The sequence below is a fragment of the Pseudomonas sp. LP_7_YM genome, from assembly GCF_004364435.1.
Classification (GTDB): Bacteria; Pseudomonadota; Gammaproteobacteria; order Pseudomonadales; family Pseudomonadaceae; genus Aquipseudomonas.
Window position 1 is genome coordinate 1 of record NZ_SOCT01000004.1, and the last position, 57,671, is coordinate 57,671.

At 56.6% G+C, this 57,671-nt stretch carries 47 protein-coding genes, 1 tRNA gene and 4 pseudogenes (1 of these 52 running past the window's edge); 23 read left to right on the plus strand and 29 right to left on the minus strand.

The features are described 5' to 3' along the window. The 13 genes from EC915_RS11750 to EC915_RS11820 form a co-directional block, all read right to left on the minus strand. The coding region (locus tag EC915_RS11750) for an IS66 family transposase (RefSeq protein WP_133750713.1) at positions 1 to 1,478 on the minus strand (1,478 nt) is incomplete at its 3' end. A 61-nt stretch (positions 1,479 to 1,539) separates the two neighbouring features. Next, positions 1,540 to 1,875: an IS66 family insertion sequence element accessory protein TnpB gene (gene tnpB, locus EC915_RS25250; RefSeq protein WP_133750714.1), complete on the minus strand. Its 336-nt coding sequence runs from the start codon at positions 1,873 to 1,875 to the stop codon at positions 1,540 to 1,542. Between the two features lie 210 nt (positions 1,876 to 2,085). After that, complete coding sequence (locus tag EC915_RS11765; RefSeq protein WP_133750715.1) at positions 2,086 to 2,664, minus strand: plasmid pRiA4b ORF-3 family protein; 579 nt, start codon at positions 2,662 to 2,664, stop codon at positions 2,086 to 2,088. Between the two features lie 3 nt (positions 2,665 to 2,667). Continuing rightward, a complete protein-coding gene (locus tag EC915_RS11770; RefSeq protein ID WP_133750716.1) occupies positions 2,668 to 4,173 on the minus strand; it encodes an IS66 family transposase in 1,506 nt (501 codons plus the stop codon). 37 nt (positions 4,174 to 4,210) lie between these two features. Next, entirely contained in the window at positions 4,211 to 4,555 is a 345-nt protein-coding gene (gene tnpB, locus EC915_RS11775) for an IS66 family insertion sequence element accessory protein TnpB (RefSeq protein ID WP_133750717.1), read from the minus strand. Beyond that, positions 4,552 to 4,929 carry a transposase gene (locus EC915_RS11780; protein ID WP_218568083.1) on the minus strand — a complete coding sequence of 126 codons (378 nt, stop codon included), beginning with the start codon at positions 4,927 to 4,929 and terminating at the stop codon, positions 4,552 to 4,554. The genes tnpB (EC915_RS11775) and EC915_RS11780 overlap by 4 nt, the downstream gene beginning before the upstream one ends. Before the next feature lie 53 nt (positions 4,930 to 4,982). After that, the gene (locus EC915_RS11785) at positions 4,983 to 5,168 is read right to left on the minus strand and encodes a transposase (RefSeq protein ID WP_256658714.1); all 186 of its coding nucleotides are present in this window, start codon (positions 5,166 to 5,168) and stop codon (positions 4,983 to 4,985) included. Positions 5,169 to 5,179: 11 nt separating this feature from the next. Continuing rightward, positions 5,180 to 5,392: a transposase gene (locus EC915_RS25620; protein ID WP_133750720.1), complete on the minus strand. Its 213-nt coding sequence runs from the start codon at positions 5,390 to 5,392 to the stop codon at positions 5,180 to 5,182. 264 nt (positions 5,393 to 5,656) lie between these two features. After that, the gene (locus EC915_RS11800) at positions 5,657 to 7,603 is read right to left on the minus strand and encodes a DUF2357 domain-containing protein (protein WP_133750721.1); all 1,947 of its coding nucleotides are present in this window, start codon (positions 7,601 to 7,603) and stop codon (positions 5,657 to 5,659) included. A 7-nt stretch (positions 7,604 to 7,610) separates the two neighbouring features. After that, positions 7,611 to 9,614, minus strand: coding sequence for an McrB family protein (locus EC915_RS11805; RefSeq protein WP_133750722.1), 2,004 nt, complete (start codon positions 9,612 to 9,614; stop codon positions 7,611 to 7,613). Between the two features lie 20 nt (positions 9,615 to 9,634). Then, positions 9,635 to 10,693 carry a site-specific DNA-methyltransferase gene (locus EC915_RS11810; protein WP_133750723.1) on the minus strand — a complete coding sequence of 353 codons (1,059 nt, stop codon included), beginning with the start codon at positions 10,691 to 10,693 and terminating at the stop codon, positions 9,635 to 9,637. Positions 10,694 to 11,195: 502 nt separating this feature from the next. After that, positions 11,196 to 12,194 carry an endonuclease gene (locus EC915_RS11815; RefSeq protein WP_133750724.1) on the minus strand — a complete coding sequence of 333 codons (999 nt, stop codon included), beginning with the start codon at positions 12,192 to 12,194 and terminating at the stop codon, positions 11,196 to 11,198. Between the two features lies 1 nt (position 12,195). Then, positions 12,196 to 14,484: an AAA family ATPase gene (locus EC915_RS11820; RefSeq protein ID WP_166650973.1), complete on the minus strand. Its 2,289-nt coding sequence runs from the start codon at positions 14,482 to 14,484 to the stop codon at positions 12,196 to 12,198. 102 nt (positions 14,485 to 14,586) lie between these two features. On the opposite strand from EC915_RS11820, the gene EC915_RS11825 reads away from it, so the two are divergent. Next, the gene (locus tag EC915_RS11825; protein ID WP_133750726.1) at positions 14,587 to 16,158 is read left to right on the plus strand and encodes an ATP-binding protein; all 1,572 of its coding nucleotides are present in this window, start codon (positions 14,587 to 14,589) and stop codon (positions 16,156 to 16,158) included. Between the two features lie 741 nt (positions 16,159 to 16,899). Here the strand turns inward: EC915_RS11825 and EC915_RS11830 are convergent. Then, positions 16,900 to 17,370 (minus strand): annotated as a pseudogene (locus tag EC915_RS11830) (SGNH/GDSL hydrolase family protein); the annotation flags it as partial. Between the two features lie 696 nt (positions 17,371 to 18,066). On the opposite strand from EC915_RS11830, the gene EC915_RS11835 reads away from it, so the two are divergent. Further along, a complete protein-coding gene (locus EC915_RS11835; protein ID WP_133750727.1) occupies positions 18,067 to 18,291 on the plus strand; it encodes a hypothetical protein in 225 nt (74 codons plus the stop codon). A 494-nt stretch (positions 18,292 to 18,785) separates the two neighbouring features. Here the strand turns inward: EC915_RS11835 and EC915_RS25625 are convergent. Both EC915_RS25625 and EC915_RS25455 read right to left on the minus strand, forming a co-directional pair. After that, positions 18,786 to 19,070: pseudogene (locus tag EC915_RS25625) on the minus strand (methyl-accepting chemotaxis protein); the annotation flags it as partial. Beyond that, a pseudogene (locus tag EC915_RS25455) lies at positions 19,059 to 20,444 on the minus strand (PAS domain-containing protein); the annotation flags it as partial. The pseudogenes EC915_RS25455 and EC915_RS25625, both read right to left, overlap by 12 nt. A gap of 1,167 nt (positions 20,445 to 21,611) precedes the next feature. On the opposite strand from EC915_RS25455, the pseudogene EC915_RS25630 reads away from it, so the two are divergent. The 3 genes and pseudogenes from EC915_RS25630 to adhP form a co-directional block, all read left to right on the plus strand. Beyond that, positions 21,612 to 22,382: pseudogene (locus tag EC915_RS25630) on the plus strand (MCP four helix bundle domain-containing protein); the annotation flags it as partial. 66 nt (positions 22,383 to 22,448) lie between these two features. Then, positions 22,449 to 23,237 (plus strand): methyl-accepting chemotaxis protein, encoded by a 789-nt coding sequence (locus EC915_RS25635; protein WP_372237895.1) that lies wholly within the window; start codon positions 22,449 to 22,451, stop codon positions 23,235 to 23,237. Positions 23,238 to 23,634: 397 nt separating this feature from the next. Next, positions 23,635 to 24,645: an alcohol dehydrogenase AdhP gene (gene adhP, locus EC915_RS11855; protein WP_133750730.1), complete on the plus strand. Its 1,011-nt coding sequence runs from the start codon at positions 23,635 to 23,637 to the stop codon at positions 24,643 to 24,645. Between the two features lie 142 nt (positions 24,646 to 24,787). Here the strand turns inward: adhP and EC915_RS11860 are convergent, their stop codons facing one another. Beyond that, the gene (locus EC915_RS11860; protein WP_133750731.1) at positions 24,788 to 27,451 is read right to left on the minus strand and encodes an autotransporter outer membrane beta-barrel domain-containing protein; all 2,664 of its coding nucleotides are present in this window, start codon (positions 27,449 to 27,451) and stop codon (positions 24,788 to 24,790) included. A gap of 357 nt (positions 27,452 to 27,808) precedes the next feature. On the opposite strand from EC915_RS11860, the gene EC915_RS11865 reads away from it, so the two are divergent. Then, positions 27,809 to 28,987, plus strand: coding sequence for a sugar transporter (locus EC915_RS11865; RefSeq protein ID WP_133750732.1), 1,179 nt, complete (start codon positions 27,809 to 27,811; stop codon positions 28,985 to 28,987). A gap of 19 nt (positions 28,988 to 29,006) precedes the next feature. On the opposite strand, the gene EC915_RS11870 is transcribed toward EC915_RS11865, so the two are convergent. After that, a complete protein-coding gene (locus tag EC915_RS11870; protein ID WP_133750733.1) occupies positions 29,007 to 29,942 on the minus strand; it encodes an aromatic alcohol reductase in 936 nt (311 codons plus the stop codon). Between the two features lie 78 nt (positions 29,943 to 30,020). Here EC915_RS11870 and EC915_RS11875 point away from each other — a divergent pair, with 78 nt between their 5' ends. Together EC915_RS11875 and EC915_RS11880 are read left to right on the plus strand one after the other, a co-directional pair. Continuing rightward, positions 30,021 to 30,476 (plus strand): helix-turn-helix domain-containing protein, encoded by a 456-nt coding sequence (locus EC915_RS11875; RefSeq protein WP_218568084.1) that lies wholly within the window; start codon positions 30,021 to 30,023, stop codon positions 30,474 to 30,476. Positions 30,477 to 30,741: 265 nt separating this feature from the next. Then, positions 30,742 to 31,593 (plus strand): HPP family protein, encoded by an 852-nt coding sequence (locus tag EC915_RS11880; protein WP_133750734.1) that lies wholly within the window; start codon positions 30,742 to 30,744, stop codon positions 31,591 to 31,593. A gap of 54 nt (positions 31,594 to 31,647) precedes the next feature. Here EC915_RS11880 and EC915_RS11885 read toward each other — a convergent pair whose 3' ends face one another. Continuing rightward, positions 31,648 to 32,505 carry a LysR family transcriptional regulator gene (locus tag EC915_RS11885; RefSeq protein ID WP_133750735.1) on the minus strand — a complete coding sequence of 286 codons (858 nt, stop codon included), beginning with the start codon at positions 32,503 to 32,505 and terminating at the stop codon, positions 31,648 to 31,650. A gap of 2 nt (positions 32,506 to 32,507) precedes the next feature. Here EC915_RS11885 and EC915_RS11890 point away from each other — a divergent pair, with 2 nt between their 5' ends. Then, positions 32,508 to 32,969, plus strand: a complete 462-nt coding sequence (locus EC915_RS11890; protein WP_133750736.1) for a hypothetical protein — start codon at positions 32,508 to 32,510, stop codon at positions 32,967 to 32,969. 243 nt (positions 32,970 to 33,212) lie between these two features. Here the strand turns inward: EC915_RS11890 and ampE are convergent, their stop codons facing one another. From ampE to EC915_RS11905, 3 genes are all read right to left on the minus strand, one after another. After that, the gene (gene ampE / locus EC915_RS11895) at positions 33,213 to 34,049 is read right to left on the minus strand and encodes a regulatory signaling modulator protein AmpE (RefSeq protein WP_133750737.1); all 837 of its coding nucleotides are present in this window, start codon (positions 34,047 to 34,049) and stop codon (positions 33,213 to 33,215) included. A 15-nt stretch (positions 34,050 to 34,064) separates the two neighbouring features. Beyond that, positions 34,065 to 34,613 (minus strand): 1,6-anhydro-N-acetylmuramyl-L-alanine amidase AmpD, encoded by a 549-nt coding sequence (ampD, locus tag EC915_RS11900; protein WP_133750738.1) that lies wholly within the window; start codon positions 34,611 to 34,613, stop codon positions 34,065 to 34,067. A 112-nt stretch (positions 34,614 to 34,725) separates the two neighbouring features. Then, a complete protein-coding gene (locus tag EC915_RS11905; RefSeq protein WP_133750739.1) occupies positions 34,726 to 36,984 on the minus strand; it encodes a DUF1631 domain-containing protein in 2,259 nt (752 codons plus the stop codon). A gap of 381 nt (positions 36,985 to 37,365) precedes the next feature. On the opposite strand from EC915_RS11905, the gene nadC reads away from it, so the two are divergent. Beyond that, positions 37,366 to 38,214, plus strand: a complete 849-nt coding sequence (nadC, locus tag EC915_RS11910) for a carboxylating nicotinate-nucleotide diphosphorylase (RefSeq protein ID WP_133750740.1) — start codon at positions 37,366 to 37,368, stop codon at positions 38,212 to 38,214. Positions 38,215 to 38,446: 232 nt separating this feature from the next. Next, positions 38,447 to 39,178 (plus strand): alpha/beta fold hydrolase, encoded by a 732-nt coding sequence (locus EC915_RS11915; RefSeq protein WP_133750741.1) that lies wholly within the window; start codon positions 38,447 to 38,449, stop codon positions 39,176 to 39,178. Between the two features lie 157 nt (positions 39,179 to 39,335). Here the strand turns inward: EC915_RS11915 and EC915_RS11920 are convergent. Further along, positions 39,336 to 39,411 (minus strand) — tRNA-Thr (locus tag EC915_RS11920). Positions 39,412 to 39,431: 20 nt separating this feature from the next. Further along, complete coding sequence (locus EC915_RS11925; RefSeq protein WP_133750742.1) at positions 39,432 to 39,839, minus strand: pilin; 408 nt, start codon at positions 39,837 to 39,839, stop codon at positions 39,432 to 39,434. A gap of 220 nt (positions 39,840 to 40,059) precedes the next feature. On the opposite strand from EC915_RS11925, the gene pilB reads away from it, so the two are divergent. Genes pilB through yacG form a run of 5 tightly spaced genes read left to right on the plus strand, consistent with a single transcriptional unit; the run spans position 40,060 to position 44,684 of the window. Continuing rightward, positions 40,060 to 41,754: a type IV-A pilus assembly ATPase PilB gene (pilB, locus tag EC915_RS11930; RefSeq protein ID WP_133750743.1), complete on the plus strand. Its 1,695-nt coding sequence runs from the start codon at positions 40,060 to 40,062 to the stop codon at positions 41,752 to 41,754. A gap of 2 nt (positions 41,755 to 41,756) precedes the next feature. Continuing rightward, on the plus strand, positions 41,757 to 42,989 hold the full coding sequence (locus EC915_RS11935; protein WP_133750744.1) for a type II secretion system F family protein: 1,233 nt from the start codon (positions 41,757 to 41,759) through the stop codon (positions 42,987 to 42,989). 2 nt (positions 42,990 to 42,991) lie between these two features. Continuing rightward, positions 42,992 to 43,864, plus strand: coding sequence for an A24 family peptidase (locus EC915_RS11940; RefSeq protein ID WP_133750745.1), 873 nt, complete (start codon positions 42,992 to 42,994; stop codon positions 43,862 to 43,864). Then, positions 43,861 to 44,481: a dephospho-CoA kinase gene (coaE, locus tag EC915_RS11945; RefSeq protein WP_133750746.1), complete on the plus strand. Its 621-nt coding sequence runs from the start codon at positions 43,861 to 43,863 to the stop codon at positions 44,479 to 44,481. The genes EC915_RS11940 and coaE overlap by 4 nt, the downstream gene beginning before the upstream one ends. Next, positions 44,481 to 44,684: a DNA gyrase inhibitor YacG gene (gene yacG / locus EC915_RS11950; protein ID WP_133750747.1), complete on the plus strand. Its 204-nt coding sequence runs from the start codon at positions 44,481 to 44,483 to the stop codon at positions 44,682 to 44,684. Before coaE ends, yacG begins: the two co-directional genes overlap by 1 nt. 86 nt (positions 44,685 to 44,770) lie before the next feature. Here yacG and EC915_RS11955 read toward each other — a convergent pair whose 3' ends face one another. The 4 genes from EC915_RS11955 to EC915_RS11970 all read right to left on the minus strand — a co-directional run bounded on the left by EC915_RS11955 (position 44,771) and on the right by EC915_RS11970 (position 48,783). Continuing rightward, positions 44,771 to 45,724, minus strand: coding sequence for a 2-hydroxyacid dehydrogenase (locus tag EC915_RS11955; RefSeq protein ID WP_133750748.1), 954 nt, complete (start codon positions 45,722 to 45,724; stop codon positions 44,771 to 44,773). 30 nt (positions 45,725 to 45,754) lie between these two features. After that, positions 45,755 to 46,519: an SDR family oxidoreductase gene (locus EC915_RS11960; protein WP_133750749.1), complete on the minus strand. Its 765-nt coding sequence runs from the start codon at positions 46,517 to 46,519 to the stop codon at positions 45,755 to 45,757. 30 nt (positions 46,520 to 46,549) lie between these two features. Further along, positions 46,550 to 47,266 (minus strand): fumarylacetoacetate hydrolase family protein, encoded by a 717-nt coding sequence (locus tag EC915_RS11965; RefSeq protein WP_133750750.1) that lies wholly within the window; start codon positions 47,264 to 47,266, stop codon positions 46,550 to 46,552. A gap of 173 nt (positions 47,267 to 47,439) precedes the next feature. Next, positions 47,440 to 48,783, minus strand: a complete 1,344-nt coding sequence (locus EC915_RS11970) for an MFS transporter (protein WP_133750751.1) — start codon at positions 48,781 to 48,783, stop codon at positions 47,440 to 47,442. A gap of 355 nt (positions 48,784 to 49,138) precedes the next feature. Between EC915_RS11970 and EC915_RS11975 the strand changes: the two genes are divergently transcribed. The 3 genes from EC915_RS11975 to EC915_RS11985 all read left to right on the plus strand — a co-directional run bounded on the left by EC915_RS11975 (position 49,139) and on the right by EC915_RS11985 (position 52,409). After that, complete coding sequence (locus tag EC915_RS11975; RefSeq protein ID WP_133751101.1) at positions 49,139 to 50,008, plus strand: AraC family transcriptional regulator; 870 nt, start codon at positions 49,139 to 49,141, stop codon at positions 50,006 to 50,008. A 93-nt stretch (positions 50,009 to 50,101) separates the two neighbouring features. Next, on the plus strand, positions 50,102 to 50,731 hold the full coding sequence (locus EC915_RS11980) for a DUF1780 domain-containing protein (protein ID WP_133750752.1): 630 nt from the start codon (positions 50,102 to 50,104) through the stop codon (positions 50,729 to 50,731). A gap of 379 nt (positions 50,732 to 51,110) precedes the next feature. Then, positions 51,111 to 52,409: an NAD(P)/FAD-dependent oxidoreductase gene (locus EC915_RS11985; RefSeq protein WP_133750753.1), complete on the plus strand. Its 1,299-nt coding sequence runs from the start codon at positions 51,111 to 51,113 to the stop codon at positions 52,407 to 52,409. Between the two features lie 90 nt (positions 52,410 to 52,499). Here the strand turns inward: EC915_RS11985 and EC915_RS11990 are convergent, their stop codons facing one another. After that, complete coding sequence (locus EC915_RS11990) at positions 52,500 to 52,781, minus strand: hypothetical protein (protein WP_133750754.1); 282 nt, start codon at positions 52,779 to 52,781, stop codon at positions 52,500 to 52,502. 516 nt (positions 52,782 to 53,297) lie between these two features. On the opposite strand from EC915_RS11990, the gene EC915_RS11995 reads away from it, so the two are divergent. From EC915_RS11995 to EC915_RS12010, 4 genes are all read left to right on the plus strand, one after another. Further along, a complete protein-coding gene (locus tag EC915_RS11995) occupies positions 53,298 to 54,713 on the plus strand; it encodes a serralysin family metalloprotease (RefSeq protein WP_133750755.1) in 1,416 nt (471 codons plus the stop codon). A 115-nt stretch (positions 54,714 to 54,828) separates the two neighbouring features. After that, entirely contained in the window at positions 54,829 to 55,158 is a 330-nt protein-coding gene (locus tag EC915_RS12000) for an AprI/Inh family metalloprotease inhibitor (protein ID WP_133750756.1), read from the plus strand. 23 nt (positions 55,159 to 55,181) lie between these two features. Further along, positions 55,182 to 56,951: a type I secretion system permease/ATPase gene (locus tag EC915_RS12005; protein WP_177413371.1), complete on the plus strand. Its 1,770-nt coding sequence runs from the start codon at positions 55,182 to 55,184 to the stop codon at positions 56,949 to 56,951. Continuing rightward, positions 56,944 to 57,671, plus strand: the 5' portion of a protein-coding gene (locus tag EC915_RS12010; protein WP_133750757.1) for an HlyD family type I secretion periplasmic adaptor subunit. Its footprint extends 577 nt past the window's final position; only the first 728 of its 1,305 coding nucleotides appear in the window; it begins with the start codon at positions 56,944 to 56,946; the stop codon falls past the right edge of the window. The genes EC915_RS12005 and EC915_RS12010 overlap by 8 nt, the downstream gene beginning before the upstream one ends.

Genomic DNA, 57,671 nt, shown 5'->3' on the forward strand with positions numbered 1-57,671 from the left:
ATGATCGCTGCCGCCCGTTTGCCGCTGCGCAACGACCCTGCAAAGAGCCAGTTCTTACGTCCAAGAGCCCATGGTCGGATCTGGTTCTCTGCCCAATTATTATCAATGGGTACGGCGCCGTCATCGAGGTAGCGCGACAGCGCTGCCCAGCGTTTCAGGCTGTAATCGAGTGCTCTGCTGATGGCTGATCCTTCGGGTACCAGATCGCGCTGGGCGATCATCCAGGCATGTAGCATGTCCATTACCGGGACGGCCTTTTCTTGCCGTATTCGGCGCCGTAAATCCGGTTCCAGATCGCGGACTTCGCTTTCGATTTCGTACAGCAGCTGGATATAACGCAGGGCTTGCTCCGCAAGCGTGCTTTTATTCGTGGAGTGCAACTCAAAGAACTTACGCCGCGCATGGGCCATGCAGCCGATCTCGGTCACGCCGAGTTCGAAACTGGCTTTGTAACCGCCAAAATCATCACAGACCAACTTGCCCTTCCAGTTTTGAAGGAAGTTGCGAGCATGCTCTCCGGCGCGGCTAGGGCTGAAGTCGTAAACCACCGCTGCCACGTCCGAGAACTGGCTGGTGGCATAGGCCCAAACATAAGAACGGTGGGTTTTCTTCGTTCCCGGCATGAGCATTTGCACAGGTGTCTCATCGGCATGAATAACCTGCTGCCCGAGCACCACGTCGCGCAGAGCATCAACCAGCGGCTGCAACTGAACCCCAGTCACACCCACCCATTGAGCCAGGGTTGAGCGTGGGATCGCCAAGCCCGCTCGACCGAAGATCGATTCCTGACGGTAAAGCGGCAGGTGGTCGGCAAACTTGGCGATCATGACGTGGGCGAGCAGCCCAGCGGTCGGGATGCCCTTGTCGATGACCTGTGCCGGAACCGGAGCTTGGATCAATGTTTCGCAGTCATCGCAGACCCATTTGCCACGGACATGGCGCTCAACAGTAAACACGCCAGGCGCGTAATCAAGCTTCTCGCTGACATCCTCGCCGATGCGCTTGAGTACGCAGCCGCATTGGCAGTGAGTATTGTCCGGTTCGTGATGGATCAATGTGCGTGGAAACTCAGCCGGCAATGCCGTGCGCTTGGGCTTTTGCTTTTTATCGGTCGCCGTTGGTGCTGTTTGCAAGGCTTGAAGCTCTGCTTCAATTGCCGCGATATCGGTGTCGATCAGATCATCGAGCAGGCTGGCCTGCTCGGGATTCATCTGCTCGCTACGCTTGGCAAATTTCAAACGCTTGAGCTGGGCGATTTCGTGGGTCAGTTTCTCGATCAGCGTTTGGTCGCGGCTGATCTTCTTGCCCATGGTCTCAACGGTCTTACCCATCGTCTCAACTTGTTGGTCGAGCGTTTCTACCGTCTTGCCCAGCGTGTCGACCTGGTGGTCGAGCGTCTCGACACGCTGTATCAACTGCGCCGCCAAGGCGCGCAGTTGTTCAGGGGTCAGGTGAGCGAGATCGGGAAGCGAAGTCATGACGCCGATTTTGCCAGAGCAGGCAATTTGCGGCGATAGATCGATAGGCTAATGGCAGTCGTTAAAGCAGTGTGATCGAGCCTCCAGAACCTGCGCGTTGCCATGGCAGACCCAGCACTAATGCCTGAAGTTGCTCAGTATCCAGCTCCATCTCAGAACCGTAGCGAGTACCAGGCCAGTGGAACTTGCCTTGGTTTAACCGGCGCGCCGCCAGCCATATTCCGAAGCCGTCATGCACCAGCACTTTCATGCGATTGGCGCGGCGGTTGGCGAACAGATAAGCACAGTGCGGCTGCGCCGCACCGAACACCGCAATTACCTTGGCCAAGGCTGTTTCAGTGCCTGCGCGCATGTCCATCGGTTCGGTGGCGAGCCAGATGGCGTCGATGCGAATCATCGCAAAAGGTCTCGAAGAAAGGTCGCGCAGGCAGCAGCATTTTCAGTGGGCCAGTTCACTTTGACGGTGCCTCGCGGGTGCTGTATTTCAACGCAAATGTTCGATGATGACGGGTGGGATTTTGCCCCAGCCAGCGAGACGGGTAATGAAATAAATGCAGGTTGCAGCGCTGTGCTTTTCGTAAGCGTCCGAGCTACACCGCCTTGCAACTCAAACCTTGATCCGTTTAAACCACTGATTCACGCGCTCGCGCTCAAATGCTGCTGGATCAAAAACATCGCCATGCCATTCAACCATTGCGTCATGCTCCGGATGATCGGGGTTGGCCATCGCCTCCAGGAAGTCCTCGTAACCAGGCCCGCCACCTACGTCTTCCGGGGGGCACGCATTGGCGCCGTCGATGCAATACGGAACCTGAGGACAGGCAATTGGGGGGAGCGTTTTTTCGACTTTGATACGGTGATGCCAACTGTCACCAAAGTCGTAGAGATAATTGAATGTCCGCTTTCCGCTAAGCGCCTTGATCAGCGTTTTACGAGCTTCCGGGTTTACCGTAGGCCCCCAACCATCAGGGTCGGGCATGCCGTAATTCTCACCGGCAATTTCAAACTCATGCAGATGGCTATCACTCCAGCCCATCACGACCTGGATGACATGATGCAGCTTGCCCAAGGTAATATTTTCAGGCACCGCGAACCGACGCCAGATCGTCGGAGTGATCCACTTCAGCTCAATGTGCAGCAGCAACAGGTCGGGGGTGGGTTTGGGTAAACGGACAGTTTTAACCATGAATCAGGCGGCCTCGCAGTGTTCGGTGTGGTTCAAGGAAATGTTCCAAGGCAGCAACTCGCTCACCCGATTGATCGGGTGCTCGGCAATGTGCTCAAGCACATAGGTTAGATACGCCTGTGGGTTCAACCCGTTTAGCTTGGCCGAACCGACCAGGCTGTAAATCGCAGCCGCTCGTTCTCCGCCAGCATCGGAACCGGCAAACAGGTAGTTTTTGCGGCCCAGCGCGACGGCGCGTAGCGCCCGTTCGGCGGCGTTGTTGTCGATTTCGATTCGGCCGTCATCGCAGTAACGCGTCAACGCCTGCCACCGGTTGAGGGCATAGAGGATTGCACCGGCCAATGTCGATTTTTTCGACAGTTGAGTCAGCGTCTGGTTAAGCCATGCGTGTAGTTGTTCCAGCAGCGGACTTGCTCGGCTTTGCCGAACCGCTTTTCTTTGATCTGGCGGCTGTCCTCGGATCTCGCTCTCGATGGCATACAGGGCCGCAATCCTTTGCAGCGCCTCGCTGGCAAGTGGTGAAGCCTGGTCTTTGTAGACATCGTAAAACTTGCGGCGGGCGTGAGCCCAACAGGCGGCTTCCTGAATGGTGCCTATCGCATACAGCTGAGCAAAGCCGGCGTAGCCGTCAGCTTGCAAAATCCCGCTGAAGCCCTTGAGATGAGCGCGGGGATGTTGCCCCTTGCGATCCGGCGAGTAGGCAAACCATACAGCCGCCGGCGTCGCGTAACCGGCAGGTCGGTCGTCCCGAACGTACGTCCATAGTCGAGCCGTTTTGGTTTTGCCGTTGCCTGGCGCGAGCACGCCAATCGGCGTGTCGTCGGCATGGATTTTATGACCGCTCATCACATGATGCTCAAGGGCGTTGATCAGCGGCCTGAGCAATTGGCTGCTCTGGCCGACCCAGTCGGCCAGAGTTGAGCGCTCCAGCTCCACCCCCTCACGGGCGTAAATCTCGGATTGCCGATACAGCGGCAAATGGTCAACAAATTTGGAGACCAGCACGTGGGCCAATAGCCCAGGGCCTGCAAAGCCTCGGGCTATCGGCCGACTCGGTGCCGGTACCTGAGCGATGTGTTCGCAGCAGCGGCAAACCCACTTGAGGCGAACATGGCGGATCACTTTGAAACGTGCCGGAACGTACTCCAGCACTTCGGACACATCCTCACCCAAATGGCGAAGCTTCCCACCGCAGCCAGTGCATTGAGACTCGGGCTGATGGACGTGAGTTTCGCGAGGTAGGTGTTCAGGTAACGGCTTGCGCCGAGAGACAGGGCGAGGTGGCGGTTCGGGTGGCGGCGTCAGTTCAGTCTGACTGACTTGCAACTCTTCAAGACTCAGTTGGAGCTGATCGATCATCGCGTCCAGTTGCTCGGAGCTGCGACCGAACTGCATACGACGCAGCTTGGCGATCATCATTTTCAAACGCTCAATCTCTGCCCGCTGGGCAGAGACCAGTGCCTTCAATGCTTGAAGATCGTTAGGCAGGGAGTCGGTCGCGAGAGTCATGACCGAATGTTACTTGGGATTTTTTCAGCGTGGCAAGTCAGACCGCGAGGACGGGTGCTGTACGAATTGGCCTGCGCCAATCAATGCCTTCCAAAAGCATCGACAACTGCGCAGCCGTCAGCGACACGCTGCCGCTGGTTGCTTGCGGCCAGATGAAGCGCCCTTGTTCCAGCCGTTTGCAAAACAGGCACAACCCGTCGCCGTCCCACCATAGCAATTTGATCCGGTCACCGCGCCGTCCGCGAAAGGCGAAAATCTGACCGGAGAACGGATCGGCTTCAAGCTGAGTCTGCACCAGTGCGGCTAAACCGTCGAAGCCACGGCGCATGTCCGTGACGCCGGCAGCGATCCAGATGCGGGTTCCAGCGGGAGGAGCAATCATCGCAGTAACTGCTGCAAGATGATTTGCAGGGTATGTGGGTCAGGCGTGCCAGTGATGCGCAGCTTGGCTTTTCCCGCCTCAACAACGATCACGGAATGACACTCTGGCGGTGGCTGAATGACTTGCGGTAAATCCATTGGCGCCTCGATCACCTGGACGGGCAAAAGCGTTGTGCTCTGGCTGACGGCGCCAAATGTTCCTTCCTGATATTGATGCCGCCAGCGAAAGACCAAGTTGGCATTGACGTCATGCTCACGAGCGATCAACGACACGGAGGCGCCAGGCTGGAGGGTGGCCTCGACGACTTGGCGTTTGAACGCCAGCGAGAAGTTGGGGCGGCGGCCGGTTCGACGAACGGGGGCAACTGTATCCAAGATAGTGTCCACTAAAAAATGGTGTCCACTATCTTGGCCAATTTTGGAGGCCCTCAGCAGAGGGTGCTGGCCGGACGGTTACTGCTTTTCTGCGATTGCAGCCGAATCCATTTGTGGACGAGGTTTGCGTTGAGGCTATGGTTGAGTGCGATGCTGGCAATCGAAGCACCGGGCTGGGCACACTCTTGAATGACTTGGGCTTTGAAGGACTTGGAGTAGGAACGGCGCGTTGGCTGCATGAAATACCCGCTTAAAAGGCTAGAGCTGGTGCCCACTTAAATTTAAGTGCACACCATGTCTTGGCTTTGCGGGGCTGGGTAGATGACTTGGCCGGACGCATACGGACGGTTACGTTGAGGCTATGGTTGAGTGCGATGCTGGCAATCGAAGCACCGGGCTGGGCACACTCTTGAATGACTTGGGCTTTGAAGGACTTGGAATAAGAACGGCGTGTTGGCTGCATGAAATACCCGCTTAAAAGGCTAGAACTGGCGTCCACTTAAATTTAGGTGGACACCATGTCTTGGCTTTGCGGGGCTGGGTAGATGACTTGGCCGGACGCATACCGTTGAATAGCACATCCGCATATTGATGTAAGCTCTGCGACGGCTGACTCATCCAGCAGCCGCCGTGGGCACCCTCTGTTCGCTCCCCCTTCCCGATAGCCTCTATAAAAGAGGAGCTCGTGTGAGCCTCCAGGAACGGCTTTACCAGTATTCCTCGCCCCTTAAAACATCCCTGATTCCTCGTCGTAAATTGCATCCGAGCAAGCAGCTTCGAGCACAATCTTCAGCAGCTCCTCTATCGCAGCGGCTTGCGCTGGCGCTCCGCCTGGTGCGAGATCGAACGCACCAACGCTTGGGATCCGATGAGTGCCGGCTCCTCCGAGGGCAGTTGGGTGTCGCACAAAGAAGTTTGGTTTAGGCAGCATACGCTTTCCTCCTACTCCATCGCCCGGAAAGAGCACATAAGCACCGCGAGAGCCAAGAATAGCGTCGCGGTAGGTATGCATCTTGTAGAGGTCTTCCTGCTTATGCACACGGCTGATCTCCGTCCGATAATCGATGGCATCTCCATCGCCCGCGTCCTCATCGCAGTCGAACAGAGTATCCGCCTGCTGACGCTCAAGGCGATATTTTGCATCGAAATGTAGCCAATGAACTGAAGCGCCCTCATTCGAACTAGACGCTCGCACACTGAAATCAGGGTCGAAAGATGCCGTATAGCTGCCGCTCCAATCAGTGCTTGGAGATTTCGATCGCGTGAAGCGTTTGTTATAGAAGAGAGAAACCCGCGCCTTCTTTCCAAGAGCATTCGAGAATTCAAACCGACACTCGCTCCGGCGCCCCTTACGAAGCTCTACGCGCAGCCCATCGTCGGAAACCTTGATGAAATTGCCGCCTTGCCCTTCGGCGCAGAATCCCAGCAGAATTTCGCGCAACATGAAGAAGCACCAGTATTCATAAATCTGATTGACCGGCCGTATGTCACCTGAAAGTCCATCTGCAAGTTCAGTACCTTCATCCCAGGCGAGCGTCATTGCCATGCGAAGTGAGAGGTCGTATTGGAGCAGATCTTTGTAGCCCCGTTTTCGCAGCAGTGTCTGCGAGTTAGCCGGAATTTGCGTCAACGGCCCGACCTCCCGCCACATATCGTGCTGTAAGGCTTCGTCGATTGTTACCGACCAACCTCGGGCTTCGCGCTCAGATGCCTTCCTTCGGCGGGCGGCCATTCCCATTTCCAGCCGTCTAGCGAGAAGACTGCAATGCTCCAAGAATGCCTTGGCATAGCGATTTTCCGGTGTATCGAGGGATTCGAAGCTCTCACGCTGCGGCAGCGACGATGGCGTATAGCCTCGAAAGAGCCGTGCAAGTGGTCCGCCCTGTTTCAGCTCGGAATAATCTATTCCGTCAGCTACAAACTCGGTATCGACCTCCACGATATCTTCGATAGGCGCTATCTCCACTCGTTCGACAAGCCTGCCATGGGGTCGCGCGATAATTTCCTCAATGGAGGCTGGCAGCTTGTCCCTGGACATGACATGACGCAAAAGGAAGTGAAGCGCTGCCTCACTCTTGGCCGGGTCGTCTGTAGCCTGGAATGACAGTGAAACCGGACTGTCGTAAGAAAGAAGAAGCTCTGCGGCCTTGCTGGCCAGGCTGTTGAGCAGTTCCTTGAACTCCTCGAAGTAGTGAAGCTTCCGGCACGCGACCTCCGCCCGAAGCTCACCTCCAAACTCCGGCTCCAAGTCGAGGACTCCGGCATGCGAACGCAAGCGCAATTGCCCAGTCACCACCGTCTTGCCATTCTCCTGGCGCCACCGTCGTGAGGGCTCGGGAACAAAGGCAGACACAAGCCGTGGAGCAAATGGCCAAGTCGGGTTGGCTTTCAACTTTTCAACTGCGTCCTCCAAGGAGTAAGGAGTCGCAACGTCGATAAAATAGTCGGTGTCCTCTCGAAGCTGAAACTTCTCGAAGAGGTGGCCGGCGTCTCTCCAGCACATCGGCGGAACGCCACCTGAAGACAACTCTATTGACCTCATTTCTTCCTCAACTACGAGTAGCCCTGGAACAAAGAGCCCTAGCGGATTTTCGCCGGCTTCTCCTAGAGCAGTCTCAATGTCGATCCAACAGTCTCTTCCCAACTCAAACCGGACACGATGAAGCGGGATCATGCTTATCTCACTTCACAAAGGACACGTAGTTACGAGACAACAGACGGCCATGCATCTCGGTTAACTTCGCGCGACAGAGCTTAAACTCGCTACCCAAAGGAATCACGATGGCTTCCGCCTGCTCGATCCGCGTTGCAGCCTCCGCGCCCAAGGTGTACTTCGCGGGAGGGACGGAGTCGCCATGCGATCCACCTAAAAACTCATGCAATGCCCTTAGGCTATCGCCTAGAGCCGAGCGATTCCCATGGATTTTGGGCAGCACCTTCTGGAACAGAGCCCTATCGAGACCATCCGTCCAGCGCTTCATTGCGTCAGAAGGGATCGCTCCTTTCGCAATCTGAGCCTTGATCCAGACGTAAAGATAGGCATACACCTCCTTGTTGATTCGAAAGGCAAACTCGAACCCAACTGGGGACAACAGTTTGAAACAACCCTCTAGCGTCTGGAGGGTGAGCTGTTTAGCAGCATCTAGATCTACCTGCTCTACACCATGTTTGGCCACAAGCGAGTCGATAATTTTCGAAGGATCAGAGCTACGTCCTTCGCCGGCATCTCGATCATCGATGGCTTCGCGTAAAAGCTGATTCGCTAGCGCTAGATCAATCTCCTCCTCTTGTGGTATGCCCACCATGTACTCGGAAGGCCTCAGTGCCTTTACTTCCAGCACGTGCGCACGATCCAGAACCTTTGGGGAGAACATGTAGGTTGTTTCGTCAATGTTCACCGTACCTAAATAGAACAGATTAGGTGGTAGCCGAAGCGGTTGCTCATTGGCAACCAGCAGCTTTGCCGACTTCGCCTCGGTGCTATCAGGATCTTCCAAATTGAGCAGCTCGCTGATGACTTGCAGTGAGCGGGAATCAATGATCGCTGCATTGTCGCTGTCCTCAACAATCGAGGACGCCTCCATCAACGATAGAAAAGGAGCAAAGTAACGCTCTACGTGCGAAAGGTTCATCTCGTCAAAAAGCAGAAAATGCGGAATGGCAGTCGACGAAGGATTACACGCCCGCAAAATAATGCGGAGAGTGTCTGTGATTTCGTAGCTCTCATTGGTTTCCTTCCCGTCGGCGGTTTGACGAGACTGTCCAAAGGGAGTGCGAAAACCGATTAGGCGCTTTGGTGACGTCCAGTCCGGACCAACAGGAACGAGCTGAAATATGTTTCCATCCACCTGGCCTTCATACATTTCTTGGAGTTGCTCAGCCAATCGCAAAGTTGATCGTGACTTACCGGTGCCTGATGCTCCGGTGAGAATCACAAAGGGCTTCGCAGCCAAAGCAGCAACTAAGTCCAGTGAACACGGCATTCCCACCGGATCAGTAGCAGAGGGCTCTGCTACACCCTCAAGATTGAGATACTCCTCGGGTGCTGCGGGCCGGTCCTGAAGGTCTGAGTCGGAAATGCCCAGAGTCCCAGCCGCATCAAACAGGGTAGTAACCTCTTGTGCCGATAAGTTGTATTCAACCTCGAAATGAGCACGCAGCAGCCCGGCACGTTTGGCAGGGTCCGTTTCCGCCCCCAAAATCGGCTCGATGTCCGTCCTGCGATAGTTCCAAACGGCGACCTCTGGGAGCTTTGGCTTATCCTCGTTCGCCGCTTTCAAAAGCGGCTTCTCAAGGTTGTCTAAGTAGGAGGCTTTAAACCCAACTTTGCGAGGCTTTGTTCCAGAAAACTCTACAATTGTCTGCCAGGGATTGCTGTTGACAGTAGTACCAGGACCATTGGATACGTATTTCCCGGCTCTGAATCCACCCTTGGAGTCGTCGCTCGCAAAGACGTTGAAGACTTGCCTTTGCCCCTTCATGTCAATTTGATCATGAACTGCGGCCAGCTCTGTTAACGCTTTGGAGAACCCTTGCTCTCCCAAAATAAGAGGTGCGCTCATCGCTCCCTTGATTGCGAGCGTACGCTTCAGCAGCAGGAATTCGAGTAACGACCCTTTAGCTCTGGTGTCCTCAAGCGCAGCGATACTCGCCTTAATGCGCTCCGCCGTAAGGTATTTCGACATGCCCCCTCCTGGTTGTTGTGTTACTCAATACCCAACACATGCTCTACCATCGACTGGCAGAACTCTTCCTTAATATCGATGCCTATGGCGCGAAAACCATTTTTGCGAGCGAAAGCAAGGCTTGTTCCACTGCCCCCAAAAGGATCGAGCACGACACCATTAGGGGGAGTAGTCGAGAGAACAGGGATTCTCACAAGCTCCTCTGAAAATCGCGCTTTGTGCTGGTGACTTCTGCGTGCAGGGGGAATTTCCCACGTATCAGCTGGAGGCAGCATACTGCCAGAGCTCGATTTGCGGCCGACCGCATCCTTGTTAAAGAAATACCAACGCGACTTGACCAAATGGAACATGTATTCGTGCGAAATAGAGCACCTATCGCGCACTTGATCAGGAATGGGATTAGGCTTCACCCAAACGTTATCGTTTCGCACAATCCAGTCACGATCTTGCATTGCGATAGCAAAACGATGAGGGATCAAAAGCAATTGCTTGGGTTTGCAAAGACGACCATCACCTGTTCGATCCTGAGGGCGCAGCCCAAAACGACGAGCGCTTTGCTTACTCTCGCCGCTCTTATGCTCTCCCTTGCCACTCCAGTAGGTATCGCCAAGGTTTACCCATAGGCTGCCATTGTCCGCCAGTACGGGCTTGGCTGACTCAAAACAATCCACAAGTTGTTCGATAAACTGTTGTGGATGTTCCTCAAGCCCAATTTGCCCTTTAGCACCATAGTCGCGCTGACCGTAGAAGGGAGGTGAAGTAACCATGCAGTTCACGATCACTCCAGCGGCAGCTAGGTGCTTCATGGCGTCGCGAACGTCCATATTGAAAATCAGGACGTTGTCATCGGCATAGTAGGCCGCCTTACGCAACTCGGTATTCGTAAAAGCATCATGGCTTGTGACCTGAGGTCGTAAAGCTAGATTCGCCTTCGTTATGGGCTTGGCAGCAGACGTAGTTTTGCTGTCGTTTTGCACGGATCTTGAGGGGGGTGTCGCCAAGGTACTCGATTCCCCAGCGTCCTGACTGACTTCCGAAAAAGCATGCCTTTCGTTTTCCACTTCAGATACACCACTCATGCGGAAGCAACAACGTCAGGCCTGATAATCGCGTTGGCGTGACTCTGTGGCATTCTCTGTACATTGATTAGGTGGCAAACGAGCCCCATACGCGCGCTACGCAGCGGATTATCCGCAGCTATCCTAAACGCCCGCTTAGGGGACGGCACCGCCCTCATGCCCCACGTGATGCTCATGGCTTTGTCAAATTCCATACCGCTCCGCAAAATTTCAGCCGCTTGCTGTACGACTTAAAAACGGGCGAGTCTACCATTACGGAGCGAGAGACGGTGACCGGAAATCATCTCTATACAACTGAGCCGACACATGGAAAATCGAGGCCGGCCCCTTACAGCCAACCTGATCGCGCTGACCAAGAATGACGAGGATCATTCCGCTATTTTCGGTGCCGTAAATCAATGCTACACACACCGACTTTAGCGTATCTCATGTTTTAGCTATCCTCGCTTCAATACAGGTGAATACGGTGTAATCAGATCACTAAAAATGGCTCCGAAGAAACCTAGGCTATTGAGAGTCTAGACTTAAAGTCTTCTAGGAAAGCAGTAGCTATTGCTGAATGAGGCGCCTGGGGCAACGAAAAATGTCGCATCTGCTCAAGGATTTTGGTTTGGAGCGCATCAAGACTTTTGACCGCATCGGCAAGCTCGGCACGGTTCAAATCTTCATTCAAGCCCTCGAGCTCCTGGCTAACTGTGCCGATCTTTATTAAAACACTTTCTAAAAACCGAAGTTGCTGCAAAATTTTTGCACGTTCCTGAACCAAATGAACTCGATTTAACCCGTAAACTTGTATGGACACAGCCCCTTTAATACTGACCCCCTCCGTCTCGGCATGTTGAGCAACGAGCGTAGGATCTGTATGAACTAGTGGAGCTACTGGAGAAATGGTGCTGCCTGTAGCTAACGCTGCAGGAAAAACCAAACCTGCCGCACAATCATCTTTCAACCAGTAAACAAGGTGGTCATTAGGATTATCTCGAGTAGGATCAAGTAGTAGCGCACCTTCATTTAAAACCTCAGACCCCTCCGTTAATGCACGATCACCTTCGATAGGAAAACAGTCTTTTTTGCCAGTTTGAGTATGCTTATAAAGCACCTCGAGATTACCGGATATTACCGGACTCATTTGTTTCCGTCGACGATTACAATCAAGACAACTTGGAAGAAGATTGGTCCATTCCGATGCCAGCCACCAATAGCCCTGATGGTCAGGATCTCCTTCGACCCGCCCCTTCGGTCGATAGTGCTCTACATCAACAGGGGCTTGCGCGCCATAGAAAGATTCGCAATATGCGCATTTCTTATAAAAAATCTGCTCTAGCCGTAGCTTTACATCGCTTGCCTTATATGCTAAAAATTTAAACGTTGTACGTTCTGTATCGGGGGGAAGTACAGCATTAAGGTGTGCCCGGACTCGATCGATCTCGGTTTTTTTATTTTTATCAAGCTTATTTAAACCAGCCGGTGCCGGCTTGCTGCCTCGTGAAACAGCTCGCACATTAATATCCTCCAAGAGCGCCAATTATTGCATTGCGGGTCTTCGCTTTAAGCTTGCTAAGCCGATCAGCATCGGCTCCACGCCGATTTTTCAAATAAATAAATACTGCGTCTTGTACCAGCCTCTGCACTTCCGAAGACCCAAGTGGCAGCGCGTCGGCGATTTCATTTTTCAAATTATCAAGGGCAAGATTTTCTGCAATCGTCAGTGACGTACTCTCCGCCTGCCTAGCAAGAAGATCGCCTAGCTTAGCCAGATGGAGCTCAACTGTAGGGGAGTCAGTACTGAACATTGAGAAAAAATCAGACGTCAATAGCTGCTCGACAGTAAGATTTTCTACATTTGGTAAATCCATGAAAGCTTCTACAGTTATGGGTAGCGCTCCAGGAAAGTCAGCGGCATGCCTAACTGTTTTATTGAATACCACGACTTCTTGATCATGCATTCCGCGCAGACAAAGTGGATCATGAGTAGTCGCAATTATCATTGCCTTTGGCAGCACTCGCCGAAGTGCCATCATGATCTGCATTTTCCATCGAGGGTGCAGATGCGCTTCAACTTCATCAATTAAAATCACCGCTTCTATTTCAGAAAAGCTTTTACGCTCAGTATTTTTCTGAAGCTTCAACAAACCAGCTAGTACATCACAAACCATCGCTAACACAGAACGAAAACCAGATGACACAGCTTTTAATGGGGTGCTGACTTCATGATAGCCATCCCCATCTCCTATACGGGTAACAATAAGACACCTATTATTAGGGATGTCTTTTTTTACTACGTCGAAATCCCCTTCCACTAAAAATATTTTTTGTAACGCTCTAATAACCATTGCAAACTGATCATCTTCCAACTCAAGCATCCAAGCTTCAGGATTCGCAAGTAATGCTTCGGATCGAAATAAAGTTGTGACGTGGCCTTTGGGTGTTTTTAAAGGCGAATTTGGTGCATATTGCCTGAAAGCACCGTACGCAAATACTGGAGGCAAGTTCTCCATCACACCGCGCTCAACAAAACGATCGCCAATTACAAGCTCTAGTTCCTCGCCATCCATAAACCGGAGTTTTACGGATGCGTTATCCGACTTTTCTCGACCTTCCCCCCCCATTAACTCAGGATCCAAAATAAAGCTTTCGGGGGAGCGATTAATACTCTGTCGGGTTTTTTCTTCTGAAAGAGCTAAGGCGACCGCCTCTAATATTGAGCTTTTGCCTGCAGCATTCTCACCGAGCACGAGGAGAGCTGCAGCCTCCGCCTCTCTTCCTACGCTTTCATCAGCAGAAATTGCAGGTGGTATATTAACTTCAAGCTTTTCAAGAGTCTTAAAGTCAGTTACCTCTATCGAAATTAGGCGCCGAACTTCACCTTTCGCGGCAGGCCTTCCAACTGTGGCCCGCTCAACCGGGCCACGCACTTCATCAAATGCTAATTCTAGAGCATGTCGACCAAGAGGCATCGCCCAGACTTTATGAATCACGCCCCCTATCTGATCAGGCTTGACCTTATATCTTTGTTCTAGTCGATGACCAACAATACCGAGCACGCGCCTAAGCAGAAGATACCAGCCCCCCCCAAATTCAAGCTTTGGAAAATCTAAACCGTTAGGCTGGATCCCGCGCTTGAGTTCATTTTTTAAAAGCTCCAAATATTCCTCAAAACATCTTGCCCTGGCCTCTAGCAGACTTGAACGGTCCAAATTGAACACCGAGATAGTTTGTGCGCCAGCCACAGTAAACGCCTGAATGCCCCCATCCAGATTGAAGCTTAAATGTCGATAGAAACTAGAGTCCTGGCAGGGATCCAGCAATATTCGTTTATCTTGATGCGGCCAACGCCAAAGCCCATAATTCTCATTCAAAAAGTGCTCTAACTGCTCAATAGTCGGCAGCGCGCCGCGCTGTAAGTCGACTACTGGAAACTGCCGCTTGGCAGATCCTGCACATGCACTACATGCTCCGTATACGTTGCCCCAGTCTGTCCGCAACCATACGTAGTAGAGATGGGAGAACGTGGAGCGCGCCAGAGGTTCTGCTTCAGCAGACGGGCGAAATAGGTGCGCATGCAGCGGAGCTCTGCTCTCGCAAAACGCGCATTTCCCGCGAAAAAGGTTATTTAAAACCGATACCACCTCTTCGCTTGCGGCGCTAAACCTCCGCGAGGGCGGAGTCTTTTGTGATTGGCGCTGGGCGTCCTCTCGCATATACGCAAGGAGCTCTTCTCGTTCCGCTTGAGCTGCGCTTTCACGAAAATGATGGGGTGGCGGAAAAGCTGTACGATCAAAGAACTGCAAAATTACCCCCGAGGTGCGCATTAATTGATAGGCGAGAAAGCTAAGGTTGCTTAAGATACCCGCGTTGCGAGACGATGTGGAAGACCTTTGAGGGAGGGGATTATGAAGCGCCAAGTAGGGAAGCTGGACGCCGTTCCGTCAAAGCGGCTTTTTCTTTCAATTATTGCTGATTACGATCTTAACAAATCCATTTGCGAGCTAGTCGATAACGGGTTTGATGTTTGGACGAGGTCTGGCCGGCAAAATCCGATTAAAATTATGGTTTCGCTAGCAGAGGAGCAAGGCATCATCCGAGTAGAGGATGACGCTGGAGGCTTGCCTTACGATGAGTTGCGCTACATGGTCGGGCCAGGGCAATCAGGCTCATCCCCCACCGATGAGACAATTGGCATATTTGGTGTGGGTACCAAACGAGCAGTGGTCGCTCTGGCGGAAGATATAACCATTCGAACTCGCCATGGCACTGGCAAAGCGTACCAAATCGAATTCGGCGAAGATTGGCTTGAAGACGAAGAATGGGAATTACCATTATTTCAGGTTGACGGAATAGCGCCGAATACAACCCAAGTAGAGCTTCAGAAGCTCCGTATCAAGCTCACGGAAGAAGTGGTTGATAAACTTAGAAGCCACCTACAAGCAACGTACGCCAAACTTCTTTCACGCGAAGACGTAACCCTACTTCTGAACAGTCAAGTCATAGAACCCCGTTTCTTTAACGACTGGTCATATCCGCCAGATTACGAGCCCAGACACTATACAGGTCAGCTAAACACACCAAACAACCGAGTAATTACTGTAGACGTAACCGCTGGATTAAGCAGTGAATCAAGTCCGACTGCTGGTGAATACGGCGTTTACTTTTACTGCAATGAGCGTCTTGTCGCGCCCGCTATGAAAAGCTTTGACGTCGGTTTTACTCAAGGCCAGGCAGGGCTGCCGCACCCTAAAATTGCGTTGACAAAGGTTATCGTCTCACTTAGTGGCGATGCAAGCGAAATGCCATGGAATAGTAGCAAATCAGATATAAGCACGAAACATCACACGTTTATTGCGCTGCACGACTGGTTGGTTACTGTGGTCGCAGACTATGCGAGAATTTCACGTATATGGATGGGGGATTGGCCCGAAAAGGTATTTGCCCATAAAGAAATCAAAATTATTGATGTAGTTATAGACGATTTTCTGACAGCGCGAAGATCCTTTCTACCTAACCCACCTAAGTCTCGCCCACGTCTTGCAGAGCGCGTCGCCATAAAAAATGGGCGGCTTGTAGCACGCAAGCCCTGGATTAAAGGTCTATATGAAGGTGTTGTAGCAGCAACTACTGTAGCTAAGCAACCACTTGAGCAGGCAAATTGGTTCGCCTTCAATATTCTTGAGTTAACTCTAATCTCTGCTCTAAAAACTTATTTGGTGAATGAGTCGAATACGGAAAATTCGGAGTCGGATTTAAAGGCGCTCCTCCACCTAACACCAAAAATATCCGACCTATTAAAACAGCAAATAGCATTACCCAAAGAACTTTGGTTGCAAATTGAGAACATATCCCGTCGCCGAGAAGACTTGATGTACGGTCGTGCCACTCCAACAATAACCGAAAGCGAACTGGAAGATGCAAACGTTCTCGTCCAAACAGTTCTGAAACGATTATTTCGCATCGACTTGGAAGCCTAACATCATAAATCTGATGAAGTCGCCGAGGGCCGATAAGCACCAGGGAAAAAAGCTGTGTCTCTTGGCGTTCTGCCATTTTATCCGTTCATGCACGCTCCTGATGGGGGACAAATGGGGGGACACGGAAAGACAAAATCAAGAAGCCCAATAAAACAGGGCAAATTCCAGAAAATAACGCCGGCCACAAGCCGGGCAGCCTAAAGTCGAATGGATAGAAAAGGAGGGATGGATCGACGCCAACGTTGAAGGGACAGGATCAAGTCCTCCAGATCAGGAGGAACCATATCTGCTCGGCCTATTACGCCTCTAAGCATTGCAACGCGGCTCAGTATTCCAAAGAGTATTCCAACTAAAAAATAAAACCATAAGATTTTATATAAATCAACAGGTTACGCAACGAGTTCAGATTACCCCGGCCCACCAATCAAGCGTTACAAATCAAGCACTTAGCGTTTACCGCAAGTGCTTTTTTTGTGCCTTTTGGGGCTGTTTTGGCTCTGGAATGCCTGCTTAATGACAGCTTTGCCCCCAAAGCGGCACCGATCCCAGGAATCGGATGATCGTTTTAGAACTCAACATATGGATGGGAAATCTCATGGCTGAATGATCCTCACTGGTGGATCAGCAACACAGTTGCGGCTCTCATAGTTTTGATACTTCCCCGGCTATTGCGTGGGTTCAGGAATACCCTCGAAGGTGCGGCATTGAGAACCCATGGCTTTCTTAATCGGTGTTTCCGCGCCCAACCCTACCAGCCATCAGCGGATTTGCATTCAGGCAGCCAAATGGCCGGATTGCCGAGTAAAGATCAGCGGCATCCGTCGGCAGCGGCACGCCGAAGAACTCAAAATTGGCATTGATGATCGGCACGCAGCGGGACTGGATGAAGTCGGCGCCGATCAAATTCGGATGCAGATCATCGACGGTCATCGCCTGGGTGAATCCGTCCCAGATGTTCACGACCGGGACGAACTGTTTGACGTAGCTCAGCACCCAGTCCTTGCACTCGATCGCTTCGGCCAGCGCAGTGCCCGCCAGGGCTTTGGTACCGAACCGTGGCGTGCCAGTACCAACGATCAGGTACTTGTCCGGGGTGTTCTGACATGCGGTGATCGCTTTCATCACGTTCGTTTTGCTGTCGGGCAGTGTCATGCCTGGGGTCGTGCTGTCGTTCGTGCGTGAGAGCAGCAGACACAGATCGGCCCGTGACATTTTAAGGGCGGGACGCGGGTTCAAATCTCCTTGCCCCACCAACAGAGCATTACAAAAAGCACTTGGCGTCCATCGTAAGCTTTTTGTGCTTGGTCTTCTGCCTCAATCCCAGCCGAACCGAAGCTACAGCCCTCCACTCCCCGCATAGCCCCGATCTAGACAGCTTGCTGACGAATTAAGTGAAGATTTTGTTAATGAATGTTTATGTCCCCCGAGCTCCCAGGCCGTTAAAGTGGATCCAATCCAGACGAACCACAGGAGTAATTCAATTTGTTTTCTCATGAAGAGCTAGGGTTTCTGGCGCTGTACGGGATTGTGGCGGTAGGCGTTATTGCGTTGATTGTCCATGCAGCGCATGCCCATTTCGAACGCCGTCAGCGCAGAAAGGAAAATCGCAAATCGGCCAACCCACGGTCGTGATGGAAAACTCGCGTTTTCCACAGGCACCGATCTCCATTCGCGTCGACGGGTGCGCCGTAAGATGACTCATAACAGCGGTGAAGATGCCCTTTCCTACACGGCCTGTTGAGGCTGCCACCGGGCCAGGATAGATACAGTCGAATCTCCTACAACCTCAAATAAAAACACAGGGAAAGCGCTGACGTTTTCCCTGTTCGAGCCGCGTAGGTAATGTGGGCCGCACAGCCCCGAACTGGCCAGGACGCCTACTTAAATGAAGCGTCACTGGAGTGCTCTATGCCTACCCTCAGTTTGTTCGATATGCAGCTCGACCTTGAAGAATCCGCCGCGCACCTGGAGTCTCTTTCAAGGGTGTTCACCGGCCATGCCCTTTACCTAAAAGCCAGTCAGAGCAGTACTCACCGAGAGGATTCGTCGCTGGTCGAAGGTCGTGTGGGTGGCTTGGCGTTGTCCATCAAAGACCTCAAATCCGCCGCATTGAAGATTGCAAAGATCATCTGAGCAAGTTCCGAATCCAGATCCCGACGGCAACGCTTAGCCTGCGGCTGGCCAGATACAGCGCCTTGATTTTAGGCGCCACCATTACCCCGATTCGTTTGAGCATCCTGATCAGATCCCGGATTACCCACAGGCGGGTTCCAGTCCTCTAACTTCTCGCCAGTGCCCTGCTTGGGTTCGGAGGGTGACCGCTCGAGCCCCGAGTCATGTCCCTCGCCAGTGTCAGGCTTGATGCCATCGGGTCTTGCCTGCGGTTCATTGATATCGTTCGTCATGATGACTCTCCCGTTGTGAGCGCAGGACACCTGCGCTTAACAATGGGAAAGCCGGGAGGCAGAACGAGTGCCTGGATCTCGACGGGCGGGCAGAAAAACAAGCCGGCTTCAGAACTTTACCGCTGAGGATATTCACCTGAGCCACAGGAAAGGCCGAAAGCACCGGTAGAAGAACACTCTCAGCACAATCAGCCATTTATAGATGGGCCGCTATCAGCGAGAAATCATGCTCGCCGCTTGTTCGGTGGCTTGCGTTGTACGCGTTGCCAGCTTACGCACTTCATCAGCCACCACGGCGAACCCGCGTCCCGCTTCGCCCGCGCGCGCGGCTTCAATAGCCGCGTTCAGTGCCAACAGGTTTGTCTGGCTGGCGATGCTCTGAATCGTCCCGACAATTTGCGACAGTTGAGCGATGTTGGCTTCCAGCGTGCGCTGATGTTCGCCCTGAACCTCGCGCAACGCCCGCTGCTCGTGTTGCAAATGGATGTCCACCAGTGCGCCGACCACGCGAAGCGGTGCGCCATGAGGATCTCGCCGGGTCTGGCCGCGGGCCCGGAACCAGCGGTACTCGCCGCTTTTCATTCTCAGGCGGTATTCGAGGTCGAAGGGCGTTTTACCCGTACGGTCATTCAGGTGATTGCCAAACGCCGTAAGACTGCGGCCCTTGTCATCCGGATGCAGTCTGGATGCCCAGCTGTCCAGGACATCGGGAAACTCTTCCACCGTTTCAAACCCGAGCAGCCTGCGAAATTGCGGTGACCACCAGAACGGATTTTTCGGGTTCACCGTATCGCCTGCGATCACTTCCATGTCCCACAGGCCGTCCGAAAGCATCTCGCGAGAGAGCTCGAACCGGGTAATGATGATGTCATGCTCGCGGTCGCGTTCCAGCTCATCGTGAATATCCCGCAAGGAGCCGGCCACCCGTACAGGCCTGCCTTGTTCATCACGCAACGTTTCGCCTTGCGCATGGAACCACCGGTAGGAACCGTCTTTCATGGCTATGCGGTTCTTGACCTTGTAGGGGGTTTGGCCCGACTTGTCATTGAGGTGCCGGGCAAAAGCATCCAGCGTGGCTTGTTTGTCCTGCGGATGGAGGCGGTCGGCCCAGCTCGCCAAAACATTGGGGAAATCACGCTCGTCGTTGAAACCTAAAAGACGCCTGAACTGCTGCGACCACCAGAAACGATTCTTCGGGTTTACAGGGTCGCCGGCGACCACCTCCATGTCCCAAAGCCCTTCACTGGAGGCCCTGTTCACAAGGTCGAAGCGCACCTCATAAGCGGAGGCTGAAGTGGCGGACTCTCGCAGCAGCTCACGGGCCGATTCAAGCTCCCGCTCCAGTTCGCTGAAGCGAGACTGAGCGTCCTGATTTGAAGTTTCCAGGCTCTGCCACGCAGCCGTAATGGCTTTGGCCTCTGCACAACCCGCAACATCAGGCTGATGGCCGTGGGTGATCGCGGCTATCAGTTGCTGCAGGGCCTGCCGATCGCGGCGGGGTGATAAAAAAGTCAACACGATGAAATACTCTATAGAAATAATGGGCCTCATCCGTGGCGCCTTGCTATCTGTATCGTCAAGCCGGAGAAAAACTGTACAGATTTTCTCCGTTGTACAACCACGAAATAACGTTTGATGCCGGAGCAGGAGGCGCTGCGTTGATTCTGATTGGGAGTAGCGCAAAGGTCGGAGCGCTGCGAAAAGCGCACCCGTGGCAAGACGTAAACCAGATCGGAGTCGAGAAGCGCAGAAGCCATCGCTGCAGTCCGGATGGATGAAACTGGCACCCCATGGTCCGCACTCACACCAGCTCCTACGGCCCCCGTAAAACCAATGGAAAACGCTTGCCCGTAGCCGCAAGATGGCAAGATGGCAACACATCCTCCTGTTTCAGGCTTGAGGGAGCCGCTATGCCTGCGTGGAATCCTTGTGGAAACCGTATAGGCCGCACGGTATAAATGTGAAAAATCTATTTCCGTGCCATTGAGATTAGTACAGTTCGAAGGTCTGCTGGCCTGGATCGCAAGCTGGTATTTGAATCCCTTCAGTGAAAAAAATTTAACTGTGTTTATCGGGTGCTATCGCAGGCGTCCCTGGTCCTATGTTCATTATGTTGGGAGCCGAGAACTTGCGGGTCTGGCGCGCTTGGGCGTCATTTATGTTGTATCGCTTACAACCTTGTTCAACATTGAACACGCCGGGTTGAAGGGTGGGTGCTCCAAATGGGCGCCAGTCTGCAGGCTGTTCATTTGGTCGAGGCAAACCAGCGGCTTTTATTAACACTATTGTCGAAACAGGACACGCCTGAAACCTCTGGTCTGGCGTAACTGGTCGGCTCGAATCAAACAATTTGTGAAACCAGCGAGGAGCTGGTCATATCTGCCCTGAATGCCCAAAATCTTCAGGACGTTGCGGAGGAAGGTCTGGTCCGGGGCTTCCTCTTAAATCGATGTCAGCGTTGATCGGTCTCGGGAGCCGAGGGGCTGACGATCAACGAGAGGGTCCTCCACGGAAACAGATAATCCGCACCGAATAACTCGCAGCGCTTGGCGTGTGGGAAAGGCAGGAGTGCTTTCTCTGGGGCCTGCCCGGACATGCAACGCGTACACACCATGTGGCTGCCGACTATCGACCAGTTGGAACTCCAGCGGGCTAACCTGATTGACGGAGTTAAGATGTCCATCCGAATGTGCCTGATTTTTATGCGCTCGACGTTAGCGCTCACAAATATGGAGCCTTCGTCGAAATTATTCGTTCAGTCATACCGATGAGGTCACCCATCACGAATTTCCTGTTCATCCAAAGCCTATCAAACCCTGCACATCGCTCATCGCTTGCCTGAACAAACGGCAGTTAAACCCGCGCAAATTTCAAACCGTCGACCTGGAATAACTTGACACGCGCGCGCCCGTCGCAAGCATGACAATTTCCCTTCGTAAGCATTTAGCGCAAAGCGTAAAAAGTGCCTATCTTTGTTTAAGTTCCAGCTCATCTGGCAGATGACATTGGTAATCGGATCGTGCGATACGGTCCTCCTCTGGAGTTTTTATGAACCTGCGATCTCTGCGTATAGCTCCGAGGGCGGCCATCGCTTTCGCTGTCATTACCCTTTTTCTGCTTCTGCTGAGTGCTTTTGCGTTCGAGCAGATCCGCGACCTCAGATTGACCGAGCAGGAACTTGAGAGCGACTGGTTGCCCAGCATCCAAAAGACAGACGACATTCAGATCGCCCTGCTGCATACCCGTCTGGAAGGCATACGTCTGCTCGCGTCCACTGACCCGGATTCAGTTGCAAATGCGGCGAAGGCCATCGAGCAAAATCGCGATCAGCTCAATAGCCTCACCGACTACTATCGAGAGCACCTGATTACCGGGGAACAGGAAAGAAACAGCTTCGATGAAGCTTCCGCCCTGATGAAAAAATATCTGGAAGGGCTGGATCATCTGGTGCTGCTGGCCAAGACGGACAGAGATGCGGCTGTTGCATACGCAAATGGCGAGCAGTCTGAACGCGCACGGGATTACCAGGTCAAGTTGACCGCGCTGCGTAATCTCAATGCCGACGGTGTGACGGCCTCAGGCAAGCACTCTGCAGAGGTCTATAACCACAGCCTGACTGCGATGCTTATCATTGTCGTCCTGTCACTGGCAGTGACCGTGCTGCTCGCCTGGCGACTGACCAGAAGCCTGTCTGCTCCAATCGGCGATTGCCTTGGGCTGGCCGAGGCTATCGCCAGAGGCGAGCTGGACCGCTCTATCGATATACAGGGCAAGGACGAAGCAGCCGGTCTGATGCAGGCGCTCAAGCAAATGCAGGAAAACCTGCGGCAGACGATTCAGGGCATCGTCAATTCGTCCTCGCAACTCACCTCTTCAGCGACACAGATGCACTCGGTCACCGAGAAGGCAGGCGTCACCCAGGACCGGCAGAACGGCCAGATCGACCAGGCCGCCACCGCCGTCACGCAAATGAGCGCAGCTGTCGAAGAGGTTGCGCGCAACGCCACCTCGACCTCCGAATCGGCGCGCCAGTCGAGTGAGGCGGCGAAGGCCGGGAACGGCAAGGTCACCTTGACCCTCACTGCCATGAAGCAGCTCACCGCACAGGTGCAAAGTACCTCCGAGCAGGTGCAAAACGTGGCCAATCAGGCGCAGGACATCGCCGAGGTGGTCAGCGTGATCAGGGCCATTGCCGAGCAAACCAACCTTCTCGCGCTCAACGCCGCCATCGAGGCTGCACGGGCTGGCGAGCAAGGCAGGGGGTTTGCGGTGGTGGCGGATGAAGTCCGCGCCCTGGCCCACCGCACGCAAGAATCGACGAAAAAAATAGAACAGATGATCGCCGCCATTCAATCCGGTACTCAAGGCGCAGTCGACTCGATGCAACTGAGTAGCGTGCAGGCCCATGACACTTACGAGATCGCTCAAGAGGCGGGGCAGGCACTTGAAGAGATCATGAATGCGGTACGCCTGATCGAAGAGCGCAACCTGCAGATTGCCACGGCATCTGAGGAGCAGGCTTATGTCGCAAGGGAAGTCGACCGCAATCTGGTGAGCATCCGCGACCTGTCGGGCGAGACCGAACAAGGCACACGCCAGATATTGCATGCCAGCCAGCAAATGTCCGGCCTGGCAGTCAACCTTGAAGGCATGGTGAAAAAATTCAGACTGTGACATTGGTCGGCGGCTGACGGATGTTGAGTTGGCGATGGTCCTGATCGGCATCGTTCGCAGACCATACTGGCGCTGGGTAGTCAGTTTAGTTGCCGCGGCCCCAGGTTCAGCCCACCACTATTTAAAGACGTCCACGGACGTCTTTTTTTATGTTCTGTTTTTTGCTCAGAAGCGGCAGAGTGAAGTGTTTATGTTCAGCACGTGCCCGCCGAAAGTCAGCTGCTACCTGCGGTGGATCAAGCCGGGGATCACAAAGGCGTGCCAAAGTGGCAAGCTGTCACTGAATGCGAAGTCGTCCACGCCGGGCAGACTTCCTCTCTCCCTGCCCCGCTCGATCCGGGCTGCGCTGCCTTGAGTCAGTGGCGGTGTTCATCACACAAAGAAGGAGATGATGACGATGAAAGCGGCTGTTGTCGGTAAAGATCACAGAGTAGAGGTCGTTGAGAAAACCTTGCGACCGTTGAAGCACGGTGAAGCCTTGCTCCAGATGCAATGCTGCGGCGTTTGCCACACCGACCTGCATGTGAAGAACGGCGATTTCGGTGACAAGACCGGGGTGGTCCTGGGTCATGAAGGCATTGGCGTCGTCAAGGAGGTCGGACCGGGCGTCACCTCCCTCAAGCCAGGTGATCGCGCCAGCGTGGCCTGGTTCTATGAAGGCTGTGGGCACTGTGAGTACTGCAACAGCGGCAATGAAACGCTCTGCCGCACGGTGAAGAACGCCGGTTATACCGTGGACGGCGGCATGGCCGAAGAATGCATCGTCGTTGCCGATTACTCGGTGAAGGTGCCGGACGGGCTGGATTCGGCGGCTGCCAGCAGCGTGACGTGCGCTGGCGTGACGACGTACAAGGCCGTAAAAATTTCCAACATCCGTGCCGGTCAGTGGATCGCCATCTATGGCTTGGGTGGCCTGGGCAATCTTGCGCTGCAATATGCGAAGAACGTGTTCAACGCCAAGGTGATCGCTGTTGACGTCAACGATCAGCAACTGGCCTTCGCTGCCGAGATGGGCGCTGATCTGACCATCAACTCCTTGCATGAAGACGCTGCCAGGTTGATTCAGGAGAAAACCGGCGGTGCGCACGCCGTGGTCGTCACCGCAGTGGCCAAAGCCGCTTTCGACTCTGCCGTGGACGCCCTGCGCGCGGGCGGCAGACTGGTTGCGGTGGGCCTGCCTTCGGAGTCCATGAACCTCAATATTCCGCGACTGGTTCTCGATGGCATCGAAGTGGTTGGCTCGCTGGTCGGCACTCGTCAGGATCTTGTCGAGGCATTTCAGTTTGCCGCCGAGGGGAAGGTGGTGCCCAAGGTGACGCCGCGCAAGATTCACGAGATCAACGACATTTTCGAAGAAATGCAGCACGGCAAAATCAAAGGCCGGATGGTAGTCGAGTTTGCCAGCTGACTGAAAATAGCCTCTGAACGAAGCTCGGCCAGGCAGGGATTCCCCCGCGCCTGGTCGAGTCGTCGGCAGGGTCAGGCGCTGGAATGTCCGGCGCTTGCGTCAATAAACGCCGGATATTCGCGCGGCGACGCCTCATGACACCTCACCAGCTCACCCTGATACCGACTGTCCCGCTCAGAGTTTCCAGCGCTTCGCTGTCCAGGTTCGTGTCGTAATCCACTGCCAGGTACAGGCTCACGCCGCCTGACAATCTGGCCGCCACGCCAACACCCAGGTCGGCGCTGGAGGACTTATGCCCGGTTTTGATTCGGTCAAGCCCGTTGTAGGTAACGGTGTCCCTGCCGGCAAACGTATGCCAGGTATTGGCCCGCAGGTAGGGCTCGATCGGGACGCCATTGGCTGTATATCTGCCTTTGAGCCGGGCGCCGATACGGCTGGTCCAGTAATCCTGAGAGTCGAAGGAGACATCCGAGATGCCGTCGTTTTGCTTATCCAGGTCAACGCTCTGGTGGATGACCTGTGCTTGCGGCTCGACGACCCAGTGCTCCGAGAGGGGTAACGGGTAACCACTTTCCAGCGAGAGCGTAACGGCGCGGCCTTCAGTGTCCAGCTTGACGCCACGGTCAGATCGATTGGTGCCATCGAGGCGGGTGCCCATTGCCACGGCGTCGAGGTACCAGCCCTGGGGCTCTGACAGCGTCCAGTAAGCGCCGTAATGATCCCCTTCAAGCTTCAGATGACCCGCATTGCGATGCTGGAAACCATCGGCAAAACCATCGACATCACCCCGCAAACGGCTCTGGCCGACGAACAAGCCCATACGCTGCAACAGACCAGAATCCATGGTTGAGGCGTAGAGGTCGTGGCCGACCTGATACCCCTGGCTTGAGCCATCGAAGCGCGGGGATACGGTACCCGACCAGCTTTTGCGCATATCACTGCCGTAAATCCGCGCCCAGCCAGCGGGTGTCACGCCGGTTTCGCTCAGTAGACTTTGTTCGCCCTGGCGATCATGGAAAGTGCCCAGTGCCGACAACGCCATCATTTGCGCAGCAGGCACAATGACCGAATAAACCGGCACCTCCAAGCGATAAAGCGGGATGGGATCGGCGCCAGCAGTGGCCTGCGGAACTGCGGGCGTGGTGGCTGCCGGCTGCGGCGAAACGGCAGCTTGCGCCGTCGAGGGGGCGGCCGGAGGATCTGCAGGCGCGACCGGTGTGGACGTCGGCGCCTCGACGGGCGGTTCGTCGGCACTGACCACGGGCGCTATCGCAGCCACCGGGGTGGTGACAGGCGGCGTCACGGTGGCTGGAGAGGCCGGCGCAGCGCCGAGAATGCCCACCGCAGCGACCGACGAGCGCAGATACCAGTTGTTCTCGGTGCCCGCCGTCACACCTCCCTTGAACAGGTAATACTGATAAGCGCCAGCCGACACAGAGCTTTTCAACGCGAAGGCATCACGGGTACTGGTGGCGCCGTTAAGCGCCTGAACGACTTCGATACCGTTGGTCTGGGTCAGTCCACCCAACCCTCCCAGATTGGTCACCGCTAATTGCGTGTTGCCACTGATCGAGCCTTGGGAAACGATCAGTTTGTCACTGGGCGACGCGTCATCCCCCAGCACCGTTTGCACCAGCAACTGACCGCCCTTGCCCACATAGTTGCCGTACACGCTGAGCGTATCGCCAGCGACCGCACTGCCGCTCGCCATATCAATGACCCCGGCGTTGTTGAGCGTGACCAGCCGGTCCGCCTCATAAGGGCGAATTGCACCGTGGCTTGCGGTCAGTGTGCTCGTGTTATCGATGTTGAATTGGCCAGTCGTGCTGGCGCTGTCACCGAGGAAAAAGTTGCCGTTGCCCAGATTGAAACGAGATTGATTGACAAGATTGACGCTCTCCCATCCTACGTAACGCGCCGGATTGGCAGAAGCGGTGTTGCTGAAGGTCAGTGTGTCCACGCCCAGGCCACCATCGACCGACGGGGTCGCGCCGAGCGTACGCTCAGTGAGGTTGGCGAGCAGCGCAGTATCGTCGCCGTCGCCCATCAGCACTGCCGACTTGATCAGCCCGCCGCCGTCCCACGTGAACAGGTCATTGCCTGCGCTGGCACGGATCTCACCGGAAATCACACCGCCGGTTACCGTAATGCTGTCATTGCCACCGCTGACGCTGATATTTCCGCCAATCGTGCCGCCGGATACGATGATGGTGTCACGCCCAAAGCCGGTCACCAGGTTGCCGATGATCTGGCCGTTCGACATGTCGAAAATATTGTTGTCGAGTTTCATGTCCACACGACCGATGGTGCCTCCGCTCATCGTAGCCACGTCGCCGTCTTCGAAAGCCCCGACAATGGTGCCACCGCTCATCAGGAACGTATCACGACCATCCCCTTGCGACAGGGACTTGATCGAACCGCCGGTCATCTCGAAGAAATCGGGCGCCGCCCCCTGATTGACGGCCCCCGTGACGGTTCCCGCAGTAATGCGAACGATATTGGCACCGTCTCCCAGGTTGATCGAACCTGCGATAGTGCCGGAATCCATCAGTAACTGGTCAACGCCCGGACCGAACAGAACATTCCCGTTAATCGTCCCGGTACCCGCTGCGGGGAAGCGCAAACTGTTGTTGCCCGATAAATCGGTAAGAGAGGAACTGCTACCACTGTCGCAGACGTAGCTGTCATTACCTGCACCGGGTGTCAGTGTGCAAGCGGCCTTAATCTCCGTGACTGGCAATAACAACATAGATACGCAAGACATATAGAGAATATTGCTGACGCTCGCCCTTATGGGCTGCTTCATCAAATACTCCGCTGGGCATTGCCCAAAGCTGGATTACTTCCTTTTAATCACCGCTGCCTAATGCGTCAGATGACACCGAGTTGGTACTTCTGTTTGTTGAGCAAAGGATATTGCTTGCGACCTGTCAAGTTTGAGAGCGGAGTACCTCAGTCATTTTGACGCAGGGCCACCTCGTTGTGACAACGTTAACAAGCGCGTAGACTGCGCCAAATCTGGTCATTACCTTCTCATACTCATAATAGTTTGCTGACTGCATTCACCGCCTCGGCTTGAGCCCTGCGCGGCGTTTTTGCTTGTCGGCGTTTGGTGGATGAGCCTGGCGACCCTGACATATTCCTTGAGGCGGACGCGTCCTTCATGAACACCACCGATGCTCGCACTGGTAGTTGGCTCAGCGTGATCGCGCTGGCCCTGGCGGCTTTTATCTTCAACACCACCGAGTTCGCGCCGGTGGGTTTGCTGAGCGCTATCGGCCATAGTTTCGATATGACCACCGCACAGGTCGGCCTGATGTTGACGGTGTATGCGTGGATCGTTTCCCTGACGTCGCTGCCGATGATGCTGATAACGCGCAACATCGAGCGGCGCAAGCTGCTGATGTTCGTGTTCGTGCTGTTCATCATCAGCCATGTGATGTCGAGCCTTGCATCGAGTTTCGGGCTGTTGCTGGTCAGCCGTGTCGGCATCGCGCTGTCACATGCCGTATTTTGGTCGATCACCGCCTCTCTGGCGGTGCGCGTGGCGCCTGCGGGCAAGCAGGTTCAGGCCTTGGGCTTGCTGGCAACAGGCACTTCACTGGCGATGGTGCTGGGGATTCCACTGGGCCGTGTGCTGGGTGAAGCACTGGGCTGGCGTGTGACGTTCCTGGCCATTGCTGGCGCAGCGGGCCTGACCGTGCTGGTATTGATCAAATCGCTGCCACTGCTGCCAAGCCAGAACTCGGGCTCTCTGCGCAGCCTGCCGATCCTGTTCAAGCGCCCCGCGCTGGTTTCGCTGTTCGCCCTGACGGCGCTGGTGGTCACTGCGCAGTTCACCGCCTACAGCTATATCGAACCGTTCGCGCAGCTTGTCGGGAAGATGGACGGCAGCATGGTGACCCTCATCCTGCTGCTGTTCGGCGGCGCGGGAATCCTCGGTTCCGTGATGTTCAGCCGTTACAACAACCGTTATCCGCTGGGCTTTCTGATTACGGCCATCGGGGCGTTGAGTGTGTGTCTGGTGCTGTTGCTGCCGCTCTCCGGCAACGCGCCGTTGATGGCGACACTGAGTATCGTCTGGGGCATGGCGATCATGTGCTTCGGTCTGGTCATGCAGGCCAAGGTTCTGGCCATGGCACCTGACGCCACGGACGTTGCGATGGCGTTGCACTCCGGGATCTACAACATCGGCATCGGCGGCGGTGCGCTGCTGGGCAGTATGGTAATCAGCCAGCTGGGCATTGCCAATATCGGGTTGGTGGGTGGTCTGGTGGCGCTGAGCGGCTTGCTGCTGGCGTGTTTGGCAAGCTACCGCTACGCCGACACCATTCGTGCCTGAATGACTTCGTCACAGGCCGTTAACTCAGGTTGCTGCGAGCCCAGCGCTCGACATCCATCACGTCAATGGCCTGCTGCTTGTTGAACGTCACGTCCCGGTCCCACGCGACGCCCTTCCCCTGTGCAAACACGGCTCGATATTTCTTGATCGAGTCTTCAGGGTCGCCCGCCAGTTGCGCTTCCAGAAACGGCACGCTCCACTCCACACGCTGGAAAGCGCGGCCTGAAACCGCTTCCAGCATGCTCGCCAGTTGTCCGTAGGTCACCGTGTCGCCAGCGATATAAACGACCTGATTGCGAATGCGTGGCTCGGCAAAAACAATGCTGGCGGTCAGCGCCCCGATGTCTTCGGGTGTGGTCACGGTCACCGCCGTTTCCAGGCTGCCGAGCGCATGGACCGTGTCATTCGCTAGATCGACAACACCCAGCACCGGCGCGAACAAAAAGCTGGTGAACATGCCGGTGGAGACGATGACCCACTCCGTTTTGTCCTGTGCTCGCAATAAATCGCGGACATCGAGTTGCTCATCGAACAGATCCTGCGGGCTGCCACGGCCAATCAAGTCGTAATCCACACCGAACTGCCACGGAAAATAGCGCTGTATGCCAGCCTCAAGCGCGGCCTGCGTCAGCTTGAGTTGCGTACCGCGACCAGCGACAAAACCTGCACAACTGATGACAGTGTCGAACGGTGCGAACATCTCGGCCAGTTCGCTGACAGAACATGCAACCAAGTCGCCCGCCAGCATCGCCACACCCAGATTGCGCAGTTGCGCGATGACCCGTCGCTTGTCCGGCGATTGCGATTCGGTGGCCGATGCACGCAGCAGCACTGTGACGTTGGAGTCGGCGCGTGCCGCCAGAGGCGCCAGATGGCGTAATACCGACAGGCCGAGTTCACCGACCCCGAGGACCAGAATCGATTGGGAAACAGTTGAGTGGTTATCAGTGCGCATGGTCAATCCTGTGTTGTATTGCCTGGAACGTGAAGCCATGCTGGCACAGTTGCAAACAGCCCATAAGAAGGCACATCCGTGATACCACGTACTGAAAAACTCGATTACGAAGAGATTCTACGCCGCTCGCAAGCGGCGTGTGATGCCCTGAGCGCAGATGAAGACGGCCTCAAAAGAGAAGTGCTGACCCACGCCGGCAACCGCTGGTCGCTGGGAATCGTGCATGCGCTGGGCGTATCGGGAAGATTGCGCCACGCAGAAATCGGCAGACGGATGGACGGCGTTACCCAACGCATGTTGACCCGCACACTGCGCCTGCTGGAACGCGACGGACTGATCCTGCGACACGACTTCAAGGAAGTCCCGCCGCGAGTCGAATACGAACTCTCAGAACTGGGAATGGGCCTACTGGCGCGGATGATTCCGCTGTGGACCTGGGTGATGGAAAACGCTGACGGCTTTCGCCATTCACGGGCTAAATTCGATGCCCAGCCTAAAGTAGGCATGCCGAAAGCGCGGGTCGAAATGCCTTGATTCACTTCATGCTTATTTCTGGACCGCTTCGTCAGCCAGAACCCAACGTACGTTTGATTCAAAAAAAATGTATTAAAACTGCATTATTTCGAATTTGTATGACCTGCGCTTTCTGACCACACTCAGGGCGTTTCGAGGTCGCCGCACAGCTGACGCAACGGCTTTGCGATGCAGTTCGGCCTTTGATCGACCTTGCACGTGCCCCTTTTGTGCGGGAGTTTGACCTTCACCGGCAAGCTCCCATTTCTCCCTGGATTTTTCTCGTTTGAAAACGCTTGTGCGCAGTTTCATCCCTCATCCCCTGAATACCCGTCCCGCTGAATGGTGCCGTGCCGCGCTGGGCGCATGTTTTGGAATCTTTCTTACTGGATTGCTGAGCCGTGAGCTGTTCGGCATCGACGTCACACTGCATCTGCTCGGCCCCATCGGGGCTTCGGCAGTGTTGCTGTTCGCGGTGTCCGCAGGCCCACTGGCGCAGCCGTGGTCGATCATCGGCAGTTACCTGATCTCGGCGCTGGTTGCGCTGCTGTGCATCCACCTGCTGGGCAATACCATCAGTGCTGCGAGTGTCGCGGTGTGTTCGGCGATCGTGATCATGTGTGTCTGTCGCTGCCTGCATCCACCGGGCGCGGCGGTGGCGATCAGTATCATCACATCTCAAAACACGATTTCCGGGGCAGGACTGCACGTGCTGCTTCCGGTCATGCTCAACGCTTCAGCCCTGTTGATCACGGCGTTGATCTACAACAACCTGACCCAAGTGCGTTACCCCAAACCCCACGCCAGATCCGAAACCGGGTTCCCATCGATTTCAAAGCCTGAACCCGGTGGTTTTCAGGCGCAAGACCTGGCAAAAGCACTGGAGGATGTCGGCACATTCGTCGATATGTCCCACGAAGACCTGGAAACGATCCTGCACAAAACCGAAGAAAACGCCCGGCATCGCAACCGCAGCGATATTGACACCACCAGGATTATCGCCCGCAACATGCAGAGCCTGACGCTTGAGCATTCGGTGGCCGATGCGATGAAGATATTGGCCCGGCAAGGCGGTCAATACCTGCCCGTGCTCGACGCCGATCACAAGGTGATTGGCGTTATCAGCCTGGTGGATTGACCTGTACCCCTTGGGATGCAGGCGAGCCTATAGGAGATGGCGACACGCGTTAAATCAACGGTCCCAGCGCTGCGACCAGTCACCCTTCTCTTTGGCGATTTCACGCAGCAGCGCCAACGCCCGCTGCAGGCCCGAGGATGCGTTCTCCCGCGAATAGATCAGATAGGTCGGGTAGCTGAACTCAGGGGCCAGCGGCACTCGCTCGAAGAGGCCGCGATCCAGGTAGGACTGAACCACTCGTGTTCGAAAGTAACCGGCGCCGCCGTTATCGAGCATGTACTGCAGCGCGAAGGGACCAAGGTTAAAGGCCACAGCCGCCTTGGATTTTTCCGGCATTGCCGCGTCATGTTGCTGACGAAACGCAGGGCCCCAATCGATGTAGATGTAAGGCTCGGGCTTACCGACGACACGCACCAGAATCAGCTTCTCTTCAAGCAGTTCCTCAACCTGAAGCCCCGGCCAATACGTCGGTTGATACACCAGCGCGGCATCCAGCACGCCGCGCTCGATGTCCTTCATCAACGCATCGCCCTCCTTGACCTGTGAATGCAGCGCGTAGTCGGGAATCGAGTGTGTGATCGCGCGTACCCAATGCAACATCAGCGGATTGCACAGGCTCATCTCCGCGCCCACGCGCAGCACGTGGCGATAGCCATCCGGCAGCGGAAGGTCGCGGCGCGCGGCATCCCAGGTTTGCACCAGTTGATTGGCGAACACCACGAACGCCTCACCGTCGCAGGTCAGCCTGGCGCCTGTGCGGTTGCGAATGAACAACTTGCAGTTCAGATGGCCTTCGAGCTTCTGCACGCGGGCGGTGATGGCGGTCTGGGTGACGTGCAGCTTCTGGGCAGCGGCCATCAGGCTGCCCAGACGGACGATTTCGAGAAAGGTACGGGCAAGGTCAATGTCCATCGATGCGGCTCGGCTTCTGGCTTCAGGATCGCGGCGCCATGGTAGCGCAGTGGTATGCCGTCCAGCGGGAAAGCCGGGAAGATTTGCGATTGAGCGGGCGGAGCATCTGGCAGAAATCGGAAATTCACTGTCTCATGCAGCAGGTTCGTGCAGATCATGAACCCCTTCCCTACCCTTCTGCGGAAACGACCATGAAACATGCCCTGTTCACCGGCCTGCTCCTGACTGCACTCGCCCTGCCCTCCGCGGCGTCCGCCAACGACGACAGCAGCCAGTGTCAGATGAATCTGAGCAAAGTCCGCGATGCAAAAGTGGCCAGACCAGACCTCAGTGATGCCGTGAAAAGCGATGTCGACACCACCGTCCACCGCGCCGAATCGGCACTGGCGCGGCATAACGCTGATGGTGCACGGGAGTGCGTTTCATTGACCCAGCAGGCGTTACAGAAAATTCAGGGTAACTGAGTCGCTCGCCAAGAATTGTCAACGAGCAAGAAAAGGATGGTCCATGGATACCTGCAACATGTAGAAGGCACGCTCACCAAACGCGGCGCAAGGATATGGCCGCCGATTCACGCTGTTGATTTACATCAATACGTGCAGGAATGACCTTCGACATACGTGCAATTACTTGCGCATGTACAGAGGCGTGCCGAGCTTTGGCACGCCTCGCCGAAGTTTCGCATTCCATAGGCTTTGTGCCGGGCTTCAGACAAATAACGTCCACAAGGCAAAACCGGCGTACCAGACGATCGCCGCGCGGATAAGCAACTCCCAGAGCACGTCGAGGCTGTTCACGCCCTCGACACCAACAGACGGGGCGGGCACTTCACCCGCCACGCAACCGGCTCTGGCGATCAACGTCGAAGCACTGATGTTCCAGTTCAGCAACTCGCTGAGCATCACCCGACTGACCGCAACGAAGTTACCCACCAGCGCGAAACTCGCCGCCAGCAGGCGCACGGGCACCCAGTCAAAGGCATGGCGCAGTTGGGTCGCGCGCTCGACCAGCTCTGGCGTCTTGCCATGCTCGGAAGCCAGAGCCAGCAGTCGATACGCCAAAGCGGCCACCGGCCCGAGCAAGAAATACCAGAAGATCACGGCGAAGAAGCTCTGATAGACCTGCCACAACAGATACGTCTGGACGCCGCCGAGCAATTGCTCCTCGTTTTCGGCCTGGACCCCCAGATCACGCTCGGCCACCAGCACCGCTGCTTCCCGATCGCCACGTCTGCAAGCATCACGGAACGCGCCAAGATTGGCCTTTACGTTGCCGCGCCCAAGGCTGTAGATCAGCACCAGAAGATGAATCGGCAGCGCCAGCCAGCCATATGCGACGGAGTCAAGAATCACCAGAATCAGCGCCAGCACCAACAGTGGCAGCAACACGGTCAACGTCAGCATCCACCACGGGCGCGTGGCCGTGCGCGGGTTGGACTCAAGCCGCGCGAGCTGATTCAGCCAGGGCGCATCATGCTGCACGCGCTGACGCAGGGCGGAAAACTTCTCGATCCATACGGCCAACAGCAACACCAGAAAACTCATTACCTACTCCTTGATTCAATCCTGCAAAGCCGAACGAAAGCGTGCCCAGTCAAAGCACGGGCCGGGATCGGTCTTGCGCCCCGGCGCAATGTCACTGTGCCCGCAGATTCGCTGTGAGGTGATCGCAGGCCATGTGGACTGCAACTGCCGGGTCAGGGCGATCAACGCTTGGTATTGTGCGTCGGTAAACGGCTGATCATCAGTGCCCTCCAGTTCGATGCCGATGGAGAAGTCATTGCAGGTCTCCCGGCCTTCGAACAGCGAAACGCCGGCATGCCAGGCGCGATCCAGGCAGGAGACGAACTGGGTCAGGACGCCATCACGCTCGATCAGAAAATGCGCGGAAACCCGCAGGTCTGCGATGCCTCCAAAGTAAGGATGCTCCGTGACGTCCAGGCGGTTCTGGAAGAACGCTTGCACTTTGCCCGTCTTGAACTGCGCGGGCGGCAGGCTGATGTTATGGATCACCAGCAGCGAGATTTCCGCATCCGGACGGGCATTGAAATTGGGGGATGGACTAGGGTGCGCGCCGTGGCACCAGCCAGTGGCAGGGTCCAGTTGCATGGAAGATCCTTAAAGCCGAATCGATAGCGGCCAGTATGCCCGCGATGGGAAAGGATGTGGGGCAAATCACTGCACTGCATGACGCGCTGTGGGAGTGAGCAACCGCAACGCCTTATCCTTTGAGCTTGCGCAGATTACCCAAAACCGATTCCAGCGCTCGGTCGAACAGCAACGAATCCTCCAGCACTCGAATCGCTCCGCGACGGAACTCGACGGCAAGTCCCATGCGGGTCTTCTCCAGCACCTTCATCCCGGTACGGTTGACGAATACGTAGCGCCCGCTCGGCTCGACGATTGCCGCGAGTTTGCACCGCAGCTTGTGCTCTTCGTCTTCCTGAATCTCGACCCAACTGCCCAGCCGCAACTTCCCGACCTGCAGCAGACCTTCGTCGTCCTCCGGCAAATGCATCAACGGCTCGCTCTGCACCTGCTCGCCCGGCGCGACCAGCACGATCTCCTCCACCACCGCCATCATCGACGGCCCTTCGCCAGCCACGCTCACTGGCAATTCGACGCTGGCTGGCTCTGCACCAGCTTCCTGCGTGCGCGCAACATGGTTGAACGCTTGCACATGCAAGGCTTCGAGCTGGCTGAAAAATTCGCTGGTGGCAAAGGGGTCGAACGCGGCACTGCTCAGCCCGTCGCGCAGAGACTTGAGCAGCCCTGGCACCAGTTCCAGCAGACGCTGGCGGGCATCCGGTTCTTCGTGCGGCTCGACACTCCAGATCAGTTCGTCCATTGCCTGCAATCCGGCCGTCCACTCGATGGACTGTTCGCCATGCTTGAGGCATGTCAGCAGCAGCACCTTGCTCCAGGCTTCCTGCAACAAGCGCACCACCACCTCGGGCAGGGTCTTGCCGAGCAGACGATCGTTGAGCGCCTGCTGTACGCGTTGCCGCGCAAGTTCCGCCAGCGCCCGGCCTTCTTCGGCATCGCGAGTACGCTGTTCGAGCAATTCGCTGCGACGTCGCTCGTCGCTGGTAAAGGCCAGAAAATCCACCAGCAACTCGGTGAAGATCGCCGGATCATCGACGAAATCATGCAACAGCCGCTGCACGATCTGCTCGATGCGCGTGTACAGCGAGTCCCGCTGGCTATCGTCGCGCCCGCCCCAGCCCAACGCCGCCGAAGCGATCTCGTTGAGCAGACGCCGTGCCGGGTGGCTGCCCCGGCTGAAAAAACTTTTGTCGATGACCGCAACTTTCAGCATCGGAATCTGCAGACGCCCGATCAACGCCCGCAGCGAACCGGGCAAGTTACGGTCGTCGAGAATGAATTCGAAGAGCATCGAGATCAGGTTGATGACGTCTTCATCGATGGTGCCGACGGTGCGGAATTTTCCGCTGCGAGCACTCACACGGGCGATCAGCTGTTCCAGTTGCGCGCGCAGATCGAAGTCATCAGGCGTCTCGGCGCGCGGCACGTATTGCTGCAGGTGAGACAGAAGACGCAGCAGATCCTGACTGGAAATCGGTCGGACTTCGCCTGCGCTGTCCGGTCGCGGCGTCAAGTTGCCCCGCACGTGGGCCAACAACTCCTGCAACGCGGAAAAAACTTCCTGCACGCTTTCATCGAGTTTCTCGGCCACCTGAACCATCGCCGCACTTTCGGCGCGCCGCGTCTCGGAATCGGCGTTCGATCTGGCGGAACGATCGGTAGAACGACGCGACGGCAGAACCTTCAGATCAGGCAGCACACCAGCGGCGATCAGCAACTGGTTGGCGGCCTCATACAGTTGATCGGCATCGGACAGAGCGTAGCGTTCGAAGAGCTTGAGGATGATCAGCTTGACCTTGATTTCGACGCCCAGATTGCGCCCGGCCTGCAAGAAGAAATCGCACAGCAGCGTCGGCCCCAACGGGTTCGTTTCGTCGGTCAGCGGCTGGGGGATCAACTCGTTCAGCCGCGTGGTCAATTGACTCAGCGCCACGCCATCACGACTGACCACCTTGGTCACCATCGAATCGATGGCAACAGTACGCTCCAGATCATCGTTATGGACCAGCGCCAGTTTGTCGAACGACACGGGTTCGGTAAGGATCGGCTCGGCGATTTCATACTGACCGAGGCGCAGAAACGCATCGAAGAATTTGTCCAGAAAATTGCGTTCGATACTCTTACGCTTTAGCCGCAGGTCACGCATGGCTTCAAAAAAGATGTTTTGCTCGGCGTTGTTATGCGCACGATCCGCCATCTCGAACAACGTGTCGTCAGCATTATCGAACAGGGTCTGCAGGCTTTCCTTGAGCTGCTGTGCGGCTTTATCACGCACTTGCAATAAAACGACGGGCAGCCGGGCAGCGACAGGCGAAGACCCCAGCTGATCAGCAGGCATCTTGCTCAAAGGCACCACTTTACCGTCGTTCTGCATCAAGGACCTCTCGTTAAACATCATTTAAACAGCCACTGCGATAGCCACAACACGATCCCAAGCGAACGATAGCTCCACTTGGACAATCTCGAGTTATGTAGTCCTTGAATCACGCAGGCAGAACGTCAGCCTATGACGTCAAATACAAGGCAAAGTATCTTTTAAAACGCTTGCGCTCGCCAGCGGGCACGCCCCTTTAGATAGAATAATAGGTAGCAGAGAGAAACGCGCTGGGATAGACCGCGAAAAACCGGTTCCATCGCAGAAACGGCAAAAAAACCGACAGAGTGCATGGCATCCATTCAGTTGAAGGCTTCCAGGCCCGTGAGTCGGTACAGCTGGCTGCCTTATACTTGCCGCACATAGTTAGTGGAATCCGATATGCCGAATTTAGTCCTAGCTTCGCTCACCGCAGAGATTGAGGCCAACGTACGCCGCGCGTTGCTGGAGGACGTCGGCACAGGCGACCTCACCGCCCAACTTATTCCCGCCACGCGCCTGGCCAGGGCCACCGTCATCTGCCGCGATGATGCGGTGATCGCCGGTACCGCCTGGGTCGACAGGGTTTTTCGCCAGCTGGACCCGCGCGTCGCGGTGCACTGGCAAGTGGTCGATGGCAATCGGGTCAAACCCAACCAAGCCCTGTTCCACCTCGAAGGCCCGGCCCGTTCGCTGCTGACCGGCGAACGCAGCGCCCTGAACTTCCTGCAAATGCTCTCGGGCGTGGCAACCCGCGCTCAGCACTACGCGGATATGGTCGCCGACACTCAGGTCAAACTGCTCGACACCCGCAAAACCCTGCCCGGCCTGCGCATGGCGCAGAAATACGCCGTAACCTGCGGCGGCTGCCACAACCACCGCATCGGCCTGTTCGACGCATTCCTCATCAAGGAAAACCACATTGCAGCCTGTGGCGGCATCGCCGACGCCATCACCGCCGCGCACAAGATCGCCCCGGGCAAGCCGGTGGAAGTCGAAGTGGAAAACCTCAACGAGCTGCAACAAGCCCTCGACGGCGGCGCCGACATCATCATGCTCGACGAACTCAGCCTGGACGACATGCGCCAGGCCGTGCGTCTCACCGCTGGCCGCGCCCGGCTGGAAGCCAGCGGCGGAGTGACCGATGCGACCTTGCGCAGCATTGCCGAGACCGGGGTGGACTACATCTCGATTGGCACGCTGACCAAGGATGTGAAAGCGGTGGATTTGTCGATGCGGTTGAGTATTTGACGTAAATCTCTGTGCGCGTGTGCTTGCCCGACTTGCCTTCCAGTTCGCCACGCGCGGTACAGCCGGTGCAGCGCTCTGGCAGCCGCCACTGACACAATGGCCATCCGCAGCAAGCACCCAAATCGAACAATCCTGGCCGCGTTGTCTGTTTTGGTCGCTCTGCTCAGCAGCAACTGTCGTCTAAGCTGCTCGTTCACCGCGATGGTGTGGGGGCGCACGGGAGAAAAGAGAGATGGCAGATCTGATTTTGCTTCACGGCGGCAACCACGGCTCCTGGTGCTGGGCGCCGCTGCTGGAAGAATTGGCAAAAGAACCCGCGCGGTTTCAGCGCATCATCACCCTCGACATGCCAGGCTGCGGCAGTAAACGTGGTCGCGACAACTCGCAACTAAACCTGGCGACGGTTGTAAAAGAACTCAACGACGGCCTGCGCACGGCAGACGTCAAGCAGAGCATTCTGCTGGGCCACTCAATTGCTGGCGCCCTCGTGCCCATGATGGCGGTCGAGGATCCGTCGCTCTATTCGCAGCTGATCTATCTGGCGACCTCGCTACCTGCCGAAGGGCAGAGCATCATGCAGCTGCTGGGCACCGGTCTGCACGGCGAAGATCCCGAGCATGTTGGTTATCCAATCGATCCACTTGCAAGCACGCCGCAAGCACTCAGCGCCGCCATGTTTGGCCAGGATTTGAGCGAGGTCCAGCTGAGCTGGTTATTGAGCGAAGTGGCACAAGACAGCACGCCGCCGGCAGTCGCTCTGGAACCGGTCACGCGCGCCGGTTACCAAGGCCTGATGCCCGCCACCTACATCCTCACCCAGCGCGACAACATCCTGCCGCCGCTCTGGCAACGTCGCTTTGCCGAACGGGCCGGGGCAGCGCGCATTATTGAAATCGATACGCCACACGAGCCCTTCGTTTCGCATCCCGCGCTACTTGCCGAGGTGCTGCGGAGGTTGAGCTAGGGGTGTTGTTCTCTGTTTTGCGGGCGCGGTGCGAGGCGGTGTTGGGCGTGACCAGATGCCGGGGTGCTCAAACGAGTATGAGTGCTACTCCTACGTTCAACACGCTACCTTCGAAACGAAAAAGCCCGGTCTCGAGGACCGGGCTTTTGGGTGTTGCTGGTGCCGAAAATAGGAATCGAACCTACGACCTTCGCGTTACGAGTGCGCTGCTCTACCGACTGAGCTACTTCGGCGGTCTAGCCAACTTAGACGATTAATTAGCGCTAGCGGTGATACAGCCCTTTGGCTGATAGTCGGCATCTACACTAGTAGTACACGTCCATGTGCCATCAGTAGCACGAGCGAGAGTGATCGTTTTTGTATTGACGACAGGAGGGGCATTTATCAGTGTGCACACCAGCGCAGCGGTAGTAGCACCAACAGAGACAGTGCAGTTGGAAGAGCTTGCTGGAACATTGATATTGGTGCTATCTGGCGTTGCACCTTGGTTAATCTGATCTTCATAACCAGTTTTCAAGGCAGTCAATTCCGCATAACCAGCAGTAACCTTAGCTTTGGCTTGGTACTTGGAATATGCAGGAATGGCGATCGCCGCCAAGATGCCGATAATCGCAACAACGATCATCAGTTCGATCAGTGTGAAACCTTTTTGTGCTTTCATTGTTCGCTCCAAAATCACGAATATAGTGTGAGGCTGTGCCGCTTGATGCATCCTCTATGCCAACTTCTTTATCACATTTGTCTACTCGCCATAGCTTTCTTGACGCTGCCCCTTCCATAGCCAAGCAGAAAGTGACATTTAATGTCACCTCCGGCTCATCCAATTGGCAGCGCAGCCTGACTACGCTATAAACCACACACTGTGTACGTCTGGTGGTTTTATGACTGATGTTGTCCTCACCGGTTTGGCCAAACAACTTGTTGTGGCCAACCTGCTTGATCAAAAAGTAGCCAAGCAAGCCTACCAGCAGGCTCGACGTGACAAAGTTTCGTTGGTCAGCTACCTCGTACAAAACAAGCTGGTTAATAGCCTGGCGTTAGCGGAATTAGCATCCGACCAGTTTGGTCTGGCCTTTCTTGACCTGAGCACGTTAGACAAGGACAGCCAACCAAAAGGATTAGTGAGTGAAAAACTGGTCCGTCAGCACGCCGCACTGCCGTTGTGGCGTCGCGGCAATAAACTGTTCGTGGGTATCTCGGACCCGACCAATCATCAGGCAATTACGGATATACAGTTCAGCACTGGTTTGAATACCGAGGCCATTTTGGTCGAAGACGACAAGCTCAGCGTAGCCATTGACAAAATGTTTGATACCCACGGCGGGCTCAGCGAGATGGCTGATGTCGACCTTAGTCTTGAGATCGAAGCCGTAACCGCGAATAAAGAAGCGACGCTGGATGAGGTCGATTCCGAAGACGCTCCCGTGGTTCGCTTTGTTAACAAAATGCTGATGGATGCCATTCGTCTTGGCTCCTCCGACCTGCACTTCGAACCCTATGAAAAAACCTTTAGGGTTCGACTGCGTACGGACGGCATTCTTCACGAAGTTGCCAAACCGCCGACCCAACTGGCGGGGCGTATTGCTGCGCGGCTGAAGGTCATGGCAGGGCTGGATATCTCTGAGCGACGCAAACCCCAGGACGGCAGGATCAAGCTGCGTATTTCCAAGACGCGTGCGATCGATTTCCGCGTCAATACGCTGCCTACGCTATGGGGCGAAAAAATTGTCATGCGGATCCTTGATCCCGCCAGTGCACAGATGGGTATCGATGCTTTGGGTTATGAGCCTGAACAGAAAGAACTTTACCTGCAGGCGCTACGCCAACCGCAAGGAATGATCCTGGTTACAGGTCCTACCGGCTCCGGGAAAACGGTCTCCCTCTATACCGGTTTGAACATCCTGAATACCGTAGATATCAATATCTCAACCGCCGAAGATCCGGTGGAAATTAACCTCGAAGGCATCAACCAAGTTAACGTCAATCCGCGTCAAGGTATGGATTTCTCTCAGGCACTGAGGGCATTCCTGCGCCAAGACCCGGATGTGATCATGGTGGGTGAAATTCGCGACCTTGAGACGGCTGAGATCGCTATCAAGGCTTCTCAGACCGGGCATATGGTTTTGTCGACATTGCACACCAACAGCGCGGCCGAAACCCTGACCCGGCTGCACCACATGGGCGTAGCGGCTTTCAACATTGCGACAGCAATCAACCTGATCATTGCCCAGCGTCTGGCACGTAAACTTTGCTCCAGCTGCAAGAAGGAAAATGATATTCCTCGCGAAACGCTGATTGCAGAAGGGTTTCCGGCGGAGAAAATCGGCACCTTTAAACTGTACTCACCAATAGGTTGTGATCAGTGCAATGCTGGCTATAAAGGCAGAACCGGAATTTATGAAGTTGTGAAGACCACGCCTGAACTTGAACGCATCATCATGGAGGAAGGCAACTCCATTGAGATTTCCGCGCAGATGCGCAAAGACGGCTTTAATGACCTGCGCACTTCGGGACTTAGGAAAGCCATGCAAGGCGTGACCAGTCTAGAAGAAGTCAACCGGGTGACCAAGGACTAGGTATGGCAACCAAAGCAAAAAAAACCAAGGTGGCCAAACCTGTTGTATACGCTTGGGAAGGTATAGACAAAAAGGGCGCCAAAGTGACCGGCGAATTGCCCGGGCACAATCCTGCCCTGATCAAAGCGCAGTTGCGCAAGCAAGGCATCAACCCGCTCAAGATCCGCAAAAAGTCGGTGTCCATTTTCAGCGCGGGCAAAAAAATCAAGCCGCTGGATATCGCTTTTTTCTCGCGGCAGATGGCGACCATGATGAAGGCAGGGGTCCCACTGCTCCAGTCCTTCGACATCATTAGCGAAGGCTCCGCCAATCCGAACATGCGCAAGCTCGTCGACGACATAAAGCACGAGGTGGCTGCCGGGCACAGCTTCGCAACTGCCCTGCGACAAAAGCCTCAGTATTTTGATGACTTGTTTTGCAATCTGGTCGACGCTGGCGAACAAGCCGGGGCGCTGGAATCCCTCTTGGACAGGGTCGCTACGTACAAGGAAAAAACCGAGTCGCTGAAAGCAAAAATCAAGAAAGCGATGACATATCCAATCGCGGTAGTGATCGTCGCGTTCATTGTGAGCGGTATTTTGCTGATCAAGGTAGTTCCTCAGTTCCAGCAGCTCTTTGCCGGATTTGGTGCAGATTTACCGGCTTTTACTGTCATGGTTATCGGCCTTTCTCAAGTGCTGCAGGATTACTGGCTTATTTTGTTGGTTGCGGTTTTCTTGATAGTTGTGGGGTTCAGGCATGCACGTAAGACGTCCGAAAAGTTCAGAAATGGGCTTGATCGTACGCTGCTTAAACTTCCAATCATCGGGCAATTACTCTATAAGTCAGCCGTTGCTCGATATGCCCGTACATTGGCAACGACGTTCGCTGCAGGGGTGCCTTTGGTGGAGGCTCTGGATTCCGTTTCAGGAGCCACGGGGAACATTGTTTTCAGGAATGCGGTAAATAAGGTAAAGCAGGACGTCTCCACAGGCATGCAGTTGAATTTCTCAATGCGCAGTACGGGCGTCTTTCCGACACTCGCTGTGCAGATGACCGCCATCGGTGAAGAGTCCGGGGCCCTGGACTCCATGCTCGACAAAGTGGCGACGTATTACGAGGAAGAAGTCGACAACATGGTCGACAGCCTCACCAGCCTCATGGAACCTATGATCATGGCGGTACTGGGCGTCATCGTCGGTGGCCTCGTCATCGCCATGTACCTCCCCATCTTCCAGCTCGGAAACGTCGTCTAGCCATGTCCCTCCTCGACCTCCTGGCCAGCTCCCCACTGGCCTTCGTTTTATGCACCCTCGTTTTAGGCCTGCTCGTCGGCAGCTTCCTCAACGTAGTCATCTACCGCCTGCCGAAAATGATGTTCCGGGACTGGAAAATCCAGGCGCGGGAAGTGCTGGAGCTGCCGCCAGAACCGGAAAGCGAAACCTTCAACCTGACGCTCCCCCACTCCCGCTGCCCGCACTGCTCGCACAAAATTCGCCCATGGGAAAACCTGCCAGTCATCAGTTATCTGTTCCTGGGCGGCAAGTGCTCCGGTTGCAAAGCGCCGATCAGCAAGCGCTATCCGCTGGTCGAGCTGGCGTGTGGTGTGTTGTCGGCTTTCGTGGCCTGGCATTTCGGGTTTGGCTGGCAGGCGGGAGCGGTGTTGCTGTTGAGTTGGGGGTTGTTGTCGATGAGCTTGATCGATGCCGACCACCAGCTATTGCCGGATGCGATTGTGTTGCCGTTGTTGTGGCTGGGTTTGATCGTTAACTCGTTCGGTTTGTTTGCCTCGCTGACTGATGCGCTGTGGGGTGCGGTGGCTGGGTATCTGGTGTTGTGGGCGGTGTTTTGGCTGTTCAAGCTGGTCACTGGCAAGGAGGGCATGGGGTATGGCGATTTCAAGTTGCTGGCGATGCTCGGTGCCTGGGGAGGCTGGCAGATTTTGCCGTTGACGATTTTGTTGTCGTCGATTGTCGGTGCGGTGCTGGGCCTGATTCTATTGCGGCTGCGCAATGTCGAGACGAGTACGCCGATACCGTTCGGGCCTTATCTGGCCCTTGCGGGGTGGATCGCATTGCTCTGGGGTGATCAAATAACCACTTCGTATTTGCAGATCGCCGGTTTCAGATGACTTCTTGCGCAACAAAACCCTGGATTCTGGGCCTCACGGGTGGCATCGGCAGTGGCAAGAGCGCGGCAGCGCAATGCTTTGTCGAGTTGGGCGTGCATCTGGTGGACGCCGATAACGCCGCGCGCTGGGTGGTTGAGCCGGGGCGGCCGGCTTTGGCGCAGATTGCCGGGCACTTCGGCGCGCAGGTGCTGCAGGCCGACGGCACGCTGGACCGCGCAGCGCTGCGTGAGCTGATTTTCAAGGATCCGCAACAGCGCACCTGGCTTGAGGGGTTGCTGCATCCGCTGATTCGCGAGGAGATTGGTCAGTACCTGGCGCGTGCAGAATCGCCTTACGCGATTCTGGTGTCGCCGTTATTGCTGGAGACTTCCCAGCATCAGACCGTGCAGCGGGTGCTGGTGATCGATGTGCCTGAAGCGGTGCAGATCGAGCGCACGGTGCTGCGCGACAAGACCAACGAGGAGCAGGTTCGCGCGATTCTCAAGGTGCAGGCCAGTCGTGAAGAGCGTCTGAGCCGCGCCGATGACGTGCTCGTCAATGATCGCGACCCTGCCTGGCTGAAAAGCGAAGTCGAGCGACTGCATCACTTTTATCTAACTTTGCGTGGAGGCCAATGATGAGCCAACCAATGACCGTCGATTGCCCAACCTGTGGAGCGCCTGTGGTGTGGACGGCGGAGAGTAAATTCCGGCCGTTCTGTTCAGACCGTTGCAAACTGATCGACCTCGGCGCCTGGGCGTCGGAAGAACATGCGATTCCAGTAGCGCCAGACGCAGAGGACGAGTTGTTTTCAGGTGAGTTCGATCCGCGGCAGCATTGATGCTCGCCGCCTCCCACAGTCGAGCGCGTAGTACGCCACATCATCTGTAGGCGACGTCGGAGGTTACGACACCAGCGAAGCCGGGGTCATGCCACAGCACCTACCGGTTCCTTGCCAGCCAACACAGCCGCCAGGCTCGCCAGCACCATCTCACCCATCCGCGTGCGGGTCTGGACGGTGGCGCTGGCCCGATGAGGTTGCAGGACCACGCTTTCCAGATCGAACAGCACCGGCGGCACCTTCGGCTCGTCGACGAACACGTCCAGCCCCGCGCCCGCAATGGCGCCCGATTGCAGCGCCGCGATGAGGTCCGGCTCGTTGACCAGGCTCCCACGCGCCACGTTAATCAGATACCCCTCTGCACCCAGCGCTTCCAGCACTTGAGCATTGATGATGCCCTTGGCCTTGTCCGCAGCGGCTGCGACGACCAGCGCATCGCTCTGCCGCGCCAGCGCCAGCAGGTCGCCGACGAAGGTGTACGGCACGTCGCTCATAGGGTTGAGGTCGGTGTAGCTGATCGGGCAACCGAAGGCAGCTGCGCGCGTGGCGACAGCACGCCCTACCCGGCCCAGCCCGACGATACCGACGCGCATGCCGCTGAACTGACGCGCCAGTGGCAACGGCACCAAAGGCGTCGCGGTCCTGGCCCAGGCGCCGGAGCGCACGTAGCGATCACCGGTGCCCAGCCCACGACAGGTCGAAATCAATAAGCCGATGGCAAGGTCGGCGACATCTTCGGTCAGTGCGCCAATGGTGGCGGTGACGCGAATGCCGCGGTCGCGCGCATAGGCCAGATCCACGGCATCGGTGCCCACGCCATTGACCGCGATGACTTCCACGTTCGGCAGCTGCTCCATCACCTGGCGGGTGATGCCGGTGTGACCGCCCGTGATCACGCCACGAATGTTAGCGCCGTGTTCCGCCAGGTAAGCAGCTTTGTCGCTCTGCTGAAAATAGGGCCGCAGGGTGTATAGCTCGTTGAGCCGCGCATTGATTTCAGGAATCAGGATCGGGCTCAGTTGCAGGATTTCAGCTTTCATCAGCGTCTCGCTCGCGTCGAATGTGGAAGATCAACCACGGCCCACGAAAGGCATGTTGGTGGCCATGACGGTCATGTTCAGCACGTTGGCCGAGAGCGGCAGCGCCGAGATGTAGCGCACGGCATCGGCGATGTGTTTGACGTCGATCATCGGTTCGACCGCCATCGAGCCGTTCGCCTGGCGCACGCCCGTGGTCATGCGTACGGACAATTCGGTAAGCGCGTTACCGATGTCTATCTGGCTGCAAGCGATGTTGAACTCGCGGCCGTCCAGCGCCAGGCTTTTGGTCAGCCCGAGCACCGCATGTTTGCTGGCAGTATAAGGGCCGGTGAACGGACGCGGCACGTGGGCGGAAATTGAGCCGTTATTGATGATCCGGCCACCCTGCGGCAACTGCTTGCGCATTAAGCCGAACGCGCCACGGCTGCACAGGAAAACCCCGGTGACGTTGGTGTCGATGACGCTCAGCCACTTCTCGATGGGCAACTCATCCATCGGCACAGCGGGCGCGTTGACGCCTGCGTTGTTGAACACCACGTCGAGTCGGCCGTAGACCTGTTCGATGGTCGCGAACAGCTTGTCGACGCTGGCCGGGTCGCGCACGTCGGTGGACACCGCCAGTGCTTCACCGCCCTGCTCGCGGGCCAGCGAGACCAGTGCTTCCAACGGCTCGATACGACGTCCGGTGACCACGACCTTGTAGCCATCTTCCAGCAGACCCAGTGCAACGGCGCGACCGATGCCGCTGCCTGCGCCGGTGACCAGGGCAATTTTGGAGTTCGATTGTTCAGTCATTGTTGTTCTCCTGTTGCGTGTCTGAATGCGTCAGTTCTGAGTAGGCCGATCAGCGCGACGGCTGCCGACCCGCACGTCGAATTCCCCGATACCGCTGATGCCGCCGTTGATCACATCGCCTGCCTCAAGTGCCGCCACGCCGGGCGGGGTGCCGGTCATGATCAGATCGCCCGCGCGCAGGCTGACGGAATGGGAGAGCTGGCTGATGATCTCGCTGACCGACCATATCTGGCTTTCCAGATCCGAGCGCTGGCGCTCCACGCCATTGACGCTGAGCCAGATTGCGCCCTGTCTCGGATGGCCGACGAGGCTGACCGGCTGAATTGGAGTGATCGGCGCCGAGCCGTCAAACGCCTTGGCCTGTTCCCACGGATTGCCCACCGCCTTGGCCGCCATTTGTAGGTCGCGCCGGGTCAAATCAAGCCCTGCGGCGTAGCCCCACACGTGCCCCAGCGCCTGTTCTTCACTGATCTCGAAGCCGTCCTTGCCGATGGCGATCACCAGTTCGATTTCATGGCAGAACTGCTCGGTCTGGGTCGGAAAAACCAGTTCGCCGCTGGCATCGATGACCGACGTCGCAGGCTTCATGAAAAATGCCGGGACCTCACGTGCGGCATTCAGCGAGTCGCCCCAGGGGTAATTGCGCCCCAGACAAAACACCCGGGCGATGGGGAAACGTGCATCGCTGCCATTGACCGGCAGGCTGCTAATACGCACGGGTTCGAATACAAAGTCGCTCATGGAAATTCCTCGTGGCCGGTGGCCGTTTCATCCAGAGACTACGGGATCGAACTGCCCCAAAGTTGGATAAAACCGTGTTCACGCTGGACTAAAAAACTCAATGTTCAGGGCATAAAAAAGGCGTACTCACGTACGCCCTTGCCCAGTTCGGCAAAAGGTCACACACACATTCGCGAAACTTATTGCGCCTTGAGCTGGATGCGATAAATACGGCCCAGCAGCAGCGAGTAAGACAGGGTGCCGATGCACGCCACACCGCCGATGAACCAGAACGCCCACGCAAAGTTGCCGGTCACGTGGAGGATCTGGCCGATGACAATCGGGGTCACAATGCCGCCGATATTGGCGGCCAGACTGGTGATCCCGCCCGTCAGACCGATCAGTTCTTTGGGCGCAATCTCCGAGACCGCCGCCCAGGATGCCGATGCGATGCCTTGGGCGAAGAAGGCGACAGTCAGCAAAGCGATGCAGACTTCGTTGGAGTCGGTGAAGTTGACCAGCATGATCGACATGCCCAAGGCGGAGCCCACCACTAATGGCAGTTTGCGCGCGAAGGACAGCGACACGCCGCGACGGATCATCCAGTCGGAGATGAACCCCGCCATCAATACGCCCACCGTAGCGCCGATGAACGGCAGCACCGCGAAAATGCCGACTTTGACCATGGTCAGATGCCGCTCTTCAATAAGGTACGTCGGGAACCAGGTCAGGAAGAAATACAGGGCCGAGGTGCTGGCGAACTTGCCGATGCAGATCGCCCAGACCTGACGATATTTCATCAGCTCGGCAATCTGCGTCCATTTGAATGTGTTCCTGTCCTGACTGCTTTTGACCAGCCCACCGCCCGCCTCGATGTAATCCAGTTCTTCCTTGCTGACCTTCTTGCAGTTCAGCGGGTCGCGATACAGGTAAAGCCAGGCGACCCCGAACACAATGCCGACGATGCCAGTGCTGTAGAACACGTGGCGCCAGTCGTAGGTGGTCGCCAGCCACAACAGCAACCCGGTGAACAACGCAGTGCCCAGGTACTGACCGCACACGTAGATGCTGCTGGCCATGCCGCGCTCCCGGGCCGGAAACCAGACCGTCACAGCGCGACTGTTGGCCGGAAACGCAGGGGCCTCCAAGGCGCCAATGGCCAGACGCAAACCAAACAGCGACGAAAAGCCGCCGACCAGTCCCTGGCAAACCGTGACGGCAGACCAGGAGATCAGAGAAGCGCCGTAGGTCAGCCGCGAGCCGAAGCGGTCAGCGATGAACCCGGCAGGCACCAGCGCGAATGCATAGGTCCAGGCAAACGCGGAGAAGATCAGGCCCATCTGAACCTTATCCAAGCCAAGGTCCTTGGCCATGAAGGGGGCAGCGATGGAAATGTTGACCCGGTCCACGTAGTTGATGATTGTGGCGATCAACAACAGCGAGAGCATGAACCAGCGGCGGTGGGACACGGGACGTGCAGGCGCAGCGGCCCTGGGAACAGCCACGGCAGCATCGATCGCCTGAATATCAGGATTGCTCGACATGAAAATTCCTCGTTGTTTTTATTGGAATCGAGTAATGAAGCGCGCTCCTAACTTATCGTACGACCTGCTTTAAACAAGATACGGCTTAGACCGTTTTTGGATTTCACAGATGTGTCTTAAGCATATGTCCAAAAATATCCTGATGGGAACGGCGAAACCGTAAGGCGTCTTGGCGGCTTTAAAATACCGGATTAGAGCATCCCCTGAGGGTATTGGCGCGGGCGGCTTTTTGGACAGCCGGACTGGTAACGAAGTGTAGAAAGGTTTTGAATCATGTCGTAGGACAACTGACAATGTGCGCATAACCCAAGGAAATACCATGACGGACTCTGCCAATCGCGTACCCACCTTCGGCATGCAGCAACGCAGCGAGCGGCCAGATTTCTACATACGCGACAAAACCGAAGGCAAACCGGAAACCGAGCCCCATCGACATGAATATTTCCAGATCCAGATCAACCTGGGTGGCGACACCGTGCAGCACATTGGCGGCGTGGTGCGCGCGTTTCCTCGTAATACGCTGGCGTTCATCCTGCCGCACAGGCTGCACCTGATCCCGCATCCGCCAGAGAGCAATTTCCTGCTGATCAACTTTGCCCAGACCTTCCTGCTACCGCAGCTGCAGTGCGATCCGCTGGACCTGGAGGACGTCGCGATTGCCCTCGCCCCGGAGCTGTCACCCTTCCGCTTTCAGGAGCATCTGGACTTCACGCTCAATGCAGAGAGTTTCGCCGAGATCCAGCGCTTGCTCGATCGCATGCACGCGCTGGACCCGCATCGCCAGTTCGGCACACGTGAAATTCTTAAGGGCTGTCTGCTGCAACTGATCGGCACGATCTGCGAACTCTACGCAGAGCCCATCAAACGGCTGGCCGAGGACAACGCCGCCGAACGCAGCCGTCGTGATGCCCTGGGGCGTATGTCCGAATACGTACGCCAGCACCTCAGTGATCCGGAGCTGAGCCTGAAAAAAGCAGCGTCGGCGGCGTTCCTGTCACCCAATTACCTGACCCACTGGCTGCGCAAGGAAGTCGGCAAGACCTTCAGCGAACTGGTGCTTGAGCGCCGCATGCATCTGGCCCGCACGCTGCTGCTCAACGGCAGCAAACCGGTGGGCGAAATCGCACGCTTGTGCGGATTCGCCGACGAGGCCTACTTCTCCCGCCGCTTCCGCCACGCCCACGGCATGCCTCCCGGACAGTTTCGCAAGCAGCGGGATTTGTAGCCGCAAGCCCCGAAAACACGACCACGCTTGGTCCATACCGTCGCCTACATATTTATTTTCTGGACCCACATTGCCAGCGCTAAGCTTGCCCTTATGGATGACTCCGACTACCTACGTCTGTTGACGATCCAGGCCGAGCAAGCCAATGCGTTTTTGTCCAATGCGCGCAAGTGGGAGCGCGAGCGCTGGGTTTGTCAGCGTTTGCTGCAAGGCTTGAACATTCCCCACCGCACCGACGATTTCCTGCCCGCCGGGCAAGAGCCGCCGGACGTGCTGTTTCGCAATGCGTGTTTTGAGGTGTTCTTCGTGCTCGACGAGGGCCGGCGGCTTAACGATGAGTGGCGCCAAGAGCTGCAACGCCGGCGCAGCGCGTTTTCCCTGAGTCAGCTGGTGCGGCGTGAAGCCAAGCCCAAGCGCATTCCCGCGTCCGAACTGCTGCGCCGCCTGGCGCCGACCTTGCGCAAGAAAGCGCACAACTACCAGGAACGGGGATTGGATCTGGGTGCGCTGGATATCATCGCTTTTGCCAGCCTCAAGCGCGAGGTGCTGGACTTGAACAGCCACTTCCCTCCCCCGACCGAATACCTGCGACAGGGTTGGCGCTCCCTTTCGCTGGTAGGTCCGACCTTCGCCCGCGTGCTGTTCGCACATCCCGACGCGCCGGATTTTCTGCGCACGAACCTGGGACGCAGCGTGGTCTTCGATGTAGGAGTCAGCCTGTGATGGCGCAATTTTCGCGCGAATGATACAAAGCGGCATTGCTCGTTGATCTCGGCTGTAACCAAAGGCCGGAGTCAGTCGTCAACGAGGTTAACGCATCGCTGGCCGTCGTTCGCTGACGTCGGTCAATGTTCATGATGAGGCTCTGTGACCCGCTACCTGAACCCCGACGCCCCAACGCGTGTCGAAGAGTACCTTCGCGCCCTGGCATCAAGTCGAGCACTGGCTTTTTTAGCCATGACCGCTCCTGATGGCAGTGCGCGTCGTGGTGCCGGGGTTGGGCGTGTCGAGCCCTCTACCGGACTGTCTGATGCTATGAGCTGCCTGGCGCTCGCTCGGACAGAGCCATCAAAGAATTCCTTAAGCCTTATGAGATATCCCCATGACTCATCGTATCGTGATCGTCGGCGGAGGCGCCGGTGGTCTGGAGCTGGCTACCCGTCTGGGTAAAACCCTTGGCAAGAAGGGCACGGCCAGCGTTACGCTGGTGGACGCCAATCTGACCCACATCTGGAAACCGCTGCTGCACGAAGTGGCCGCAGGCTCGCTCAACTCTTACGAGGATGAGCTGAACTACGTGGCACAGGCCAAGTGGAATAACTTTCAGTTTCAGTTGGGGCGGATGGCTGGGCTGGACCGCGAGAACAAACAGATTCATCTGGCACAGACGCTGGACGAGAACGGCGATGAGCTGGTTCCGGCACGCAGCCTGGATTATGACTCGCTGGTGATTTCGGTCGGTAGCACCACCAACGACTTCGGCACCAAAGGCGCGGCAGAGCATTGCCTGTTCCTCGATACCCGCAAGCAGGCCGAGCGTTTCCATCAGCAGTTGCTTAACCGCTATCTGCGCGCCCACGCCAGCCAGTCGGCTGCCTCCGAAGAAATCAATATCGCCATCGTTGGCGCAGGCGCGACGGGTGTCGAACTGGCAGCCGAGTTGCACAACGCCGCACAGGAATTGGCAGCCTACGGCTTGGGTCAGATCAAGCCGGAAAACCTGCGCATCACCGTGATCGAAGCCGGGCCCCGGGTGTTGCCCGCCTTGCCGGAGCGCATAGGCGGGCCGGTGCACAAAACGCTGGAGAAACTGGGCGTGACGGTACTGACCCATTCGGCGGTGAGTGAGGTGACCGCCGATGGCCTGGTGACGGCCAGCGGTCAAGTGATTCCGGCAACGTTGAAGGTCTGGGCGGCGGGTATTCGCGCCCCTGCATTCCTGGAAGGGATAGCCGGGCTTGAAACCAACCGTATCAACCAGTTGCAAGTGCGTGCGACCCTGCAAACCACGCGCGATGACAGCATCTTTGCCTTCGGCGACTGCGCGGCCTGCCCGCAAAAAGGCACTGATCGCAACGTCCCGCCTCGCGCTCAGGCTGCGCATCAGCAAGCGTCGATGCTGGTGAAGTCGTTGAAGCTGCGTATCGAAGGTGGCGAGCTGCCGGAGTATCGCTACAAGGATTACGGCTCGCTGATTTCGCTGTCGAAATTCTCGGCGGTGGGCAATCTGATGGGCAATCTGACCGGCAGCGTGATGCTGGAAGGCTGGCTGGCCCGGATGTTCTACATCTCGTTGTACCGAATGCACCAGATGGCGCTGTACGGCATGTTCCGCACGCTGATGCTGATGCTCGGCAGTCGGATCGGGCGTGGGACAGAGCCGCGGATGAAGCTGCACTGATTCAACGATGAAAGAACCCGCCGTGCGCCCTGCGGCGGGTTACATCCCTCAGCGAGCCGTCCAGTCTATGGACGGCCCACCCTCCTGCATTCAACGCCCCGACATTCGGTCGAGCAGCGCACTCTTCTCTTCCAGCACGGCAGCGCGTCTGGCGATCTCGAGCCGGGCCGCGTCAATACGCATACGGCCAGCACTCACCGCCGCAGCGTGGGAGTGGAACAGTGTGTCCGGCGCATACCACTTGCCCTTGGCAGATCGTTCGTTGAGGCCGTCTGCGGTAGGCCCGACCAATTCGACTTCCAGTACAACAAAGCTGCGGGTCAGCACCCAGGCGGTGTAGGGGTAGGCGCGAGCTTTCAAATTCGACCTCATGGCGGTGTCTCTTTGAAGAGGTGTTTCCACCGCACAGAGGCTGGCCTGAGCGGCTTCGGATCATCGACGCGCAGTTGAAAACTGCTGAAAGCGCCGATTGGCTGCCCATGATAACTATCGCTGTATAGATTTTCATATAGCGAAAACACAGAAGCTGCTCGCGCGCCTCCAAGCAAACAGCGTTCCCTCCGGTTTCCGGGGCAAACATACAGAACCTTAAAACTCTCAGGGTGGTAAAAACAGGGAAACGAGGCGCGGCATACTGCGCGAAAAATCCTTAGCAGCGCAGTCTAGACGCCTTCTTGAGGTGTAACGCCAGCCTGCCACTTAGGTACAAAAGTTTGTCGCATTTGTTACAGAAGTGAAAAATCTTGATACATTTTTCACTAAATCGCTGGACGATAGTCCTAACTCTGTGCCAATTTTTCCCCGCTTCATGCACCAAGCGAGTGATTGGATGACCTCGCAAATCGAGGTCATTCGGTCTTTTTTCCACGCAGACAAGGATATGTCTGAATGTCGAAACTTAAACTCAATGCCCTCAGCGTAACGCCACAGGGCCCAAGCTCTGCATACAACCAAATCAACACGTTCAGCCACCAGTACGATCGAGGCGGTAGTTCGATCAACGGAAAACCGTCGTACACGGTGGACAAGGCAGCCGACTACATCTTGCGCGACCATGCCGCGTGGGCAGACGCTAATAAGAGCGGCACCATCGAGTTGACCTATACCTTCCTGACCAGTCGACCGGCCGATTTCGATCGCACCCTGGGCACGTTCAGCGCCTTTTCGGCGCTGCAACAATCCCAGGCCAAGCTGTCGATGCAGTCGTGGGCCGATGTAGCGAAAGTCACCTTCACCCAAGCCAACTCCGGCGGTGACGGGCACCTGACGTTCGGCAACTACAGCGGCGACAACGGCGGTGCGGCATTTGCCTACCTCCCTGATAGCGGCTCGTATGCAGGTCAGTCCTGGTACATGATCAACAACAGCTACCAGGTCAACGCCAACCCTGGCACCAATAACTACGGGCGCCAGACCCTCACCCACGAAATCGGCCATACCCTGGGCCTGTCGCACCCTGGCGATTACAACGCTGGGAACGGCAACCCGACCTACGCCGATGCCACCTACGCCCAAGACACTCGCGGCTACAGCGTGATGAGCTACTGGAGCGAAACCAACACCGGGCAAAACGACAAGGGTGCCTACTCGTCGGCACCCTTGCTCGACGATATTGCCGCCGTACAAAAGCTGTACGGTGCCAATCTCGCAACACGTGCCGGAGACACCACGTACGGGTTCAACTCCACAGCCGATCGTGACTACTACTCGGCGACGTCTTCGTCGTCCAAGCTGGTGTTCGCGGTATGGGACGGCGGTGGCAAGGACACCCTGGACTTCTCCGGGTACTCCAACAACCAGAAAATCAACCTCAACGAGGCTTCGTTTTCGGATGTCGGCGGCTTGGTAGGCAACGTATCCATTGCTAAAGGTGTGGTCATCGAGAACGCCATTGGCGGCTCGGGCAATGACCTGATCATTGGCAACAGCGCAGCCAATGAACTGCGGGGTGGTGCCGGTAACGACATCATCTTCGGTGGTGGCGGTGCCGATAAACTGTGGGGCGGCACGGGCGCGGATACGTTCATATTCGCGGCCAGCAGCGACTCACGGCCGTCGGCCCCGGACCAGATCATGGACTTTGTCAGCGGTCAGGACAAAATCGATCTGTCGGCCATACCGGAGTTTGCGACAAGCCACATCCCGCTGGTGTTCGTCAATGCGTTCAGCGGCACCGCCGGTCAGGCCGTACTGTCCCAAGTCAGCACTGGCAGCACCTTGTCGATTGACCTTACGGGCGACCGTGCGGCCGATTTCGTGGTTAACACCGTAGGCCAGGCCGCCACGACTGACATCGTGGTCTAAGCCTGAGGGGGCGCCGTGCAAGCGCCGCCCCTGCCTGACCCGGAGCAGATCAATGAATTGGAAGACCGCGGCGTGTCTGTTCACGACGCTTTTCACCTTAAGCGGAGCACCTCTGATGGCCAGCAGCCTACGTCTCGCGAGCCCCGCCGAACTGGCCGGGCCCTGGCAGTTTTACGCCAAGGACGATGCGCAAAAACCCTGCGCGTTGATTCTGGAAGAACAGGACGAGCGCCTGGCGGGTGATCTGGCCTGTGCCGGTCACTGGCTCGGCGGTACACCGGCAACCTGGTACCCGACGCCTGATGGCATCGCGCTGGTCGATAACCACGATGAACTCTTGGTGCATATGGGTCGCCAGCGAGAAGGGTTCTACATGGCACAACTTCACGATGGCCGCACCTTTTATCTGCAACGCGAAGCCGTAAGCGCCATCCCACGTTCCTGACTCTTTTTTTCAAGGATGAAACCATGACCCAAGGCCGGCCAAGCCCCCTGCCGCGCGCCCCCATGTGGGCCACGCTAAAGGCCTATAAAGGCATCCTGCTCAGCATCGGCGCCTTCACGGCGCTGATCAACGTGTTAATGCTGGTGCCCTCGGTCTACATGCTGCAGGTGTACGACCGGGTGCTGTCATCGCAAAACGAAACCACGCTGGCGATGCTGACCGTGATGGTTGTCGCCTTTTTCGTGTTCATCGGCCTGATGGAGGCCGTACGCAGCTTTGTGGTGATCCGTATCGGCAGCGATATGGAGCGGCGCCTGAACCTGCAGGTGTACCAGGCGGCTTTCGAACGCAACCTGAGCCAGGGCGAAGGCAATGCCACACAGGCGCTGGCCGATTTGACCCTGGTGCGGCAGTTCGCCACCGGCCCGGCATTGTTCGCCTTCTTCGATGCGCCGTGGTTCCCCATCTACCTGGCGGTGATCTTTCTGTTCAACCCCTGGCTGGGCTTGTTTGCCACGGTGGGTGCCTTGGTACTGATCGCCCTGGCCTGGCTCAATGAAACGCTGACCCGCAAGCCGCTGGCCCAGGCTGGGCACTTTTCCGTGGCGTCGAGCCAGTTGTCCGGCAGCCACCTGAATAATGCTGAAGCGATCCAGGCCATGGGCATGCTGGTGCCGTTGCGCCAGCGCTGGTTCGCCTTGCACAGCCGGTTTCTGGAGCGGCAAAACCGCGCCAGCGACATCGGCGCGCTGATCGGCTCGTTCAGCAAATGCCTGCGTTTGTGCCTGCAATCGCTGGTGCTGGGGCTGGGTGCACTGCTGGTCATCGAGGGCCAGATGAGCGGCGGCATGATGATCGCCGGCTCCATCCTGATGGGCCGTGCGCTGGCCCCGATCGATCAACTGATCGCGGTCTGGAAACAGTGGAGTTCAGCGCGACTGGCATGGCAGCGGCTCGACGCCCTGCTGATCGCCCACCCTGAGCGCCCAACGCCCATGCCCCTACCCGCTCCCACCGGGCATATCAGTGTCGAGCAAATCAGTGCAGCACCACCGGGACGGACCACCGTTACTCTGCAGCAACTGAGTTTTGCCGTGAATGCCGGAGAAACCCTGGGTGTGCTGGGTGCGTCCGGCTCCGGCAAGTCAACGTTGGCCCGGGTGTTGATCGGGGTCTGGCAACCCTTGGCCGGGGTGGTTCGTCTGGATGGTGCAGAGCTGCACCGCTGGGACCGCAACGCGCTGGGCGCCCATGTCGGTTATCTGCCCCAAGACATCGAACTGTTCAGCGGCAGCATCGCCGACAATATCGCACGCTTTACCAGCGCCGATCCGCACCAGGTGGTAACCGCTGCCCGCTTGGCAGGCGTGCACGAAATGATCCTGCGTCTGCCTCAAGGCTATGACACGCAACTGGGCGATGGCGGCTCTGGGCTGTCCGGCGGTCAGAAACAGCGCGTGGCTCTGGCCCGTGCGCTGTACGGCGAGCCGAAACTGGTGGTGCTCGACGAGCCTAACTCTAACCTCGACAGCAACGGCGAAGCCGCATTGGCCGCTGCCATCGCGCAGCTCAAGGCTCGCGGTTGCACGGTGATTCTGATTACCCATCGCTCTGCCGTGCTAAATCAGGCAGACCGCCTGCTGGTACTTAACGACGGACGTCTGCAACTGTTCGGCCCTGCGGGTGATGTATTGAAGGCGCTCTCCGGTGCGCAGTCTGCGCCTGAACGAGCGCAAGGGGTGAGTTTCAGTCGCCAGTTCGGCGCGCAGCAAGGAGGCCAGCGCCATGAATGAACACATCCTTAAACCCGAGCGCAATGCACAGTTTTTCGTCAGCGTGGGCTGGTGGCTGGCCTTGCTCGGTGCCGGGAGCTTTTTCCTCTGGGCTGCACTGGCACCGCTCGACCAGGGCATTGCAGTGCCTGGCACCGTGGTGGTGTCGGGCAAGCGCAAAGCGGTGCAGTCAGTGGACAGCGGCGTGGTCAGTCGCATCATGGTGCGCGAGGGCCAAGTGGTGCATCAGGGCCAGCCGCTGTTCCAGCTTGACCACACGCAGGTCCAGGCCGACGTGCAATCGTTGCGCGCCCAGTACGAACTGGCCCAGGCCAGCATCGCCAGGCTCCAGGCCGAACGCGATAGCAGTGTGCAGGTGCGCTTTCCCGAGGCCCTGTTACAGAAAGCGTCTGCACAGCTGCTCGGCGTGCTGGAAGGCCAGCGGCAGTTGTTCAGCAGTCGTCACCAGGCGTTCCAGCGATCCCAGGCAGGCATCCATGCGACCATCGAGGGTGGCATTGCCCAGCTGGCCGGCATGCGCCAGGCGCGTAACGACCTTCAGGCCCAGGCCGAGTCATTGCGCCAGCAACTGGAAAACCTCCGGCCGCTGGCCGAGCGCGGCTACATCGCCCGCAACCGCTTGATGGACTACGACCGGCAACTGTCTCAGGTGCAACGTGACCTGGCACAGAACACCGGTGACACAGGGCGTGTCGCTCAGCAAATCGAACAATCGCGGCT

Coding starts and splice junctions, on each gene's coding strand:
- tnpB (WP_133750714.1), bottom strand. CDS start 1,875: ATGATTCGCATCGACGCCATCTGGCTCGCCACCGAACCGATGGACATG.
- EC915_RS11765 (WP_133750715.1), bottom strand. CDS start 2,664: ATGGTTAAAACTGTCCGTTTACCCAAACCCACCCCCGACCTGTTGCTG.
- EC915_RS11770 (WP_133750716.1), bottom strand. CDS start 4,173: ATGACTCTCGCGACCGACTCCCTGCCTAACGATCTTCAAGCATTGAAG.
- tnpB (WP_133750717.1), bottom strand. CDS start 4,555: ATGATTGCTCCTCCCGCTGGAACCCGCATCTGGATCGCTGCCGGCGTC.
- EC915_RS11785 (WP_256658714.1), bottom strand. CDS start 5,168: ATGCAGCCAACGCGCCGTTCCTACTCCAAGTCCTTCAAAGCCCAAGTC.
- EC915_RS25620 (WP_133750720.1), bottom strand. CDS start 5,392: ATGCAGCCAACACGCCGTTCTTATTCCAAGTCCTTCAAAGCCCAAGTC.
- EC915_RS11800 (WP_133750721.1), bottom strand. CDS start 7,603: ATGATCCCGCTTCATCGTGTCCGGTTTGAGTTGGGAAGAGACTGTTGG.
- EC915_RS11805 (WP_133750722.1), bottom strand. CDS start 9,614: ATGTCGAAATACCTTACGGCGGAGCGCATTAAGGCGAGTATCGCTGCG.
- EC915_RS11810 (WP_133750723.1), bottom strand. CDS start 10,693: ATGAGTGGTGTATCTGAAGTGGAAAACGAAAGGCATGCTTTTTCGGAA.
- EC915_RS11825 (WP_133750726.1), top strand. CDS start 14,587: ATGAAGCGCCAAGTAGGGAAGCTGGACGCCGTTCCGTCAAAGCGGCTT.
- EC915_RS11835 (WP_133750727.1), top strand. CDS start 18,067: ATGCCTACCCTCAGTTTGTTCGATATGCAGCTCGACCTTGAAGAATCC.
- EC915_RS25635 (WP_372237895.1), top strand. CDS start 22,449: ATGCACTCGGTCACCGAGAAGGCAGGCGTCACCCAGGACCGGCAGAAC.
- adhP (WP_133750730.1), top strand. CDS start 23,635: ATGAAAGCGGCTGTTGTCGGTAAAGATCACAGAGTAGAGGTCGTTGAG.
- EC915_RS11860 (WP_133750731.1), bottom strand. CDS start 27,451: ATGAAGCAGCCCATAAGGGCGAGCGTCAGCAATATTCTCTATATGTCT.
- EC915_RS11865 (WP_133750732.1), top strand. CDS start 27,809: ATGAACACCACCGATGCTCGCACTGGTAGTTGGCTCAGCGTGATCGCG.
- EC915_RS11870 (WP_133750733.1), bottom strand. CDS start 29,942: ATGCGCACTGATAACCACTCAACTGTTTCCCAATCGATTCTGGTCCTC.
- EC915_RS11885 (WP_133750735.1), bottom strand. CDS start 32,505: ATGGACATTGACCTTGCCCGTACCTTTCTCGAAATCGTCCGTCTGGGC.
- EC915_RS11890 (WP_133750736.1), top strand. CDS start 32,508: ATGCGGCTCGGCTTCTGGCTTCAGGATCGCGGCGCCATGGTAGCGCAG.
- ampE (WP_133750737.1), bottom strand. CDS start 34,049: ATGAGTTTTCTGGTGTTGCTGTTGGCCGTATGGATCGAGAAGTTTTCC.
- ampD (WP_133750738.1), bottom strand. CDS start 34,613: ATGCAACTGGACCCTGCCACTGGCTGGTGCCACGGCGCGCACCCTAGT.
- EC915_RS11905 (WP_133750739.1), bottom strand. CDS start 36,984: ATGCAGAACGACGGTAAAGTGGTGCCTTTGAGCAAGATGCCTGCTGAT.
- nadC (WP_133750740.1), top strand. CDS start 37,366: ATGCCGAATTTAGTCCTAGCTTCGCTCACCGCAGAGATTGAGGCCAAC.
- EC915_RS11915 (WP_133750741.1), top strand. CDS start 38,447: ATGGCAGATCTGATTTTGCTTCACGGCGGCAACCACGGCTCCTGGTGC.
- EC915_RS11925 (WP_133750742.1), bottom strand. CDS start 39,839: ATGAAAGCACAAAAAGGTTTCACACTGATCGAACTGATGATCGTTGTT.
- pilB (WP_133750743.1), top strand. CDS start 40,060: ATGACTGATGTTGTCCTCACCGGTTTGGCCAAACAACTTGTTGTGGCC.
- EC915_RS11935 (WP_133750744.1), top strand. CDS start 41,757: ATGGCAACCAAAGCAAAAAAAACCAAGGTGGCCAAACCTGTTGTATAC.
- EC915_RS11940 (WP_133750745.1), top strand. CDS start 42,992: ATGTCCCTCCTCGACCTCCTGGCCAGCTCCCCACTGGCCTTCGTTTTA.
- coaE (WP_133750746.1), top strand. CDS start 43,861: ATGACTTCTTGCGCAACAAAACCCTGGATTCTGGGCCTCACGGGTGGC.
- yacG (WP_133750747.1), top strand. CDS start 44,481: ATGAGCCAACCAATGACCGTCGATTGCCCAACCTGTGGAGCGCCTGTG.
- EC915_RS11955 (WP_133750748.1), bottom strand. CDS start 45,724: ATGAAAGCTGAAATCCTGCAACTGAGCCCGATCCTGATTCCTGAAATC.
- EC915_RS11960 (WP_133750749.1), bottom strand. CDS start 46,519: ATGACTGAACAATCGAACTCCAAAATTGCCCTGGTCACCGGCGCAGGC.
- EC915_RS11970 (WP_133750751.1), bottom strand. CDS start 48,783: ATGTCGAGCAATCCTGATATTCAGGCGATCGATGCTGCCGTGGCTGTT.
- EC915_RS11975 (WP_133751101.1), top strand. CDS start 49,139: ATGCAGCAACGCAGCGAGCGGCCAGATTTCTACATACGCGACAAAACC.
- EC915_RS11980 (WP_133750752.1), top strand. CDS start 50,102: ATGGATGACTCCGACTACCTACGTCTGTTGACGATCCAGGCCGAGCAA.
- EC915_RS11985 (WP_133750753.1), top strand. CDS start 51,111: ATGACTCATCGTATCGTGATCGTCGGCGGAGGCGCCGGTGGTCTGGAG.
- EC915_RS11990 (WP_133750754.1), bottom strand. CDS start 52,781: ATGAGGTCGAATTTGAAAGCTCGCGCCTACCCCTACACCGCCTGGGTG.
- EC915_RS11995 (WP_133750755.1), top strand. CDS start 53,298: ATGTCGAAACTTAAACTCAATGCCCTCAGCGTAACGCCACAGGGCCCA.
- EC915_RS12000 (WP_133750756.1), top strand. CDS start 54,829: ATGGCCAGCAGCCTACGTCTCGCGAGCCCCGCCGAACTGGCCGGGCCC.
- EC915_RS12005 (WP_177413371.1), top strand. CDS start 55,182: ATGACCCAAGGCCGGCCAAGCCCCCTGCCGCGCGCCCCCATGTGGGCC.